This window comes from Spirosoma migulaei (genome assembly GCF_054776855.1).
In genome coordinates this window covers 1-47339 of record NZ_BAAHBG010000019.1, presented here as the reverse complement: position 1 = coordinate 47339, position 47339 = coordinate 1, and the positions used below count along the sequence as shown (strand labels likewise).

The 47339-nt window shown below is 39.8% G+C and carries 43 protein-coding genes and 2 pseudogenes; 25 read left to right on the top strand and 20 right to left on the bottom strand.

All coding sequences use genetic code 11. The features are described from left to right. Positions 1-247: 247 nt before the first annotated feature. Positions 248-763: a sigma-70 RNA polymerase sigma factor region 4 domain-containing protein gene (locus tag ACYVGO_RS20715; protein WP_460970901.1), complete on the bottom strand. Its 516-nt coding sequence runs from the start codon at positions 761-763 to the stop codon at positions 248-250. Between the two features lie 774 nt (positions 764-1537). Between ACYVGO_RS20715 and ACYVGO_RS20710 the strand changes: the two genes are divergently transcribed. Further along, on the top strand, positions 1538-2209 hold the full coding sequence (locus tag ACYVGO_RS20710; RefSeq protein WP_460970900.1) for an AAA family ATPase: 672 nt from the start codon (positions 1538-1540) through the stop codon (positions 2207-2209). Here the strand turns inward: ACYVGO_RS20710 and ACYVGO_RS20705 are convergent. Beyond that, positions 2193-2408 (bottom strand): hypothetical protein, encoded by a 216-nt coding sequence (locus tag ACYVGO_RS20705; RefSeq protein WP_460970899.1) that lies wholly within the window; start codon positions 2406-2408, stop codon positions 2193-2195. The two genes, ACYVGO_RS20710 and ACYVGO_RS20705, sit on opposite strands and share 17 nt — an antisense overlap. A 2-nt stretch (positions 2409-2410) precedes the next feature. Between ACYVGO_RS20705 and ACYVGO_RS20700 the strand changes: the two genes are divergently transcribed. From ACYVGO_RS20700 to ACYVGO_RS20660, 9 genes are all read left to right on the top strand, one after another. Then, complete coding sequence (locus tag ACYVGO_RS20700) at positions 2411-3403, top strand: replication protein RepA (RefSeq protein ID WP_460970898.1); 993 nt, start codon at positions 2411-2413, stop codon at positions 3401-3403. A 390-nt stretch (positions 3404-3793) separates the two neighbouring features. Beyond that, positions 3794-4348, top strand: a complete 555-nt coding sequence (locus ACYVGO_RS20695; RefSeq protein ID WP_460970897.1) for a hypothetical protein — start codon at positions 3794-3796, stop codon at positions 4346-4348. A 3-nt stretch (positions 4349-4351) separates the two neighbouring features. Beyond that, on the top strand, positions 4352-5335 hold the full coding sequence (locus ACYVGO_RS20690) for a toprim domain-containing protein (protein WP_460970896.1): 984 nt from the start codon (positions 4352-4354) through the stop codon (positions 5333-5335). Positions 5336-5782: 447 nt separating this feature from the next. Further along, the gene (locus ACYVGO_RS20685; RefSeq protein ID WP_460970895.1) at positions 5783-6112 is read left to right on the top strand and encodes a hypothetical protein; all 330 of its coding nucleotides are present in this window, start codon (positions 5783-5785) and stop codon (positions 6110-6112) included. 78 nt (positions 6113-6190) lie between these two features. Next, positions 6191-6607, top strand: a complete 417-nt coding sequence (locus ACYVGO_RS20680; RefSeq protein WP_460970894.1) for a hypothetical protein — start codon at positions 6191-6193, stop codon at positions 6605-6607. 130 nt (positions 6608-6737) lie between these two features. Further along, the gene (locus ACYVGO_RS20675) at positions 6738-7082 is read left to right on the top strand and encodes a cupin domain-containing protein (protein WP_460970893.1); all 345 of its coding nucleotides are present in this window, start codon (positions 6738-6740) and stop codon (positions 7080-7082) included. A gap of 243 nt (positions 7083-7325) precedes the next feature. Beyond that, positions 7326-7709, top strand: coding sequence for a BfmA/BtgA family mobilization protein (locus tag ACYVGO_RS20670; protein WP_460970892.1), 384 nt, complete (start codon positions 7326-7328; stop codon positions 7707-7709). Between the two features lie 4 nt (positions 7710-7713). After that, positions 7714-8544 (top strand): DUF5712 family protein, encoded by an 831-nt coding sequence (locus ACYVGO_RS20665; protein ID WP_460970891.1) that lies wholly within the window; start codon positions 7714-7716, stop codon positions 8542-8544. A gap of 4 nt (positions 8545-8548) precedes the next feature. After that, on the top strand, positions 8549-10327 hold the full coding sequence (locus ACYVGO_RS20660; protein WP_460970890.1) for a type IV secretory system conjugative DNA transfer family protein: 1779 nt from the start codon (positions 8549-8551) through the stop codon (positions 10325-10327). A 193-nt stretch (positions 10328-10520) separates the two neighbouring features. Here the strand turns inward: ACYVGO_RS20660 and ACYVGO_RS20655 are convergent, their stop codons facing one another. Beyond that, entirely contained in the window at positions 10521-11630 is a 1110-nt protein-coding gene (locus ACYVGO_RS20655; RefSeq protein WP_460970889.1) for a HigA family addiction module antitoxin, read from the bottom strand. Positions 11631-12228: 598 nt separating this feature from the next. Here ACYVGO_RS20655 and ACYVGO_RS20650 point away from each other — a divergent pair. The 4 genes from ACYVGO_RS20650 to ACYVGO_RS20635 all read left to right on the top strand — a co-directional run bounded on the left by ACYVGO_RS20650 (position 12229) and on the right by ACYVGO_RS20635 (position 16269). Continuing rightward, a complete protein-coding gene (locus tag ACYVGO_RS20650; RefSeq protein ID WP_460970888.1) occupies positions 12229-13023 on the top strand; it encodes a multiubiquitin domain-containing protein in 795 nt (264 codons plus the stop codon). An 11-nt stretch (positions 13024-13034) separates the two neighbouring features. Then, on the top strand, positions 13035-14444 hold the full coding sequence (locus ACYVGO_RS20645; RefSeq protein ID WP_460970887.1) for a HesA/MoeB/ThiF family protein: 1410 nt from the start codon (positions 13035-13037) through the stop codon (positions 14442-14444). 4 nt (positions 14445-14448) lie between these two features. Next, positions 14449-14793 (top strand): DUF6527 family protein, encoded by a 345-nt coding sequence (locus ACYVGO_RS20640; protein WP_460970886.1) that lies wholly within the window; start codon positions 14449-14451, stop codon positions 14791-14793. Between the two features lie 300 nt (positions 14794-15093). Then, positions 15094-16269, top strand: a complete 1176-nt coding sequence (locus ACYVGO_RS20635) for a DUF3800 domain-containing protein (RefSeq protein WP_460970885.1) — start codon at positions 15094-15096, stop codon at positions 16267-16269. A 191-nt stretch (positions 16270-16460) separates the two neighbouring features. Here ACYVGO_RS20635 and ACYVGO_RS20630 read toward each other — a convergent pair whose 3' ends face one another. The 6 genes from ACYVGO_RS20630 to ACYVGO_RS20605 form a co-directional block, all read right to left on the bottom strand. Beyond that, positions 16461-17561 carry a hypothetical protein gene (locus ACYVGO_RS20630; RefSeq protein WP_460970884.1) on the bottom strand — a complete coding sequence of 367 codons (1101 nt, stop codon included), beginning with the start codon at positions 17559-17561 and terminating at the stop codon, positions 16461-16463. A gap of 515 nt (positions 17562-18076) precedes the next feature. Next, positions 18077-19285: an RES domain-containing protein gene (locus tag ACYVGO_RS20625; protein WP_460970883.1), complete on the bottom strand. Its 1209-nt coding sequence runs from the start codon at positions 19283-19285 to the stop codon at positions 18077-18079. Between the two features lie 113 nt (positions 19286-19398). Next, complete coding sequence (locus ACYVGO_RS20620) at positions 19399-20130, bottom strand: hypothetical protein (RefSeq protein WP_460970882.1); 732 nt, start codon at positions 20128-20130, stop codon at positions 19399-19401. 39 nt (positions 20131-20169) lie between these two features. Further along, positions 20170-20583 (bottom strand): PIN domain-containing protein, encoded by a 414-nt coding sequence (locus ACYVGO_RS20615; protein ID WP_460970881.1) that lies wholly within the window; start codon positions 20581-20583, stop codon positions 20170-20172. Beyond that, positions 20580-20819, bottom strand: coding sequence for a hypothetical protein (locus ACYVGO_RS20610; RefSeq protein WP_460970880.1), 240 nt, complete (start codon positions 20817-20819; stop codon positions 20580-20582). The genes ACYVGO_RS20615 and ACYVGO_RS20610 overlap by 4 nt, the downstream gene beginning before the upstream one ends. An 85-nt stretch (positions 20820-20904) precedes the next feature. After that, positions 20905-21564, bottom strand: coding sequence for a recombinase family protein (locus ACYVGO_RS20605; RefSeq protein WP_460970879.1), 660 nt, complete (start codon positions 21562-21564; stop codon positions 20905-20907). Between the two features lie 161 nt (positions 21565-21725). On the opposite strand from ACYVGO_RS20605, the gene ACYVGO_RS20600 reads away from it, so the two are divergent. The 9 genes and pseudogenes from ACYVGO_RS20600 to ACYVGO_RS20560 all read left to right on the top strand — a co-directional run bounded on the left by ACYVGO_RS20600 (position 21726) and on the right by ACYVGO_RS20560 (position 30548). Beyond that, the gene (locus ACYVGO_RS20600; RefSeq protein ID WP_460970877.1) at positions 21726-22931 is read left to right on the top strand and encodes a hypothetical protein; all 1206 of its coding nucleotides are present in this window, start codon (positions 21726-21728) and stop codon (positions 22929-22931) included. 9 nt (positions 22932-22940) lie between these two features. Beyond that, positions 22941-24677, top strand: a complete 1737-nt coding sequence (locus ACYVGO_RS20595; RefSeq protein WP_460970876.1) for a hypothetical protein — start codon at positions 22941-22943, stop codon at positions 24675-24677. A gap of 506 nt (positions 24678-25183) precedes the next feature. Then, entirely contained in the window at positions 25184-25393 is a 210-nt protein-coding gene (locus ACYVGO_RS20590) for a DUF2958 domain-containing protein (protein WP_460970875.1), read from the top strand. A gap of 431 nt (positions 25394-25824) precedes the next feature. Then, positions 25825-26601, top strand: a complete 777-nt coding sequence (locus tag ACYVGO_RS20585; protein ID WP_460970874.1) for an FRG domain-containing protein — start codon at positions 25825-25827, stop codon at positions 26599-26601. Positions 26602-26699: 98 nt separating this feature from the next. Continuing rightward, positions 26700-27368, top strand: a complete 669-nt coding sequence (locus tag ACYVGO_RS20580; protein WP_460970873.1) for a hypothetical protein — start codon at positions 26700-26702, stop codon at positions 27366-27368. Positions 27369-27614: 246 nt separating this feature from the next. Further along, a pseudogene (locus ACYVGO_RS20575) lies at positions 27615-27797 on the top strand (DUF2958 domain-containing protein); the annotation flags it as partial. A 115-nt stretch (positions 27798-27912) separates the two neighbouring features. Then, a complete protein-coding gene (locus tag ACYVGO_RS20570; protein WP_460970872.1) occupies positions 27913-28404 on the top strand; it encodes a hypothetical protein in 492 nt (163 codons plus the stop codon). Positions 28405-28650: 246 nt separating this feature from the next. Then, complete coding sequence (locus ACYVGO_RS20565; protein ID WP_460970871.1) at positions 28651-29328, top strand: recombinase family protein; 678 nt, start codon at positions 28651-28653, stop codon at positions 29326-29328. Between the two features lie 188 nt (positions 29329-29516). Beyond that, positions 29517-30548, top strand: a complete 1032-nt coding sequence (locus ACYVGO_RS20560; protein WP_460970870.1) for a PDDEXK nuclease domain-containing protein — start codon at positions 29517-29519, stop codon at positions 30546-30548. 74 nt (positions 30549-30622) lie between these two features. Here the strand turns inward: ACYVGO_RS20560 and ACYVGO_RS20555 are convergent, their stop codons facing one another. Beyond that, the gene (locus ACYVGO_RS20555; RefSeq protein WP_460970869.1) at positions 30623-33952 is read right to left on the bottom strand and encodes a class I SAM-dependent DNA methyltransferase; all 3330 of its coding nucleotides are present in this window, start codon (positions 33950-33952) and stop codon (positions 30623-30625) included. 145 nt (positions 33953-34097) lie between these two features. On the opposite strand from ACYVGO_RS20555, the gene ACYVGO_RS20550 reads away from it, so the two are divergent. Next, positions 34098-34724 (top strand): hypothetical protein, encoded by a 627-nt coding sequence (locus ACYVGO_RS20550; RefSeq protein ID WP_460970868.1) that lies wholly within the window; start codon positions 34098-34100, stop codon positions 34722-34724. Positions 34725-34831: 107 nt separating this feature from the next. Here the strand turns inward: ACYVGO_RS20550 and ACYVGO_RS20545 are convergent, their stop codons facing one another. After that, positions 34832-36103, bottom strand: coding sequence for a hypothetical protein (locus tag ACYVGO_RS20545; protein WP_460970867.1), 1272 nt, complete (start codon positions 36101-36103; stop codon positions 34832-34834). A gap of 600 nt (positions 36104-36703) precedes the next feature. Between ACYVGO_RS20545 and ACYVGO_RS20540 the strand changes: the two genes are divergently transcribed. Further along, positions 36704-37246, top strand: coding sequence for an N-acetylmuramoyl-L-alanine amidase (locus tag ACYVGO_RS20540; protein WP_460970866.1), 543 nt, complete (start codon positions 36704-36706; stop codon positions 37244-37246). Positions 37247-37796: 550 nt separating this feature from the next. Here the strand turns inward: ACYVGO_RS20540 and ACYVGO_RS20535 are convergent. The 9 genes and pseudogenes from ACYVGO_RS20535 to ACYVGO_RS20495 all read right to left on the bottom strand — a co-directional run. Further along, positions 37797-38306 (bottom strand): hypothetical protein, encoded by a 510-nt coding sequence (locus tag ACYVGO_RS20535; protein WP_460970865.1) that lies wholly within the window; start codon positions 38304-38306, stop codon positions 37797-37799. Between the two features lie 15 nt (positions 38307-38321). After that, the gene (locus ACYVGO_RS20530) at positions 38322-39614 is read right to left on the bottom strand and encodes a caspase family protein (protein WP_460970864.1); all 1293 of its coding nucleotides are present in this window, start codon (positions 39612-39614) and stop codon (positions 38322-38324) included. A gap of 25 nt (positions 39615-39639) precedes the next feature. After that, positions 39640-40545, bottom strand: a complete 906-nt coding sequence (locus ACYVGO_RS20525) for a hypothetical protein (RefSeq protein ID WP_460970863.1) — start codon at positions 40543-40545, stop codon at positions 39640-39642. Between the two features lie 525 nt (positions 40546-41070). Beyond that, positions 41071-42710 (bottom strand): annotated as a pseudogene (locus ACYVGO_RS20520) (IS1182 family transposase). 441 nt (positions 42711-43151) lie between these two features. Further along, on the bottom strand, positions 43152-43604 hold the full coding sequence (locus ACYVGO_RS20515) for a hypothetical protein (protein ID WP_460970861.1): 453 nt from the start codon (positions 43602-43604) through the stop codon (positions 43152-43154). A gap of 71 nt (positions 43605-43675) precedes the next feature. Beyond that, the gene (locus ACYVGO_RS20510; protein ID WP_460970860.1) at positions 43676-44224 is read right to left on the bottom strand and encodes a hypothetical protein; all 549 of its coding nucleotides are present in this window, start codon (positions 44222-44224) and stop codon (positions 43676-43678) included. 591 nt (positions 44225-44815) lie between these two features. Further along, positions 44816-44950 (bottom strand): IS3 family transposase, encoded by a 135-nt coding sequence (locus ACYVGO_RS20505; RefSeq protein ID WP_460970859.1) that lies wholly within the window; start codon positions 44948-44950, stop codon positions 44816-44818. 941 nt (positions 44951-45891) lie between these two features. After that, positions 45892-46506: a hypothetical protein gene (locus ACYVGO_RS20500; protein WP_460970858.1), complete on the bottom strand. Its 615-nt coding sequence runs from the start codon at positions 46504-46506 to the stop codon at positions 45892-45894. A gap of 642 nt (positions 46507-47148) precedes the next feature. Continuing rightward, on the bottom strand, positions 47149-47339 hold a 191-nt coding region (locus ACYVGO_RS20495), incomplete at its 5' end, for a hypothetical protein (RefSeq protein ID WP_460970857.1).

Sequence of the window (47339 nt, the reverse complement as noted above, 5' to 3'; positions counted from 1 at the left end):
AAGTCAAGTATTTATCTGTCAAGACGAGATCAATTAGTTCGTCAAGGCTCATTTTACTGTTGATAACCATATTTAAATAGTTTTTGAAAGTTCAGCTGTGTTTTATATATAGCTTATTAATTTCTTTTTTCTTTCATAAGATTTATAAAAAGTTATTTTGTATATATAGAAACACTGGCACACTAATGGCCGAGGTATTCTTAATAAATGGCCTTAGTGTGTCAGTGTCGGCAAGAGAAAATATTAGTTATTTTTTTATATTAAATTTTTTTTTGATTGCATATAATAGTCTGCTTATAGAAGCAGGAGAAGTGCTCATTAGTGAAGCAATTTCATGGCCTTTGTATCCTTCATCTTTTAATTGAATTAAGGTTTTTTCACGTATACTCAGATCATTTGTTATAAATGATCTGTCTAGTTCATTTATAATAGCACTTTCACTTACTGATATGCTTAATAACTCTTTATTTGTTGAATTTTTTCTGTTTTTTGCTAAACGTTTGAACTTTACTCGATTTAGATATTTTGTTACAGTATCAATAAGAAAATCGTATTTGTCAATAACAGGGGGCGATAGTTTCTCTGCAAATAGCAGTTCAACGACGGCTTCCATAGTTATGTCATATGCCATTTCTTTACAATCATCATTTGACCAAGCATTCATTCTTCGAACTCGAGAAAGAACGAATAAATAGACGCGCTTTTCTTCAGGACACCTGAAGCAATCGTTGCTTCCATCGCTACCTTTTAAAGTGTTTCTCATCTTATGGGAAGTTTTAAATGTGAGTAAAAACCCTGACGACTTTAATAAACACTATTAATTTTGGTACTCTATCTTGTGAATTACCTCGAAAAGTAATGTTCGCTCCTATTTTTATATATAACAATAAACTATAGTTCAATCAAATTTTGTTTTTTGCTAATTAGCAAGCCTTTGTATTGTATACTATCTATAGAACAGATTTTTATTTCATCAAATTGGAAACTAACAAAATATTATTAGAATAATGCATTTCAGTGGGAATATTCTAACTTAACCCTAGTATCTTATACTCAAATCAATACCGTAACGCTTAGAAGGCACTAACTATAAGCCATTTTAGAAGTAAATTATATTAAAAATATTGTATATCTAAAAAATAGCTTAAAATTGGACCGATTTTGGTTTTCACAAATTGCCAACCCTTTGTATTGAATATTAAATAAAAAGTAGTGTATTATTTCAATAAATTGAAAATAGGCAAAATATTATTGAGATAACACAATATGTCGGCTATTTTGGTATATACTATATCTAATAAAGCAAATTATCTGTGAATGCGTAATAGAAATGATTTCGGTGTGGTTATCAATACTATGAAATTAGTTATACAAAGCGTTTAAATGAATATTATTATCTTATAGGTAACAAGCATATAAATAGTGCAGTAATTAGTACAAATTTCAGTGCTGAAATTTGTACTAATTACTGCACTATTTATATGCTTGTTTTTGTGCAAAAAGAAGTAGTACTTGCAGCACCCAAACCAATACTAAAATGATCTTCGTTCTAAGTGGTATCAAAGGTGGTTCAGGCCGCAGCACCATTAGCGAACACCTGACCGTCTGGTTGGCAAAACAGGGAGCCGACGTGCTTCTGGTTGATGCCGACGAGCAAGGTACAGCCAGCGACTTCACCGCCTGGCGCGAACACACGCTGGCAGGCAACGTTGGTTACACGCTTGTTCAGCTCATAGGTGCCAACCTACGCAAACAGGTCGAGACGATGAAATCCAAATACGACCACATCGTAATCGATACCGGTGGGAGGGATACTACCAGCCAGCGCGCAGCTCTGATTGTAGCTGACATAGCCTTGATCCCAATCCAGCCCCGTAGTCACGACGTATGGACGCTATCGAAGCTGACCGAAATGCTTGGCGAAATCCAGGCGACCCGGATGGAGCCACTAATCGTTCATTCGTTCCTCAACCGCGCTGACATTACCTCTGCCGATAACCGGGAAACATCCGAAGCCTTGGCCAGCATGGCTGAATTAGGCTTTGTTCCCCACGCCATTAAAAATCGGAAAGCATACCCCAACGCCGGGGCGAAGGGGCTTGCCGTGTCCGAGGTTGAAACCCCTGACAAAAAAGCCGTAGCCGAAATAGACGAACTCTTTAACCATGTAACTACATATGGCCGTCAGCCTGTCACCACCACCGCGTAAAACGCCCACTGAGGCCCAGATAGACGCCGTTGTTAACAAGGGCGGTAAACCGACTACCGAGAGTTTCGATACGGAACCAGACGACGCGCCCAAGCACATCAACACCCGTCTTACAAAAGGCATCCTTCGCCAGATCGACGCGCTCCGAGCGTCGCGCCCACGCAAGCCCGGTAGCCCCAAATTGGGCATATCGACGCATGATTGGATTGTCGAGGCTGTGTTGGAGAAACTGGATCGGGATTCAGCACTAAAATCAGCACGGAAATGAGCACCAAGAAAGACCTAACCCCGGTTGCCAAACGCCGTACTAAGCTGATTTACGAAGCATATCAGGAAGAGCCGGACGACCGTGAGATCCTGTTTCAGTCGTCGGTGATGGCGCATTGCTATTTGCCGCGCCGGGAGCCGGATCTAGCGCCGAACGAGATATGGCAGGCCGAGAGTGGCAAGTTCAGCCTCTACGTGATGCCCATGCCCATCAGAAACCCCGTCACACACGAATTACAGTATCTTGGCTTGCCGTATGGGGTGAAGGCCCGGATTATTCTCTCCACGCTCAATACAATCGCTCTCAAGTCGCAAAATCGCATCATCGAGATGCCAGCCAACAGCGTGACCGACTTTAACAGCTATATGGGCTTTAGTGAGGGTGGGAGCCAGGTCAATGCTGTGCGCGATCAAGTGAGCCGTTTAGCGTCCTGCGTTGTGCGTATGACCTACGACGGGGCCGAGGGACAGCAGAACATCAACATGCCCCTTGTTAGTGGGTTTACGCTATTCCCAGAAAAGAACCCGGAGCAACTGTTGCTGTGGCCTAGCCAAATCGAGCTGTCAGAGGCTTACTTTCACAATTTGATGGAACATGCCGTACCGCTGGCCAAGAGCCACCTGACAGCCCTGTCAAACAACGCCACAGCCATTGACTGGTACACGTTTCTTGCGCACCGATTGCACCGGGTACAACCCAATAAACCGCAGTTTCTCGGCTGGCAAACAATCAAGGATCAATTTGGGGGCGACTACAACCGCATGGTTGATTTCCGATCCAACTTTAAGAAGGTGCACCGGTTGGTTAAGAGCTTGTACACGGACGCACGTGTTGAGGAAAAAGGGACGCGCGGATTGATGCTGCATTTCAGTCAAACACCAATACCTAAACGTCTGTTTAATAATGAGTTACCGCCTAAAGTGTGACAAACTCACAGTTATGGCGTTTTTTAGCAAAATATGGCTTGTAATTATCTGATAATCAGTACGATATGTTAGTAATTGTGATAAAATCGCAGTATACTCGTAATTTTATCCACAATGACATACGTAACTGGCTGATTTTTAGCATTTATCCACTGTTATTTTGTCACCATCATCCACTGCTAATTTATCTCAAACGCTACTGCTAAATTGTCACACAAACCTTTATCTAAAAACCCTTTAATTAAAAGAACACCTTTATTACTGCTAAAAAGCAGTGGAAAAACTAATGAAAAGAGAATGGCGGCTAAAATACATGATCATATGTTACTAAATTCATATAAAAACGTTTCGCCTATTAGCAATATAGAAAATAATTGCTAAAATTCGAGCATGAATAAGCAAATTGAGTTACTAAGGTATCTGAGAAAGGAGGGAGCGGACATAGAGGAGAAAAATATAAATAGTATACTTAATAAATTAGGTCTTAGAGACGAGACCTTGATTTATAAATTTCTAAATGATTTAGAAAAAGCAAAATATATAGAATGGCGTGATGCTAGACCCCAAGTGCCACACTCTAGCCCCAGTATCTTAATGTTTCTCCATGATGAAAATTCACCTTATAATTACCAAGCCGAGATTACGCTTCCCGGACTTCAATATTTACGTGAAGATGAGTTAAAGATTTACAGCAAATGGCTGACGATTTTCTCAGTAATTGTCGCCATAATAACCGCATTGATTGGCTGGTATTATAGTAACGCTGCAAAAGATAAAGACGAAGAAATCGGTAAATTGAAGACAGAAAAAACTTCAATGCTTGCTATTCAAAAAACGAAGATCGATAGTATTAATGCACTAAAATTTAATCTATCAAAGATTAAATCCTTTTCAGAACATTTAAAAAAAGATAGTCTTTCAGCCTTTAAGCCTATTCGGCGCTAGTAAATGGACATCAAAACCGCCAAATCGATCCCCATTGACGAGCTGCTCCTAAAGCTAGGGTATCAGCCCGTCCGGGAACGCGTTGGGCGGAAGTGGTATAAATCGCCTTTCAGGAATGAGAATACGGCCAGTTTCGTACTGTCTAAAGATGGTGCAGCCTGGTATGACCACGGCGAAGGGGTAGGGGGCAACATCATTGATCTGGCCATGCGCCTAGGCGATTGCACCGACGTGTCCGGGGCGTTATCGTATCTGGATACAGCGACCGGCCATATGGCTTACTCGCTTCCCACCATCCGGCATAGGTTGCCCGTGACACCCGATTTACCCGCTTACGCTCTGATTGCCGCCAATGATTTTCATGTCCATGCCGCCCGTGGTGGATATACACAAGGAGCCTCTTACCTGATCAGTCGGGGCATAGATCCGCATGCTGTAACGCCCTATGTCCGGGATATTGTATTTGCCCCGACGACAGCGCCCACGAGGAAGATGTACGGAATTGGCCTGCCTAATAATTCAGGTGGGTACGAGGTTCGCGCCCGGATCAATGACAGCTATATCAAGACTTCGGTAGGCCATAAGGATTACAGCTTTTTCCCAGCGACCAAGGAAAACCGGCAACGGGACAAATTGCACATTTTCGAGGGAGCGCCGGACTTCTGGACATTCCTAACGGCCAATAAAAACATCGATCCGACCGGCGAAAACTTCCTGATCCTAAACGGCACCGGCATGGTCAACAAAGCGATGGATTTTCTCAATGGCCATTATTTTGACCTGATAATGTTGTGGAACCAGAACGATCCAGCAGGCAATAAAACGGTTGAACGGTTCCTGGAATTGCCGCAGACGGTAGGCACGATGAACCATATGTATGAAGGGTTCAAAGATTATAATGCCTGGCATATGGACAACGTTAAGCCAGTAATTGCCGCCGTTCAGAGCCAACCTATGTTAAAGACGACGCCAAAAATAAAGCTGTAAACCTATTTCTAAGGCAACTTGGTAGTTTGCGTTTGACTTATAGCCAGAAAGTGCATTTAGCGTCTACGGTTGCGGCCTAAAGAGGCCTGAATCGTAGCCCAGGCTTTCTTCTTTAGTTGTACATGTAGCTCCTTATCCCTAGGTACAAAGGTGGTGCTGCGTAACTGATTATCTCTAACTTGGGCTTCCCAATAGGTAGAGTCAGAAGTATCAGGAATTTCAGTATACTCAGGTTGATTCATACGTATCAGTTCGCCTCGTGAAGCAGTTGTTGGTTGATAGGATAAGGGTAGGAGGTAAGGGAAAGGTTCCCCGCCGATTGAAAGCGGCCTGCCCATAAACGTTAGTCTAGTCTACAAACTCATTACAGCCCTCTCAGGCCACGAACGAGTTAATAGAGTATTGTTTATTCTATCTCTGATTCGTGTGATGTCTATGGGTTTAACTATGGAACCCCAACGTAATTCCCCTACTGAAACCTTAATCGCCGAGATGGAACAGGCGATCAATCGGCTCAAACACATTTCAGCTCAGTACCATCCGATTCCGATCAGTCTGGAAAATAGTGCCCTTCGTAAACGGTTATATGATCAGTTTGAGCAGGAAAGAGTCCAGCTCTTTATGGCCTACGGGCAAGACAAATCCTTTCAATTAGAAGCTTTGAACCCAAGCTTATTTCTCGAATTCAATCAATACTTAATCGACCACGTATGTGGCATTAATGACATCCATCAATCACCCACCTTTATGGAGTACTTGTTCAGCGAGAAGCCATGAGTTTTAGCCCATGAAGCGGACCCCTAACTAACTTCTATTCGATAGAGTTCCCGAAAAAAAACGGGTTCGTACACACTTTTGTCCCGTTGGTCCACACTTACGTCGGGTTGGTCCACACTTCCTTATTTTCTTGAGCAACGACTGCGTTATCTATTCTTAACCATAAACAGCTTTACTTATATGCGTTTTTTTAACTGGTTTGGTCAGGGTTCCAGGAAGAGCCAGGCCGACGAACTAAGCCGAGCAATTGCTGGAGAACTAATTACTATTGAGTGGCACGAGGAGGACAAGAAATACACCGCCGCCTGGATTGCGGAGCGAAAGGCTTTAGCCGCCCAGAAGCGAGCGGAGCTAAGCGCAGGAGCGCGGTACTGGTTCGATCAGAGCGAGCATGAAGAAATCAATCGGTTGGAGCATTCCATCCAATGGAATGAGCAGATCATTGCACACGCCAAGAACATCATTCTTTACCGTCAGCAGCGGTTAGGCAGGTAAACTAATTCTAGCAATAAGCCTAAACTGTGATGATACAGCTCAGGCTTATTCACCTATTTCCGCTGGGAGCTAGAATGGAAAGTAGTAACTTTATATGTAGTACTTGCTATCTAAATTCTTACCATCCTTTATGAATCTTGCCTCTTTGACACGACTGGATTTTGGTCAATTAACCCAGACTGTGACGGCTCCCTATGCGAACTTTACCCTAGCTACGGTCAATGATCATGTCGTTAAGTTGAGTGTGATGACCGAGAATTACTATTGGCATTATCACCCCAACTCAGACGAAACGTTCATTGTAACGGAAGGCATTTTATTGATTGATCTGGAAACGGAAACGATTGAATTACTCCCTGGTCATCTTTTCAGTATTCCGAAAAATGTGGTCCATCGAACCCGACCCAAGGGTGAACGTTCGGTGAATCTAACAGTCGAGCATGGTCAGATCGAAATAGTACGAATTGAGCGGTAAGGTCGAAGCGCGGTGAGTTGCCCTCCTATGGCGGGCGTCGTGACACGTGGCATATTGCCCCCCTACGGTGTGCAGCGTGGTACGGTCTTGGTAAAGAGCAAGCCGGAATGCCGCTACGCAGCATTCTTAGGCTTGCCTCGCAGGGCAATGTATTGACAGTCAATGATATATGTTATATATTAGCAATGAAAATTCAATGAAAAATCTATAACCTATTGACTATCAATATATTTTACAATTGTTATGGCAATATTAGAGCACACTACGCTAAGCATTGACAAGCCACTCGCCGATGAAATGGCTCGGCTCGCCAAGAGTTATGGACTGACCAAGAAAGGGCTACTCGTGGCCATGCTCCAGTATTTTAAAGCCACCAAAGCCGACCCCCGCGACCCGAAAACGGACAACCCAACGGACGCGATCAAGGCACTTGACCGGCGGCTGATCAGCTTTATCAAGCAGCAGGAGAAGGAGCAATTACGACCCATCAAGGACGAACTGATCTTAATCAGCCGGAAGCTTTATGAGATGGATGACCCGGCCAGTGGGGTGGGTAAGGTGGAGCACTTGCGTAAGATGAACGAACGACTTCGACTCATTGCCGAGAAAGTAGGCGTCAGCAGCTAGTCATATGGTCACTAATTTTTCCAGCCCCATCAAGGGGGCCAACTCGGGGAGTTGTCAGCGCCTAGCGGACTACTTGGAGAAAGAGAATAATCAGTTAGCCCCCCATCAGCGAGAGGACTTCTTTTCGGCGCAAAGCGACAAAGTATCCGGGTTAGATGTGGTGGCCAGCATCGACCATAACGGAGCCGCCCAGGGACTGAAATCGGGCCAAGACCGGTTCTATACCTTTACCATTGACCCGAGTCAAAAGGAACTCGCTCATATTGGCAACGATCCGGAAAAATTACGGGAGTTTACCAGGGGCGTAATGGAGAACTACGCTCACAATTTTGGAAAGGGGATTGAAAGCACTGACCTGGTTTGGTTTGCCAAGATCGAGCACAGCCGCAGCTATAGCCACGAGGACAAAGCCGTGCAGGAAGGTACTGCTCAAAAGGGCCAGCCCAAGGAAGGCGATCAAACCCATGTGCATGTCATCGTGAGTCGTTTCAAGGAACGCGAAATGGAGCAGCAGCGCAGTATGTCCCTTTCCCCTTTGACCAATCACCGTCAGGCCGGGGGAGCCATTGGCAATGGCTTTGACCGGGTGAATTTTATCCAGGCCAACGAGCGCAGCTTTGACCAGCAGTTTGGCTATAAACGGGAGTTAACTGAAACGTTTGCCCACGCTAAGGCTAGTCACTCCGAACACCAGCCCGACCGCTTAGCCGCCCGCGAGCAGCAGATCAAAGATCAAATTCAGCGGAATGCCGCCCAACAAGACAGACCCCACACCCACGAACGAACTATTCAACACGAACAGAACAACAATTCATCCAACTCGCTAAGTCGTTAAAATCATGAATGAAGAGGAATCTTTAGGCCGACGCATTTTCGTCTGGCTGTTTACCGCTGGATTTACCTATCTCGTCTGCTGGGGGGTACTCTGGCTAGCGTTTACCTTTCTGGGTGTTTATAAAAGTCAACTGTTGGGTGGTCCCGCTCATTCGCTTACTCCCTGGTTAGCCGCAGGAATGGCCCTTTTAGGGGCTTACGAAAACATAAAGAAAAACAAGAGGAAAATAGGTATCGGCAAGACCAGCCCCACCAGTGCCACTGGTCGGCGCATTCGAAATAGTGTGTATACCATCCTGACTCAAACCGCTCTTATTACCCGGATCTACATCACTAACCCGTTTCGGGGTGTGCTCATCATTGGGGGAGCCGGAGCGGGGAAGAGCAAGAGCCTGATTGAACCCATTATTCAGCAAACTATTCAACAAGGCTACGCCGGACTGCTGTATGATTTCAAGTTCCCCAGTCTGGCCAGAGTGGCCACCGAAGCGAATCAGACCGGTCGTGGGCAATCAATCTATTATGTCAACTTTGAGCAGTTGACGCTTTCCCACCGGGTCAACCCCTTACACCCGGATACAATGCCCACCCAAAGTCACGCCGATGAGTACGCCCGGTCGATCATGTACAATCTGAAGCCCGAAGCCATCAAGAAGTCTGATTTCTGGGTGGATTCAGCGCAAACGTATTTAACCGCCCTAATTTGGTTTTTACGCGAAGAATACCCGCAGTACTGCACCTTACCGCACGTAATGGCTTTAGCCTTTCAGCCCACGGCGGACGTAGTGGCCCTGTTATCGACAAATCCCGAAACGCGGGGCACTATCGCCAGTTTACGCGAATCGGTACAGCGGAAAGCCGAAGGCCAAACAGCGGGCGTAGTCTCAACGCTGCAAACGGCGCTGCGACGCATCAACAGCAAAGAGATTGTCTGGGTCTTGTCAGGGAATGATTTCAGCTTGAACCTAAACGATCCAAACAACCCGGCTTTCCTGGTCTTAGGTAATTCGCCCACGTTGTCGAGTACCTTCTCGCCGGTCTTGGCGCTATTAGCCACCGTCGCCATTAAGCAGATGAACCAGCAGCGAAAAGCGCTATCGGCCGTAATTCTAGACGAAGCCCCAACGCTATATATCCCTGGCTTCGAGCAGTTGCCGGCCACGGGTCGAGAAAACAAAATTGCTACAGTTTATGCCGCGCAGGATCTAAGCCAGATCGAGGACATGTACGGGCGCAGCAAGAAAGATGCCTTGTTAGCCAACTTAAACAACCAGTTTTATGGACGAGTCGGCCACCGGGAAACAGCGCAGTACATTAGTGACTTATGGGGTATGGAAGACGTAGAGCACCGCACCCAGGGCCAGGGTGAAAGCAGCCGGGATTCAGTTCAAACGCAGAGTCAAATGATCAACCGCAGTTACGCCCAGCGTAGCCGAGTGCGGATTCAGGATGTGTTAGAACTGAATACAGGTGAGTTTTACGGCCAATTAGTTGAGTCGGATTTTAGCAGTTTCAAAGCCCAAATCAAGATTCAGGAAAGTAGGCCTTTACCCGAGATAGTCCCCGTTACACAGGTCACAACGTATGACTTAAAACAAAACTTTCTACGTATCCAAGATGAAGTAGAAAGCCTATTCAAACGTCAAGGGCCTAACCAGAGCGGAGTTCTGGAACCTATCAGACCTAAACCGATTGCTCCCCAACCAATTATGCCTGCTCAAAGTAACGGACGAGCGAATAACAATGGTCAGGCCATGCAACCAGGGGAAAGTTTAGATTTTTAGTCTAATTGCCTTCGGCGACCCCTTAGCGGGGGCAGGCCGTACAACGACACAAGGCAAATTTTACAGTTTAAAACTGTAAAATTTGCCTTGTGTCGTTGTACGGCGTTTATAAAAAGTCTATTTAATTTAATCTTTTCCTAGGAATTATTTCTACCGTAGTTCCTATTGTTATCATTAATTGAGCGTTGAACAATTAAGGTATTCGATTGTGTTTCTGATACATTGAAGGGGTAGAATATTTTATTCGTCCATCAAAGCATAAGCGCCCCCATACTATTTGTGGTGGAATATTCATCTTATTAGCAAACGATTGGATAGTTTCATCTGAAAATTTTGTTTTGCCAAAGATGAAATCTTTCCAATAATTTTCTGGAATTAAGGCATTTCGAGCAAACTCATTCGCTTCGTCTTCTTGAATATTAGTGTTAATCTTAGCATCTTCTAAACTGTCTACAAAAGACGTTTCTTTATTCTGCTTTAAATGTAAGAAAATATGCCCTAGCTCGTGGTAAACGGTAAAAATTAAGTTGTCAAAACGCTGATGCCTAAGTGTTAATCCTATTACAGGATTATTACCATACCAAAAAGCTGCACCATCTAAAGGAGCATGGTCAGGTTTACCTTTAATTATTAACTTTATTCCGTACTCTTGAAATTTAGCTAACAAATTTTCCTTGACATTATTCCCTAAAAATATTGATTTTAGATTTTTCAGTAAGTCATATTGACAATCAAAATTGAAATTCGCTGCTTGTTCTTTTATTGATAAGTATTTTACATATCTAATCCAACTATTAACATAAGGAGCATGTTCTAATAGCTTGCCTGACTTCTTAAATAAAATCCCAGCAGGCCGCTCTTTATTTAAAGCGTTTTCCATTTCAGAAATAGAAGAAAAGCTAAGAATTGATAAAAGATGATTTATATCCTTAACTATATTACCTGATAACTCACGCTCTTTTCTGAAATAAGAAATAGGTAATGTTTTCTTTATTTCCTTCCAATTGTTTATCGCTTCTACCTGCTTAACTGTGGTTTCTTCGACCCGCGCTAAATCTAGGTTATAGTCGGCTTGTAACTTATTCCACCATTCTGCTGGCCTTTCTAAAGCGGCTCCAAATAGTATAGCTAAGTCGGGTGTTATAGAGCGCTTACCTTTTAATACTTCATTTAGCTGTGAGGGTTGAATACCAGTTTCAGCAGCTAATTCATTCTGTTTTATTCCATATGTGGCTAATTCTTCTTTAAGATGTAAGCCTGGATGGATCGCTTTGTGAGGAATTGGGCTTGTGTTGGGGCTCATGACACGGAGGTGATTAGTTCGTATTGATACAATACATACGCTGAATGATGATAGATGTGATTAACCCTTCTGTTTCTTGGCACGTGAACTCAAGATAGTATTCAGGATTGACCTTTACGACGATTAGTGTACTATCTGGGTCAAGAAGGCGACTTTCTAAGGATGGTTTTTTCATCAAATCAGAAAGCCTATCGAATGCTTTAAGAGCGCTTAGGACAAACATAAACCGTTCTCTTGTAGCATTAGAACAACGAAAGCGCTTAGCTGGCGGCCAGCCAGAACAATAAAGATTTTCTAACAACGGATCAGCGAACGATAACAGTATCAAGTTCTTAAGGTCAAAGGTATGAATAATTCACAAATTTGTGAATTTATTTTAAGGTAAAAAATTTGACATTGAAAGAATTTTTTAACTAAGTTTGTGAGCCAAGCAAAAGGAGGTGAACCATGTGAAAAGACGAACTAATAGTGCCCGAAACAAAAAGAGTCTGATAGCTACATTCACGCCAATGAATGAACCAACAGACTCCAATTCAAAAACCATTATTCACAATAGCTCTCAAACTTCAGGAAAGGAGCTAGTTATCCGAACAAAATTATGGACAATGTCCTAAAAATCCAAGTACCCAGTGGCCATGGTCATTCAGATCATGAAGATAGCCTAACTATTAAGGTTATCATTGATGTAGAAGATTTATGTCTTAGCAATAAACCGCATCCTGAGCACGATCCAGGTGTAGTTGTATACTACCGTGTTAAGATAGATAAGCAATACCGCGAATTCAGGGAGCATCATTTAACCGGTACACAGTTACTGGCTTCAATAGGCCTTACTCCGCAGACACATAAGTTGTTTGAAATAGGCCAGCATGGGCAACGTGCAATCGGGCCTGATGAACTGGCCGATTTTCGTAAGCCAGGTATTGAACGATTCAAATCTGTTGCTAAAGAAGCGCAGGACGGCAATGTAACGGCAACTGATGTTTCAGTTGCCGTTGCTTTACGTAAGCAATTTGAATTGCCTTCTGAGGATTGCTTATTTCTTAACCAACAAGGCCTCCCATGGGAGGCCTTGTTGGTTGGGGGGGCTGGATGGGTTTTAATTCATGATTTCCCCCTTCCATCGGGTTATAACGCGAGTACAACTACTATGGCGTTATTAATACCTGCTTCATATCCGTCCGTTGAGATCGATATGATGTATTTTTATCCTGATGTCGTTCGATTTGACAATAGGGCTATTAATGCATTAAGCCAGCAGGCTCTGGATGGAAAAACCTATCAGCGATGGTCACGACACCGTCCCGTAGGTATGTGGCGTCCAGGTATTGATAACCTGGAGACTCATTTCCTGGCAGTATTAGAATGGCTTAATAACGAACTCACTCGATAACTTCCACTCTGATGTACAGGCTAAGAATGAATGGGGGGCAATATGCCGCTCTACAAGATCACTTGTTTCCTGGTGATGACAACGAAGCAATTGCTTTTGCCCTTTGTGGTATACATACTGAAGGTGATTCTGAAACATACTCAATATTCAAACTTGAGCTGTTTCCTTATAATCAGTGTATAGAACGGCGTCCTGATTTAGTGGTATGGCCTCCAACCGGTATTGTGCATCTGCTAGAAGAGTGTCGGTTAAACGGCTGGCGACTTCTTAAAATACACTGCCATCCAGGTGGAGGATCGAAATTTTCTGATTTGGACGATCAATCTGATCTGGAGTTGAGCGATACTGTAACAGGTTGGATTAATAGAGATGATTCAATCGTAACAGCTATTATGTTACCAGGAAGGGAAATATTCGGCAGAGTTGTAAAGGTCGACGGTCAATTCATTCCCTTGAAATCTGTAATAATAGCTGGCGATGATATTCAAGTCTTTATACCGGAAAATATTCCTGGTATGGAAACAAATGAGCAAGTAATTGCTGATGAAGTGCAATTGCGCACCTACCAAACTTTTGGAGAAGGGACTGTTAATCAGCTACGAAAACTTCGTGTAGGTGTTGTTGGCTGTTCTGGTACTGGTAGTATAGTTGTAGAACTGTTAGGGAGGCTTGGTGTCGGAGAACTAGTAATAGTAGATAACGATGTTATAGAGCCAAAAAACCTAAATCGTATTTTAAATACACGTCACTCTGATGCTGTTAATAGGCGACCCAAAGTAGAAGTTCTCAAAGAAGCATTGGAAAATAGTGGCACTGGTGTAAAGATTCGAGCTATTGCTCGTGGATTACACCACTATTTGGCTTACCAAGCAATCGCGGGGTGTGATATCGTTTTTGGTTGTATGGATTCGGTCGATGGTAGGCATTTACTGAATCGTATCGCTACTTTCTTCTCAATACCTTACTTCGACATTGGTGTCAGGCTGGACGCAGATGCTAAAGGAGGAGTTGATGAAGTAATGGGACGCGTAGATTATATACAACCTGGCGGGTCTTCATTGTTTTCAAGAGAACGTTATACGATGAAGCAGTTGCAAGCAGCTGATTTGGCACGAACTAATCCGGAGGAATATGGGCGACAAATCAGAGAAAAATATATTCGATCAGCAAACGTCGAAAGTCCTGCTGTGATTAGTGTTAATATGATGTTTGCGTCGCAAGCTGTGACTGAATTCTTAGCGCGTATACATCCGTTTCGTACAGAAAGAAATAGTCGATTTGCGGAAGTTACGTTCAGTATTGCAGGTTTTTTATTAGAACGTCAAACAGATGGAGAACCTGACTTAGAATTGCAAAGGCATGTAGGTAAAGGAACGACAAGCCCTCTACTTCACGCTCCTACCCTAATAATAAAAGGTTAGAAGTATGAATATGCTGCACCGTTTATGGAAACGTTTTCTTGATTTTATAAGAAAACGACCTGTTCCCTACACGTACGAGCATGTGCGAGACTTTCCAGATATCTGGAAAGCTCGCACTGTTTATTTGCTCGGTAAGCCAGATCAGGAATGGCTAGCAGGTATGATTTGTCCTTGTGGCTGTGGTCAACCTATAGAATTATTGTTGTTAGAAACAGAATGGCCACGCTGGAAATTGACACGTCACGAAGACAATAGTTTAACTCTAAAGCCTTCGATTTGGAGGACGGCTGGGTGCAAAAGCCATTTCTTTTTAAGGAAAGGTAATATCGAATGGTGTTCATCTGAATAATAATGGGTTGCGTTGCCGAATCACACATAATATCATCATTACTTCCTGATAACGTAATCTTAATTCATAACCGCTTGGCCAGGGTGAACGATTTTGATCTTCGTCTTCCTAGCTGAATTACTTATTATCCCCTCCTTGTTACTATGTAAACGTTGGTTTATAATGCGACAGCACTGTTTTGTTAACATACAAACGACGGTACAGTCATTAACAAAGGCTGAGCGAACGGATATGGTTGGAAAGGGGATAAAAGGTGTCAGCGACAATCAGTAACTTGCTGGCTAGCTTACTAATTGCCCGATGAATGACCATATTGCCTTTTTGGATGAGTGGGGAAACAATGGCCTTGACTTTACCAAGCCCGGTGTTTCCACCCATTTTATCGTCACCGCCATCACCTTACGCAAAGAACAGCTTAGTGAGGCTGAAACTCAATTAGAGGAGGTGCGTAAACGCTTTTTTCAAACCGGCCCTATCAAATCAGCCAAAGTAGGCAGTGATGATAAGCGCCGGATTTTGATCTTAAAACAACTACTAACCATCCCCTTTCAAATCTTTGCCCTTGTCGTCGATAAACGAGAGCTGCGCGGGGAGGGATTTTATTACAAAGGGTCCTTCTACAAGTTTCTGCATGGGCTAGCCGACCGAGAACTGTACCGCAGCTTTCCTAATTTGGAATTAGTTGCGGATCGACACGGTGACGAGAGTTTTATGCAGGGATTCACTCAGTACATCTATAACCGGCACGTACCCACCCTGTTTAACCAGGCTAGTTTTCGCTTTGTCAACAGCCAAGCCAGTCTTCTCGTCCAAGCCGCTGATTTTGTAGCGGGCACCCTAGCCCGGTGTTATGATGAAACGGTTCTATCAACCGAACGAGCCAGCTTCGTACAATTATTGAAACCTAAGTTACTTACCCTAAAATACTGGCCAGACGTATTTGCCCCCGTGGTGGCCCAGAGCTTGCCCGATCAAGCTAATTACAATGCTGGTTTAGCTGAACTGTGTATGGGCCTAGGCCAAGACTTTTTGCATCGTAAATTGGCCAGCCGTTCCCCTCAAGAAGTTGACCAAGTTACCTGCTTAAATTATTTGTTGTTTCACTTCCGCCATGTTGACCCCACACGTTACATTTCAAGCCGGGAATTAATGGCGCACATTGAGGAACGACGCGGCAGTCTGCCCAGCCTGCACTACTTTCAAACGCGGGTGATTGCTCCTCTCCGGGATGCGGGTGTCATCATTGCCAGCAGCACCAAAGGCTACAAAATCCCATCCTGTGAGGGAGACCTCTACGATTTTGTCAATCATAGTAATACCATAATTCAACCGCTATTATCTCGAATCAGCAAATGCCGGGACCGAATCCGATTAGCCACCGGTGGCTCAGTTGACCTTTTAGAGCGAGAGGAATATGCCAACCTGAAACAGTTGCTAACTGATCCAACGCTAAACGAATTTGGTCATAAGGGGTAGGGGTTTCAAACCAGGAACGACCATTACAGTATTGTTACTTCTACATACTTAATGATTTATCACTTTTAAAAATATCAGCTTTTACCTTAGATTTAAGGTATATATTATAAATAGAGAATTTTTACATAGTCGCATGCTATTTAAAAATTTTACCTTATGTTTATATGACATGCAAAATGCAATTTTCAGAATTAAGGAAATAACATCAACTTGAGATTGTTTACATCATCTTCTAATAATTCGTGGATAAAGGTTAAGATTTTATCTGAAGTGCCTAATTTTGCTTTAGGTATATTAAATTTTATGTCGCCACCCAAACCCCCGTAAACTGGAATTGAAATACTTATTTTTTTTAAGTATTTACTAGGATCTAGGCCAATTTCTTTTGCCCAATCAATCGATGCCTTTTCAAGAGATAAGCATACTCTTTCTATTTCAACCTGATCATTATTGTCAATAGCAATACAAACCTCATTTATACCTTCACGAAAATATTTAGCTTCTTTTGATTCTCTAACTTTATTTATTACGTGGGCTAACCCAAAGCCTGGTTTAGTTTGCCCAAGAATATATTTAGTTAGTATAGGAAATTTAAAAAAGAGATTTTTTTCATTTATCCATTTAAACGTTATATCTTCTCTTTTTTTACGAACTTCTTGATCAAAAATACTCAAAAATCTAGATTGGAGACTTGTATTCGTTGATACGAACAAACCTTTGAATGGATGTAAAACCAGATTACAATTAAATGTTTTTTGTAATTCATTATAATAAAATGCTCTAATTATCTGCACCAGCATTAAGATTGGTAGTTTTTCTCTCTCATTACAAAGTAAATGATAAGTTTTAAAGCCAATAGCATCTTGTATTGCACGTTCATCTGAATCAAAATACTGAAAGCTAGTTAAATAATGATGAAATTTATCGTAGTTTTCTCCTCCGTAAAAATCCTCGTATATTTTATTGAAAAAATCATCCTCAATAGCTTTACTTTCAATAAGCTTAGTCGCTATATTTAAATGAATGTCGTTGCGTTGCTTAGCTGTGATTGGTAAAGCGGCAAAAAAATCAAAACTATCTGAAAAAGGGTCTGTTAATGAAAACCTATCATAATATGAATGAGCATCAACATAAATATTATCATATAGAACAAGAGCTTCTAAAGCACAGTCGACTCCTCCATAAATGCGAAAAGCATCGAATTTATCACTGATAAAATCTTGGTGCTTAAATTCATAAGCAAACCTTCCCAGACACACAAGTGCAGAAGTATCTATTATAATACTACTCATATTAGATTAATGTAAAAGTAAGTATGCCTATTTTTTATGTGTGAGTACAAATTCAGTTTCGCGAAACGTCCATTTTTTGAAACATGGGCTGACGTTTGAAATATTCATCCTAAACTTAAAGGAACTGTCTCAAATCGTCATTTCAAAATTCAATGCTTAATTTCCACGAAATCACCTGAGTTTGTGAGATAAATCGAAGAACTTACAATTCTATATCACGTGTACTACTGGCACGAGCAGAGTAGATTTGTTTAACTAATTCATCGCCCGTTTCTTCCCCTTCCCAACTCCCAAATAAGCCGTAGAAAAGCCTTTCTCTCTCTTCTTCGGGCGTAAATATTCATAGTTGATACATGCTCCTTTGTAGCCAATTTTACGGCTAATCCGAGCTTTTACACCAATTAAGCGGCCAGTTGGAACTTGGGTTGATCGTCCCCATTATAAGCGATCTCTGCATCAGAGGGAATAACCTGTACGCCTACCCGATAGCTTTCCAATTGGTAATTTCATATTTATTAATTATTCTCTTCCATTAATATAAATTTATATTCAATCTCAGTAACAAGTGCTTCTACGTTATATTTATTGTCTTCAATTTCTAAATAAACTTCACCCTCATTTACATTTATTTGAATAGGTTTTTTGTAAATTTTTTCAAAATCCATTTCCTCTTCAAATTTTGCTAATTCATTTAGAACTTCTTTTTTCTTTTTGTTTAATATTTTCCAAGTTAATATGGGCAATGGATAATAATCATTATCTGTTTTTGAATAGAACAAATAATCTTCATTTATATTGTCTATTGGTGGATCTATACTGAAACTTACTGAATAGCTTTCAGCCTTTATATCTTTGAGGCTAAATCCACTTTTATACCATTTTATAGTTCCATCTGTTTGTGGCTTACCTTGTTCTAAAAAAATTAAATTTGATCTACCTTCTTGGAATGATTCAAATTCCACTTTTTGAATTCCTTTTAATTTAATATGATCTTTTACGAAATCTGGATGAATAGCAAAATTTATGTTTGTTAACCCTGCTTGAACACTTGGATATAATAACGCTTCAATTCTTATCGGAAAATTTTCACGATCTTCATATAACAGATGATGAGATAAAAAAGAAGATGCTGCATATGATTTGTCTCCAATGAAAAGATTACTTAAACCTTCTAATAATAGTTTAAATGCATTTCTTTTTCCTGCTGTATAAGGTGAAGAGATATGTGCAATCTTTTCATGGTTTGATTTATTAAGACCTGAAAGCATTTCCCCTAACTTAACTTCATCATTGTATATAAATTGTGAATAAGCCAGTTTAATATCTTTATCTACCTCCCATGAACTTATATAGACTATGTCACCCTTTTGTAGTGGTTGATTAGTTGAATTTCTGAGTTCTCTTAAAGCTGTATCTCCTGAGAGAGCGGCATAAAAAACAGGAAATCCATCAATATTTGCTCGACCTTTTTTACAGTTATTAAATGGCGGGTGAGAAAAAGATGATATTTGATTTTTGTCAAACCCTGGAAATAGCCCATTTGTTACTCTGTAAATTGGCGCAGTTATACTAGCGTTTGGCACCACAAGTTTGGGAACCATACCAAGAGCATCGTTAAAAAGCTTTTTTATTTCCTCATAGGATAACTTATCTAAAAGGCTGGATTCAATAATTTTTAAACCATTACTAATTGCATCTTCAGAGGGTAAATCTGCCTCTTTCATAGATGGTAAATTCAAATCCATGATCGTATCTTGAAATTAAATAAAATGGAGTGTGGGGCTTCAATAATTAAAAATGCCAATTATTTTCCCATATCAATTTTAAGTCGGCCTCTTTATTTAAATTCGTGAAATTTAAAATTTTCGGGGATATTTTCAAAACCTACTAGCCTATCCATTCTCTTTAAGGTAGCTACATAAGAAATGCCTACAACGTATTTTTTATATTCAGAATCATAAAATTCTTCAAAAGTGCTCACAGGTAAATTGTAATTGTCATGTAACTCTGCTATTTCATACAAAAAGTGTCTCCAATAGCCATAATGAAAATAGCGACACTTCTTAATAATTTCTTCGCAACCTTTGTATTCACTTAATACAGTATAAAACTCTATTAAATCGCGCACAACTCGCATTTCTTGCATTAAAAAATTATATTTATATTCTTCCTCAATTTTTGCAGAAGCATCAATAATCTTTTCCCTATATCCTTCTTCGTAGTAATACTTATTTCTTTTAATCCATGCTTCACTTCTTATTTTTGCAAAGCGTTCATCCCTAAATTTTTCAAACAAACTGATTGCCGCTTGGCTAACCTGCCGCTTATCACTATCTTGCCAAATTTTAACGCTAATTAACAAAGATAGAAACCCAGTTATGGAAACAGCAATTTGAATTGCTTTCTCCCATCTACTAAATTCAGCAGCATCTTTATTATTTTCCAACTGGAAATCCAAAAAGAAAATATGGAATATATTTGCGATCCCTATCGCTAATGCTAAACTAAATACAAGATAGAATAGAAGGACCGTACTATTGTGACTAATAAATTTTTTTATTCTCTTCATAGTGTTTTAGAGTAACAAAAAAATGGTTTTTCTTTATAATTATTTGTCTATCCAGTTTTCAAGCTTGATATTTTCCATATTAACAAAATCTTTGGTATTCCTGGTAACTAAGGTCAAGCCTTTAACAATAGCTGTTGAACCAATAAAAATATCTAAATCGTCACCCCTGCGGCCAATTTTTATTAATTGAGCTTTGTGTTTAGCGTATTCTTCTAAGCATTCAGTAATTGGTATTATCCTACCTGAAAAGGAAGCTTTAAGTGTCTGAACTCGCTGAAGGTTTCGTAATTTTCTATCAGGGGCGCTATTTTCTACACCAAACAAAAGTTCAGCAATAGTAATTTCTGATAGATAGCAAGAATTTAAACCGGCTTTTAGAATTTTATTTTCTAAATCGTATTGGCCTTTAATCAAGTAGATGCAAATATTGGTGTCTAGTAAGAACTCACTCATAACTCTATATCACGTGTGCTGCTAGAACGTGCGGAGTAAATTTGTTTAACTAGCTCATCTGCCGTTTCATCCCCTTCCCAGCTTCCATACAAAGTTTTAAATAGCTTTTCCTGCTCGTCTTCGGGTTGAACGTCTTCAATCACAATTTTGACATCTTTTTTGCCAAACATTGATTTTACCGCTTCTAGAAACTTAGAATTAAGGTTCTCAGTGTTTATGTGATATGTAGTTTGCATGGTTCTATCTATGTCCGTATTTGTGTTTATTGATGCCAATATAACGCTTTTCCATTTTACCCGGTTCTAGCCGCTTTGTAAAGCCTCACAAGCCTACCCGCTGAAGGAGCCTACAAACAGCTTTTCCTTCAAACTGCTTGTTGCGCCTGGTTTGATAATGGGTCTGATTAAGCTTTTCCGCAATTTCAGTATAGGTCATGCCTTTACTCCGGTAAAGTGTGGCCAGCTCTGTAGCTTGGACGTTAGCTTTATTGGTGGCCGCGTTATCGACTCGGATAGCTTCGCCTTTTTGAATAGCCGCCAATGTCAGGTTTTCAGGCTTACCTAACTTAAAACCTTGTGCCTTCATTTGTGCCAAGGCTGCGCGGGTACGTTCGGAAGTCCGTTCCGCTTCGTATTGAGCGAATGTCACCATCATACCCACAGTAAGCGTATTGGCATCCGGCAGATCACAAGCTACAAAGTCAACGCCCGAATCCCGTAGTGTCATCACAAAGGCCACGTTCCGGCTTAACCGGTCGAGCTTTGCAATCAGTAACTTTGCCCCTAGTTGCTGACAGGCTCTAATAGCTTCCTGAAGTTTTGGCCGATCTTCTTTCTTACCGGACTCGACTTCCATAAATTCCTGAAGGAGCTTATCATCATCTCGAAGATACCGATTCACAATTAAGCGTTGATCCCCCAGGCCAAGCCCGGAACGGCCTTGTGCTTTCGTTGATACACGGTAGTAACAGATGTAGTTCATACTATAACTTTTATCACGTAGAAAACAGGTGTTCCACGGTGTGATTTCTCAAATATACCCTTTTGTGGCATTTTACAAACGACCGTTTATAAAATGCTATAGCTTAAAATTATAACCACACTAATGATATTTTTTAATCATAAACTTGTTCTCAGTTTACTATGCAAGATGTTATTATGAGTAATACTGCCCTTTTTAATGCAATCGCTAGCACAGAGGCACGGCCTACTAGCCTTCCTGAAATCCAAGAAAATTTAGATTGGTTGCATAATTATGTAGTTGAACTTGATAAATTCCTTTCTTTAAAGCTGAATAATTCATCTCATAAAGAGTATAAATCTTTCTTTTTAAATAAAGATAATTTATTATACGATAGAACCTTTATAGGCCAAACAATTTTTAGAGCTGATGAATTTAGACGATTAGATGACCATGAAGTATACTGCACAAGCCAGCCACTAACATTTTTTATTGATTCTAAACCAGCTTATGAAGAATTTTTAGCAAATTTTAAAAAAGATTTTGATGAACTAGATTATTCGATAATTCTACATGTAGAGCTAATATTTTTAAGTCAATTAAATTATCAAATAACATCCCTAATACAAACTATTTGGGATTTGATTTTAGAAGCAGAGCCTATATATATCAAAGGATTAACTTCAGATAAAGCTATCAAGCGAATTAAGGAGAAGCTATTAGAGATTGAGGAAAGCAAAATTAAGTCACCTAAAACTGTATACCTGCGCGAGTCATATAGAGACAAAGAACAGAAAATTTATGAATTACTTAAAAACTATTTTGAGACTAGTAGTACTATAAATGAGGAGAATACACTTGTAAATGTTATCTTAAAAGCATTAAAAAGAGTCCAAGGATTAAGCGCAGATATTCCTCAAAATGAAAAAGCAAGAACTAAGTTTACAGCAGAATTTATCCATAATTTTATAGCTAAAGATGAATCTGGTTATGGATTTTCAGAAACCTTAAAAACGATGGGTGAAATTGATATACTAATTGAAACCAATGCTGGAAATGCCGTAGCAGTTTGTGAGGGGTTTAATCTAAAAAATAACTTATCAAAAAACGTAGTTATCAGCCACATTAATAAATTATTTAATTACGACACTAATGGTCTAAAAGCAAATTTTATTATTGTATATGCTGAAACATTGGATCTGACATCTTTTTGGAATAAATATTCTTCTTTTGTTCAAACTATAGCAACTCCTTATAAATTACTGGAAGTAAAGCACTTATCTGATAGCTGGCCTGGCTTGCCTGCTGACATAAAACTTTGTAAGTTTACCTACTCGAGAAATGATTTTGAAATTGTTGTATATCATTTTTTTGTTAAAATGAGATAAATATAATCTATGGAAAGGAAAGAAAATGGTGACCTAGATTTTGGGCCAATAAATTTTGATTGGGAAAAATACCAAAAGTGGCGTCGCATATATGTGTTCCAATATTTTGATCATGAAAGAGGTTTTTACATACCATATTTCGGCCTCAATAAGTCTAGGGATTTAGATGAAAAGCAGCAACAACTGTTAAATAATCCCGATTATAAAAAGGTAGCTCTATATAATCTGCCTTTTAATCCACCTGATGATTTCTATTTTGAATATCAGCATAATCAACTGCGAATGTTCATTGATTATTTTAAGGAGGTATTTGAAGAGAAGGCTTATATAGATGGCTTTGTGCCTACTCATAAATACTTTAGCGTCATTCTACCTAAAAAAATATACCATGAAATTATTAATTGTATAAATTCATATAATTTATTGCATATTTCAAGCTTATTGTTTGAGATAATTTCTGTTGCCCAAAAGAAATATATTGACGAAATTGAATTTTGGGAGAGGCCAGAAAATCAAAAACTTCTAACCACAGCAGAAGCAGAGACAAAAAATGCTTATAAAGTTGTAAAGAATATTGATACTAGTGAATGGGAAAAAGGTAAAGGTAAAAGACCACCCGAATTATTGCGAATCAATTTTGTATTTCAAAATGAAACAATTAAGGTTAGCCATCCCTGGTTAGCAAAAGAGTTTATAGAACATTTTAAAGAATACTATGATAAATTGCCATATAAAGATTGGAGACTAGATTTAAAAAGATATCCAGAACGATTTGAGGATAATAGAAAGAAAGAGCAATTTAAATATAAGCTAGCTTTGTCACTTTATAATTTGTTAACGAAAGAAAAAATCTTCCTTTTAGGTGAACATAAATACCCTAATGATTTAATGTTATGTATAGCAAAAATTATAGAGTTTTGTTCGATACCCGTAGGTAACGAAGAAAATGATAATATAAAGATTAAATTAGTTCGTAACTGGCTGAAAAGAAACAAGTTACAAGAAGGATTTACATATATTCAATTGCCGGTAAATAGAGATAAATTGATTAAATACTTTCCTGACTATTTTGTTGATAGTTCTTCAGAAGAAAAAAGGGCTGATGTATTAGGAGTTGCTTATTATTTATCAAAGAGATTTAAAGCTGAGAATTTATTTTCAGATCTTGCACATATAGCCCAAGCGTTAAAACATTCATGGTATACCTTGGATTTTCCACGTTTAGTACCTGATAATGACAATAAAGAAAATGAAAAACCCTTATTTAATGACTTCGATGCAATGGTCAAATTATTAAAGAGCTTAAAAGAAAAAAAGAAAATCAAAAGTTTAAAATTTAGAGTAGAAGATGATGAATCAGAATATGAAATTTCAGAAAGGCTGCCATTATATTTAATAGAAGAATCCTTAAAGCATTATATAGAAAATTCAAAAGAGGAGTTTAATAAAAATGTGACCAAGAAGCGAATTAAATTTTCCGATGAGAATAATAACTATATAGTAGAGCAAGAGTTGCGTTTTAATTTGCCTGAAGAACGATTTATAGTCCTCTTTGTTAAAGGTTTTTATAATTACTTGCTAACAGAATTACCACCAGAAGATAGTGAATATATGCCATCTCAAAAATATTACACAATTATTGCTTTAATGCTTCGAGAGACATTGTTCTTCAGTAATAAAATGGATGATGAACGAGAAATAGCAGAAAAAGTAAAAGAGTGGCACTTGATAGACAGCAATACTTAGTTAGTATCTGCTAGGTAAAGGCTTGATAATCAGTAGGAACAAACGGTTTAAAACATGACCTACCTCTGTTCCTTCTACTGATTTTTACATCCAGTTTCTTTGCAATGTATTTAACGTTCTAAGAAAATGTGTAAAAAGATCAGGCTGCATTTGTTGAATTGGATCTCGGAAAAGAGACAAACTGTTATTTTTTGTTCACGTTCTACTATCATTAGAGGTATAAAAAAATATACCCGCTTATTAATTGAGAATATACTTATTACCTTGCTGTCAGCGGAAGTTATAAATGCTTTGAAAGACTTAGCTTAATTTCAGCTCCCTTTAGCCGGTCTCGGTTTGCCCAGTGGTCTTACCGTCCTCAGCTCGTCTTCTCCAATAAAAATTTTCGCCTTGTCCCGCCAGGGCTTAAAGGCAATTCCCCGCCCCACCAAAATTTATTCCTGGTTCGTTCGCTTTCAGGCCGGTTGTTCAGTCCCTGTAAACTGCAACCTGAAAGGAGAATCTAAATGAAACTGTTTACCAAAGAACATATTGCCAAACTAACTCATAACGGTAGTCATGGTCAAAGAGGTACGGATCATATACCGGTAGTAAAGCTGTTCACACCAGATGCCAATTGTACTTGGTTACTCACTGTAATAGATGCATTAAATGAAGATTTTGTATTCGGCTTATGTGATCTGGGGTTAGGGTTTCCAGAACTTGTGGGTACCTAACACATTTGAAGTATATACGCCACGTGAAGCCTATAACTGACTAATAGTTAGATAGTTATACAGATTTAACCACCTGTACTAGAGAGCAATTTCATCCTTTGGGCTATACGGCTTAGAAAACGACTTAAATTCACTTCCAAAATCAGCATTTCGCAATGGTTTTTCCCTTAAAGGTGTTTTATGCTTTTACACGTCCTAAATAGCAAAATTATTAACTGCTATAATCGAACGTTAAAGCATAAAATTTTCTATAAGTGACTGTTATAGAGGATATTAAGCCCCTTGCGTGGCGAAAAAGGCGGTTCTGTGTTAACTACCCCACTCTACTAATCGCTATTTATAATCAAGTAATTACAAACTTAGTGCCGCTCAAATGACGTATTTTATACGAAATAGCAAAGTGGCCCAATTTTAGGCTAACTTATATCCAAATGAAAAATCTTAAAGAATTAGTAAAAGAGATTGAATCTAACTATCCAAATGACAAATATTTGTATAGGGGTGAGCACAAACTTTATTCCGAAATCAAGCCAACAAGTGCTAGAGATTTAAAATTTAAAAAGCTGACAGAAGAACATCAAAAAGAGGTCTACGCCATTCTAACCGGTCACATGTATGGTACTGATTATCAGTACGACTATTCGACTCAAATAGCAGGATTATATTATTTTTTAAGAGAAGCTATTTTCGGTATAGGTATTTTAGATGCACCTAGTGCTAGTACTTTAGAAATAGATGCTGAAATATTTGGAATATTTCAGCATTACGGTTTTTCAACTGCTTTTATTGATTTAACAGATGATATTAATGTAGCTGCTCATTTTTCATCTGCTGGTGGAGTTGTTGGTAGTGAAGGTCGAATAATGATAATTCCAAAAGACCGTCTAAATAAAGAATTGTTTAATGGTACATCGTCATTAGCTCAAAGGCCATTTCGTCAACGTGCTTATTTCCTTTTAATACCCGAGGGTTACGATCTACTATCTGATGATTTTATAAGAGATTACGATGTGAAATTCCTAAAATTCCATTTATCTGAAAATGATAAAACGGAATTTAATAATTCTGATTTGCTTAGTACAAATGCTGACCAAGTAGCTGATGATATAAGAGACTGGTACGCCACACATATCAAAGACAATGGCAAAATAAGTCAACCTGTGAAAGACTATATAGATCAAATTTTAAAAGGATGGCCTCTCAAATAGGTTCATTAGAGGAAGAAGGCCAATTGTTGCCCCCAGGTGGTGGTTATAACCCAAATGTATTAGCCACCTCCTAACAAGCGAAACTAAAAAATTAAGATATGCCGGTTCCCGACGAAACATATTTTGGTGAAAGACTGGAAGGAGGGTCTATTTCATATGGACAAGTAAGACAGCTTGAAGATGAAACGATGAAGTTGAAAATTCTTAAAGCCAGACTAGATACGCTACTTATCAAACAGTTTGATGCGCTTTCTGAGAAAGACGAAAAAGGTGAATACAAAGTTTATGGTCCATTTGCACTAAATGTTTTGACATTTCTGGCTATAGAAACTTTAGGGCATATTATCAATGATATTCCAAAAATAAAAAAAGATAATGAATACGAACAATCGAAAGCTATCGTGACACCAATTTATAAGTTAATAGACCTGAGCCTTTCTAATAAACCTTCTAAAAAATTCTATAAAGCTTTTGAAGTACTTCATGGAAGTTTAAAAAAAGAGTCTCTAAGTAAGTACTCAGATGTAATTCATATTTTCCAGAGAAATACATTTAATCATGGATACCAAGCAAGAGGTGTATTTGTTGATTACGATCCTTTCGCGTTCCAAATAGATGAGGACAAAGGATATATTGTTATTAATCCATATTTGTTTTGGGAGAAGTTCAAAGTAGCTTATGAAAAAGTTTTTGACCAAATTCTGAAAGGAAAAAACGCCAATTATCGTAAGAATGCGTTATCATATTTCGATCGTTTATTGAATTAATAGCTTTAATGTTGACTACATCGGTTAGTTCTGCCAAAAGGTACATAATTCGTCGACGTCAAGAACATCCAAACCCGAAATACAGCAGTTAGCCACCCAAACTCACACTTATTCCGGGTACTATACTCAACTTGCCAAGATAATCCCCATACTGGGCAATAAATCCACATAACTAATTGATTAACATATTTATATAGGCTTTACGTGGCGGATATACCCCAAATGTGTTAGCTACCCCAACTTGGCTATGTATCCATAAGAGAGCTAACCCCTGTATGTGGCCATCTAGAATTACCGGTCGAGCGTGATCGACACTTTGAAGGCAAACACCCTATTAGCGTTTATGCCCAGGCCGCACATTATAAAGAGCATATTACGTATGATGAGCAACTTTTGCAGCAAATATCAGTGCTCTTGAAAAAGGTGTAATTACTCGCTTTTATAGCCCTGTTCCGGCAGGGCTTTTTTAATAAAATTATCAATTCTGATAGGCCATACTTATTCAGTAAATTTGCAGCAAGTTTTACAAATTAACCCCGTGATAATGAAGTCAATTGATATTCGGTTCTTTTCACTCGCTGAAAATAGCCTACCAAAAGCGAAGAAAGAAAAAGCCGTTAAAGCCAAGAAAGTAATCCTGACAGGTTATATTTCTAATGCCGGTAAATTGGTATTCCCTGCTAAAACCACTACTGGTTTAGGCGTAGATTTTGAAAATACTACTTTCAAAGTCGGCATGCAGGAAGGAAAGCGTAAAGCCAAATCTCTTTACCTAGTTCCAGTCAGTGATAGCCAGGAAGATACTTTCCAAGTAGAAAAAGCCGCCAAAAGCTACACTCTATCATTGCCCTTTATTCTGAAAAAAAGCGGTGTAGATTTCGGGAAATCGAAATACGCCTTTACCATTCGTCTTTTTGACTATGAAGGTTCAACCGCTTTTGAATTACAATTGAGCCAGGAGGATGCAGCTCCTAAAGTCCCCTACACCGGCAAACCCCGTGGCCGTAAACCCAAGACTAATTCGGTTGAAGTCTAAAAGGTGTTAGAGCCAAGCAGTGCTAATAGCCCACCAGATTTAAAAAGCGTCGGTTATGCCACCAACAACTCAATGTTGGTGGCATGACTTTTTAGACGTATACCCTCTGTATTACTCCACTTAAACTATCATCTTATCTATATAAAAATCTTAGCGAGACTTGCTTGTTACAGATGTTAAATGGTCGTTTATCATTTGTAACAAACTGCACTTTTCCCTTATATTGGCGGTCTAATTCACTTCTTGATGGAAAGTCAGCCAATACTCAACGTTGCTTATTACCGAGTTTCGACTAAACTGCAAGGACAAAGCGGGCTTGGTCTGGAGGCTCAGCGCACTCAGGTGATGGGTTTCATTGGTAGCCAGGCGCAGCTGGTGCGAGAATTTGTTGAGGTGGAAAGCGGCAAGCGTAATAGCCGTCCGCAACTCTTGGAGGCCTTAGCTTATGCGAAACAAAATAAAGCCCGTTTGGTAATTGCCAAATTGGATCGACTCAGCCGTAATGCTGGATTTATCTTTGCCCTTAAAGACAGTGGGGTGGATTTTGTCTGTGCCGATATGCCCGATGCCAACACGCTGACTATTGGCATCTTTGCCACCCTCGCTCAGCATGAACGAGAGTTGATTGGCGAACGAACTAAGAAGGCGTTGGCTATTAAGAAGCAACAAGGGTTTGTCTTAGGCTCTCCTCAGAATTTAACGCCACAGGCTCAGCAAAAAGGTGTGAAAGCTATCAAGCTCAAAGCAGCTACGAACGAAAACAACCGACGAGCTTTATTGACCATTAAAGGCTATCTCCATCAGGATAAGACCCTGCAACAGGTTGCTGACGAATTAAATGCGTCAGGTTTCCGCACGGCGAAAGGTCAACTTTTTCAGCGGGTGCAGGTGCTACGATTAATGACTAAGCTTGCTAACGGTTGAACAGTCACACTACAGTAAGTTTGGTTCTCGCTGAATGCTATTAAGCTTCCTTCTACTATCCTGCATTGGCAATTCATAATTTCTGTGGAATAAATCAAATAGTTCAGTGTCTATATATGTAGCCTGTACCTTTATGCCAAACTCCAAACACTGGCAGACTATAGTAAACCTTACTGCCAAGTTGTGCTATGAATCCTAACCATTCCAACGCCCTACCTCTGTTTGGCAAAATAGCGGACCTGATCGGACTTGCCCGTCAGCAGGTCGTAACGACCGTCAATCTGACGATGGTACGTACCTATTTCGAGATAGGCCGAACGATTGTCGAGGATGAGCAGCAGGGCAATACACGCGCCCAGTATGGTAAGGCCATTATAACCGATCTGGCTAAACGACTCACCGACGCGTTCGGGAAGGGTTTTTCGGTACGAAACCTGGAACAGATGCGCCAGTTCTACCTGACGTATTCAATTCCGCAGACAGTGCCTGCGAAATTGCAACAACCTCGCTTTCAACTCTCTTGGTCACACTACCTGATTCTGATGCGAATCGATAACTCCGATCAGCGCCGTTTTTATGAACTGGAATGCGCGGCCAACAACTGGAGTTTACGGGAGCTGCAACGCCAGTATAGTTCGAGTCTGTACGAACGGCTAGCTTTAAGTCGTGACAAAGCTGAGGTACAGAAACTGGCTCAAGAAGGCCAACAGATCATTAATCCGCAAGACGTTCTTAAAAATCCGTATGTACTGGAGTTTCTAGGACTGAATGCCGAAACCGCTTATTCAGAGTCGCACCTGGAAACCCGGATTATTGACGAGATGCAGCACTTTCTGCTTGAACTGGGCAAAGGCTTTTTGTTTGAAGCCCGACAGAAGCGGTTCACCTTTAATGAAGATCATTTCTTCGTCGATTTGGTGTTTTATAACCGCCTGTTGCAATGCTACGTATTAATTGATCTGAAGACCGACAAACTCGTGCATCAGGATCTTGGGCAAATGCAGATGTACGTGAACTACTACGACCGCTATGTTAAGCTCGATCATGAAAAGCCAACCCTTGGCATTTTGCTCTGTAAGCAAAAGAATGACGCCCTTGTCGAGCTAACGCTCCCCAAAGACGCCAATATCTACGCCTCGGAATACAAACTTTATCTGCCCGATAAGCAACTGCTTCAGCAGAAGTTACTAGAGTGGACGGAGGATTTCGATACTAACTAGAGTGGATACGTTTTTGTTCCTTGGGGATTATCAGACTATTGAGTTGATTAGCGGGTTTTATCAACAAGGTCAGGTTAGGAAGCATATGTATTCTCCGGTGTGAAACGTAGCAGTGCCAATGCCGTAAGGGTATCTAATAAAGGTTGCACTTTGTCCACCTTGGTGCGTTTGAACTGACTAGCTATCTGTGCGGCATTAAGGGGTTGACTAGCTTGCTGAACAAGCGTACGAATCGCCTGCATCTGTCCAGCCAGTTCCTTAGGCCAGTCCTGTGGTCCAGTAGCCGCAACCGTAACGGCTTTGGTAACGGTCGTTTTGCCCAGATCGATTCCTAACTGTTGTTGACCAGGCGCTTGATACTCGGGACGTAAATACCGGATGAGTCCGGCTTGTTCTTCAACTGCACGTTCCTGATTGAGACGAACTAATCGGGTCAGAATTTCTGATTGAGGTAGATCCACTGGCCAGCCGTACGCATCCGCGACGGCCGCGTCGATTTGCTGATGCAGGCTGAGTACGACCGAGGCTAATCCCTGTTGATTGATGATCTGATCTTTGGCATTAAGCACTTCACCGGCTTTCAGTTTTTCGACGACGTTATATAGATCGGTAAGCGTTAGCGTTTCGTATTGCGCCTGCTGGCGTTTGCGGTGCGTATCTAATTGTTCAGCAAGTTCGCGAATACGTGCCAGTTGATTGGGTGTTGCGTCTGGAAAGGGAAATGTTTGAAAACAACGAGAACTTGGATATACAGGTCTATCTTCCAAAGTACTGCCTGTTGCCAATGCCCAAATTACGTGGGTATGGCTTGACAAAACACCCAGAGAGTAAGCATCCACCAGTGCAATTACTACAATTTTGTGGTCAGGTGTTATGTTAGAATCAACGAATTGGAAGATCCTATACTTAGCCGTTTCAACAGTAGCAATGTAACGAGATTGCCCCCCAAGCGCACTTCGTAAACCTTTACGCGTTTCACCAAACTCCCACCAGATTTCTTTCAATTTTTTGCGATTGTTCAGATCGCGTTCAGGTTTGACATGCGTAAAAACATGTTGGTACAATTCAGGGAATTGCGTGATGATCTGCGATTCACTCAAACCAAATAAGTCAATCAAAAACACGTTACGAGGCCGGGCGGTCAGGTCTTTGCCATTGCGATAGGGCCGAATACGAGCGTCAAGTTCTGGTTTACTTCCTAAACCAAGTTCTTTTGCCTGTTCTTCTGTCACAATAAAGCCCGAACCGGCCAGCATCATTCCGTTGCTGGTTATGCCAGTGTTTGCCTTTAGTGTAACGGATCCCGCTACGTCAGCTCCTACCGTGAAATCTGCGTTAATCGTCCCGTCAATTTCAGCCAGTTCAACCGCATGTGCATCGTCTTCATCGGTGGTTACTTCACGGGTTACAGTCGTTAGTTTTCCTGTCAACGTACCCGTTCGCCCTACGCTCATGGCAATTCGCACAGCCGCGCCCTGTGCACTATCAACCCACGGATGATCAGAAATAGCAAACGTCAGAGACAAAGGCGGATCGGCATCGAGATGACGCTGAATCAGTCGGCGGTTGAAGGTTTGTGTTATAGAATTAGTCGTGATGAATCCAAAGGTTTCTGCTTGGTTTTGGCGCACAATTTCGGCGGCTTTCTCCCACCAGTACATTACTAAATCGGCAGATTCTGGTACGATGCCTTTGTAGGCTTTCCGTAACGCTTCGACGTACTCATCACCCAACGCACCTCGCATCGCTTTGTCACCCACAAATGGCGGGTTACCAATAATGAAATCAGCTTTGGGCCATTCTGTCTGCTTGACGTTTGTAAAACCATCTTGATACGTTAATACTGCGTCCTGGTGGTGTATATTCTCGTATTCATCTAGCAATGGTTCGCGTAGTTCGCTTTCGCCCTGGGTGCGAAGGTGCCATTGCAGATAGCCAATTTTCAACACTACGTCAGCAATGGCGGCCGCGCGGGGGTTCAATTCCAGCCCCAGCAGTTGCCGGGGTGATACGGTTGTTCCTCCGCTGAGGTTAAGGAGTACCGTTTGTCCATAGGAGTTGATAGCGGCTAGTACTTCACCCTCCAAGCGTTTCAAATGTTCTAACGTTACGTAGAGAAAGTTACCTGAGCCACAGGCGGGGTCGAGAATCTTGATTGACGTTAACCGATTTAGAAAACGTACTAATTCCGCGCGGGCGTCTTTTGATTTGCCTTCCTCTAACTGCCAGGCGGCTGCGGCTTGTGCTGTCGTCCACTCCTGACGTAGTGGTTCTATTACCGTCGGCAAGACTAACCGCTCGACGTATCGGCGCGGGGTATAATGGGCACCCAGGCTGTGACGTTCGCGTGGGTCGAGGGCGCGTTCCAGCAGTGTTCCGAAAATAGCGGGTTCAACGTCTTTCCAATCGGCTTCGGCTGCTTTAAGCAGTAACTGCATCTGATCAGCCGTAAGCGGTAACGCTCTGGCATCATGAAATAGCTTGCCGTTGAACTTGCGGAGCCGGGCTTTCAGATCGGGAGAAAACCCGCCTATATCCATCGTATGCCAAAGACTCTCTAATGCGTCCGGTAAATACTGGAGCAGATCGGGCAATGCATACTGCCGCAGCATTCCGGTAAAGGATTCTTTGGGAATTAGGCCTACATCTTCCGAAAACATGGTAAACAGGCAGCGCATGAGAAACTGCGCTACTAGTTCCGGAGCGTGGCCAGACCGCTCTAGTTGTGAGGAAACCCCTGCCAAATAACCGGCCAGTTCGCGCGTTACACGGGCCGACCGGCGGCTAGGATCTAGCTCACGCGGATTAGTGAATATCTGTCGTAATATAGTCCGGGTTTCCTCCTCGGCCAGTTTTGCCAGTGGTATCCGGTAATGCGTCTGATCAGGAAACGGTACAAACGAATCACCAACACCGGCAAAATTGCTGTATACGTCGATGCAATAACCCACATCAGCCACCAGTACAAATAACGGGCGTGGTTCATCGGCAGGAAGTACCCGGACATAGTTTAATGCCTGTTGACGAGCGGCCTGCATCATTTGTCCCCATTTAGCCGTTCCCCGCACAGCGTGACCTTTACGGCGTTTTTCGGGTGGGAGACCTAGTTCAGCGCGGTCCGCTTTTTTCTGTTGGTCAGGGTTATCGGTTCCCTGCTTGGTTTCGAGTACGAAGCAGCCTCGTTTATAGAGGTCAATTCGGCCGGTACTTTTCTTGCTATGAATGCCATCCGCAAACTCAACGGCTCGTTCAAGTACGTAGGCGTCTTGAGTTGGATTGTCGGTAGTTGGATCAGGGCGGGGAACGCCGATCAGATCGCAAAGGTCTTGCAGAAATAAGCCATAATTAGCCCGTTCGGCTCCACCAGATTGTTTCCAGCGGGTCTCAAATTCAGAATAGGTCACAGAAAAAGGGTAGATAGTTTTTAGTCAAATATATTGATGATAAGTGACTAACTAATCAAAACTACCAACCTGACCTGTTCACTTTTTCCCTTGAAGTATAGTCCGTATTTCTTTGGTGTACAATCCCAAAAGAAATAGTCTACCTATGCGACGTAAAAACGTTGATATTGAGAAAGAGCCGATTCGAGCCCGAGATATCATAACGAATCTTTCATTTGCCCGCACCGCTTTAGCCAAACTAAAAAACAAAGGCAAAGAGTACGATCCACTGATTGATACAATTACAGCCATTGGCGAAGATGATCCAATTCCGGCAAGCAAAGACCTTCAGGTGCGCTTCTCGATTAGCCCAGCTAAACTCAGAAAATGGATTGATACATTGTATGAGGACTTTCTAGGCGCTATTCGTACTGACTCCACAGTAATTCAATTCACAAGGTTGGAGCATAGAATCTGTATTTACGGATCTAGAGGATTTATTTCATTTCTCTGCCAACTGCCAGTAATACCTAGAATTGGCGAAGAAATTGATGTCCCTTTCATCGCTGCCTATACTACTGGATCTGGAGGCTCCTATTACGTATATGATATTAGGTATGAGTTTGGCGATTCTGAAATGACTGTCAATATTTGGGCGAGACAGGGTTTCTATAACAAGCATTTCGAGTATTTAAAGGATAGAGCAGATTTCGAAGGGCAGTTAAGTAAAGTAGAAAGTTTTGACATGACCGAATATGATATCGAAAAAGAATTGAAAGCCTGGTACAGATAAATTGTTGATAATTAACTATATAACTTATTTTTTGAGGATACTTAATTCTCATTTCTTAGCATGTATAGCCGCCTAATAGAATGAGAGTTTCTATTGAACCCTACAGATTATATACCTGCTTCTTCAGCATACTCTTCATACTCTTCCAAAACTGAATCCTTCATGTATTCTAACCGTTTCTCTTGCGAAAGTTCATAAATGGATTCATAGGATAGAAATGTACAGGACTCGGCCAGCGGACCCCGGTCAAGGAAGGCAAATACGGGTCTTGAGATTTCTTGTAGCACTTTCTCTTTACGCTCAGTGGGGGCAACAATGTGGGCACTAATACTCAAATTTGGCTGCAAGGCCATTAGATCAGCCATGCGCAGGATACCAGAGTAAATAGACGTAGTGTGCTCAACCTCAAACGCCCGTACGATTGAGCGGCCACGAATCCATAAGACATCAATGTTTTCGATCGTCTTCAGGGTCGCATCGTCGTAGTTAAGGGGTAATACATCCAATAAGGTCTTCTCTTTGGGTTGCCAAACATCCAGCACGCGCTGCCGATCGCTACGAGGGAGCCAGATCTTTAGATTCATCCGTTCGCCAATCTCGGCTAATAGCGCCTGGATCTTGATAGAGTCTCGTTGCGAGGATTGCTGCTGACTGTTTGTAACACTTACACTTTCTTCATTGTCGGGAATAGATACGGCTACCTGCTTGCTGTCCTGCGTTTTGACCGTGAGTGCTTTCAGCTTCCGTCTATCTAAATCACTTAAAGGGTAGTTCTTAGGAGAGACCAACTGCTCAAGCAGAATCTTCTCCAAATAACTTCCATCGGTATCGTCAATCTTGCGCAGGCTACCTCGAACCATGCCGGTCCAGGCTAAACTCTTTTTAGGGAGTTGTTTGGTAAAAGACAGCGATTTCCAGCAGATATCAGCCTCAATAGGAATGCTTTGCTCCAATGGCAGATAGGCAAGTGAATTAACCTGGAAGCGGACCACAAAGGGATCATTGGCTGGTACGAATATAGGCGTATCACTGATGAAGTATTTGCTGGACACCTCCAACACACCTACCCAGCGGGATAGCTTAGTTACGTAGCAGATAAGTTTATCGCCAGAGCGCAGTTTAGCCGCTACACTCTCTTGCCGCAGCCGGAATCCCGAAACATTACGTTCAGAGTTCATGAAGGCCTCATACGTATCTGGAGAAAACAAATCAATATAATAAGCCATGGGTGTGTGAAGCGAAGTCTGCTGTGAAGTTAGCGAAAGGAACGAAAAGGGATTCCAGCCTTTTACGAACGGACGTTTGTAAAACGCCATAAATGCCTCAAACCAAAAAAATAAAACAGCAATGCCCAAAATAAGCATTAGTGAGGGTTGCATCTAAAAAAACGGATCAAATTCGTCACGGTTCGACTGCAAGAACTTGACGCCCGATTGGTGAGCTGTATCCGATTTTCGGTCAATCTAAATAGCTGGTACACTGAAAATGGGTACGATTTTAGAAGACAAAGCGTTAGCGGTTCCTAGTGACTCTGCAACCGCATTTGACTTGTATCCGAAAACGGACGTTATAAATCCTCTTGAAGCAGGGCATCCACTGGCAATACCGGATTAATGATTGTTTGAGCAAGTCATGACGAATTCGATCCGTTTTTTTAATTATACGATAACTTTAGTCAAAATTCAGCAAAAAGATTACACATTTATTGAACAGCTTCAATAATTATCATATTAACCAAGCTACTATCTAGCTTATTCAAGCAATAAAGAGAAAATACGGGAAAATTCCCGTTGTATGCTAGCACAGCATTTACCAATTTTATAACGCTTTCAACTGAACGTATTAGCAACTAATATAGCTACATATGCATTTTGAATGCCTAATCAGTCTATTTCTAACTACGTTCAAGTTGTAAATTCCCAAACTAGGCAAATATTTTTAACAATTAGGTTTAAATAAAATCAATTGTTTTTCGATCGATGGCAACCAAAACTATCCAATTTAAATTTATCCCTGCGAAGGCATTTACACGAGGCCGTACAATGCCCATTCAAAGCATAGTTATTCATTCAACAGATGGCAGAAAAACGGGTGATATAGAAACGTTAACAGGGAATAAAGTATCTGTGCATTGGTATGTCACTCGTAAAGGGGAAATTTTTCATTTTGTCAATAATGCCGATACAGCTTTTCACGTGGGGACATTTAGGGATGCAAAGTTTAGTAACTCCGCCAGTCTCGGAATTGAACAAGAACATTTTGATCCTGATCCGGAAAACGGTCGCCCAAAGAATGAAGATTGGCCGGTTATACAGATTCAAACGGTTGCAAATCTTTGCGCTTTACTTTTTCAAATGCATAGTCTTTCAAAGAGTGTAATTAAAAGTCATGCAGAAGCTGCTGCTCCTAAAGGCAGGAAACAAGATCCATTTGGTTATCCTCTTGAAAAGTTGTTTCAGCTTATTGATTCTGCAATGAATGACCAATGGGTTGCTGTCAATATTAATGATGATGAAGATTAAGTGTGAAATATAAATAAAACAATGTACTTTACTACAAAGGTTTTCGGCATTACATTATGTATCTTGTTCTTCGCTTCATGCGCTTCATTTTCTAATAAATCAAAATGCAGGTTTGTTAATTTTGAACAATGGATCGAACAACGTAAAAAATGTGTTGTACAGGATGTTCAAAATATAGATTTAAAAGAGTTATACAGACAACAGAAAAGGAAACATATGGAAGACTGTAAAGCTAATCCGAAACTTTTTCAAGGCATAGGAGGTTTTCCTCCTTGTTAAAAACCAGTTTTAAATATTATATTTATTCCAGATTGAGAGATAGAAATTGTCTATCACTCTATTTTTGAAGTTATTCTCACAAAAGTCGACTTATTCACTTTACGACCGTAAGTCAAGCATTAAATAGAATTATATTTGTAGTGACGAATAAACATCATGAAAAACTATTACTGTAACAATGTTAAATAATTTAAGCTAATCATCACTAATTGTAAATAAATCAAACTTAACAATTCGCATATCAAATGTTTCTGATGATATGCGAATTATGTTAATTGATAATTTTTTTAATATTATCAATTAACATAATTCGCATATCATCAGAAACATTTGATATAATATATGGCTCTCCACTATTAGATTTTATAAGACCTAATTGATAACAATCTCTAGAAAATATTAGATATTCGTCTCTAAAAAATAATTTAAACCTTATTACAATACTAGGCTCAAATGAGCAACTTTTTAATATCTTATTTCTACCATATAAGTTTTTATTACTAAATGTTTCATATAATTTTCTTAAGTCATTGATGCTAAGTTTCTGCTTAAAATATACATCATAGCTAAACCATTTTTCTTTATTTACTCTTTTTGAAAGAATATTATTTAATCCTGTTGTATCAAGTATTAAAAGCTCAGCAAAGCTATTCTTCTTTTTGAACGAAAGCTCTTTGATTCTTTTGATTATTATTTCATCTTTCGGTAAATTCTGAGCATTTAAATGAATACATATAATCGAAGTGTAAAAAGCTATGAGTAATCTGATAAAAAAATACATTTTTGCCTTTTAAAGTTATATTTCAAGTTCGTAAGTAGGTGTTTGGCTAGTCGGCATATCTCTAGGAAACTGTACTCTTTCAAGATTTGCTTTGTTTTTTGTTTCTTCAACAGCGCGAAGAATAATGTTAGACCAATTGACATCCCCTGTATTGGTTACGCTAACCTCAATTTTTAATGAACTTAAAAATTGTTCACAAAAGAAGCCACCTGTATCTGGGTAATAATAAGAAAATTCGCCCGGGCTGCTTGAGGCAATAACACCTTTTCCACTATAGGAGAACAGAGCTTTGAGCGAATTAGAATCACCATTTATATCACCAAAGGCTAATCTTGGTTTTGCTTTTAATAAACGCCTTGCCGAATCATCTGTGATGTTACAGCAGTCCCCAATAACTAATAATAATCTTGATTTTTTATCAACTAATGGTTTATATATATCTGCAACTAAATCCATATTACTCTGATTCTGGCTTCCGAAAAACGACTTTTTTAGTTTAAGAGTAGGCCATTTATTATTGCCATTATTAGGTTGCCTTAAACCGTGTCCTGAGTAATAAAAAATAATAATATCGTTATCAGAAACATTTAGCTGTTGGATAGCATCTACAACTTTATTCTTTCTAAAGTCGGCATCTTTTAATTCGTGTTCAACAACAGTTATACCAGATGCATCTCTACTATCTCTTATAAAATTTAAAATATTATTATGATTTGCCAGACAACCAGCGCCAATTTGACTATCTTGTGTATCTGAAACTAAGAAAATATGAAGCTTACTCTGGCTTAAATTTATTTCTTCAGGCAGTGTTTTTGGATTCCAATTAAATTTTACCAAGTAATCATTACTTAGTAATTTAGGTTCTAGTACATTAAATGTTATAAGCCTACCACCATTGTTTTTAGTATCGTATACTGAATCAAGTCCAAACTGCATATTTCCTACTTCCTTGGACACTTTAAATATATCTGGATTATATGTATAAGAATTGCCTTCTATAAATTTAGGATTATAACCAGCAATCACCCATTCCATCTTACCGTTAATTAATGTCTTCGTATCACGCACATTCTGTTCAATTACAACCCAGTTGCTATTTTTTGTGAGAAAGCGAGTTCTTACAACATTACTAGGGTTGTTATTACCATAATAAAACATTACTGCCTCTACAGAGTCCTTTGTAGAATTTACATTAATGGTATCTTTTTTATAATACTTATACTTTATTTCATAAATTCCTTGGCAAAGGCCTTTTTGATAAAGTAATAAACCTATCAAAAAAGCAAATAATTGTAGTTTATTTTTCATCTCACAAAATTATTATTAATAAACTTTAATTTGATAATCTTATAGCTCTTCCACTCAAGCTAGCACCCACTAATAATTGGGGTCCTGTTAGCCCTTGTACATTAGGGCCAAAAAGTACTGGTAAGGCGAAGAATAACCTTAAATCATTTATCCATAAATTACCATTTAATTCAATACCGTGAAAAGATGTTTTTTTAGTTCCCAACGAAGCCTGTCTAAATGCTTCGTTTTGTCTTATATCACCAATGAGCCATCTTGAAGAGTAACCGAGATCAAAAGAAACTAATAAGGTATTATCATTAAACGTTTTTAGGTCGGGGAAAGGATAAAAACTTACCTGTATTTTTGGTGCAAGAGTAGCTGCATCTACTGTTTCACCACTATAAGTCCATTTCGCATTAGTTGATCCTGTTAGAGACACAAACCACCCAAAACTTTTAAATTTTGCGGCATTTAAATTATTGTATTTTCTGTAATCAAAGGTTAACGATGAGTTACCTTGACCAGGAACTAATATAGCTTTCCCGAATGAGCCTTGATTGCTATATTCAATAGTTCCAGAAGTATTTATTGATATCGATCCAGTAAACTGTCCCATATTATTTCCTATTGTTAATCCTGCTGCTCCCAATGCCTGATTATTCTGACTTTCTGGTTGATTTAAAGCAGCAGTATACGCACCAACACCAAAAATATCAACATTATTTTTATCAGCTGGGTTTACATCGGCTGCAACCAGAGGTGCATGTCTATCTATTGTGCCACTTGCGATTTTATTTTTTACAGTTTCAATTCTGTAATTTGGCGATAGTTGGGCATATAGCTCCTGACATAAGAGCATTTGTAAAGCAATAATGAAAAAATATTTATGGTGCCCTACTTTATTTCCTTGTAGAATAATAGCAAGGTTTTTAGGAATAAAGTTTTTCATATAAAAAAGTTTACAGTTTGAAAACTATTAATTTCTTGTAAATGAACAAAGTTATTCTTTTGAATGACCCAGAACGTCTTGAGTAATTATCAGAGATAAGGCTTTATAATTTCCACGAATAACGCAAACGTTTTAGGCTAAAAAAACGGGAAAATTCCCGTTTTTTTAGCCTAAAACGTTTGCGTTATTCGTGATTTGCGTTCTTTGTAGAAATTATATTTGGCTAAGCGATCAAAAACGCTATTGCATGATCTGAATGTTATCTGTATTTAGCCAACTGACCGAGTAAGATAGCGTTCATTCATAATATACAATACGTCGGAAGAAATTTGTTCATACAATGAGCCGTTCGACGCCTCATCACCAGGCTACTAGTACAAAGCCTTAGGCTTATTCCTGACACGAAGCTTTCTCGAAACCGATGCTATACTTCGTCAACACTTGAGCATAGATCCCATTAGGGATCTCGTTGCCGAATCGTACATGGGGTTCTTTGTGTAAAAGGATACTGTTGGCGAATTCAGCTTAGGTCGTTATTTGAGGCATCAATCGCACAAAAGCCGCTTGACGTGTCTTGGCCAATGGCACCTCGTTCAGCCAATCAACAATTCGCCAAAGGTTCATCGCCGTGGCAATGAAAATATGCTGTAAATGCGTTTTAGCTTGACCAATGTAGCGCGAACGGCGTATGCCAAAGCCACGAACTCCTTGAGAAAGCGTGCCTTCAATGCCCGCTCGCTGATTATAAAGATGGAGCCAGTTCGCTTCCTATCTGGCTGTCGAGCAGCCTGCAAGGCTTGGTAATGGCCGTCGGCTAACAGCTTAATGCCCCGGCGTTTCATGCGCGTACACTTGTGGTGAACCGGGCAGGGTACGCAATGCTTACGCGAGAACTTGATAAACACGCAAGGCTGGCCATTTCCTGCAGTTTTGAACCAGGATTGAGACGTATGCCCTTAGCCTGTTGATTGATCCAGTCGATTTGAAAATCCGCAGCCGCATACCCCTCACCCGCTAAGGCTTGCCATTTCTGGTCTTCCCGAGCTGGCCCTACTAAATCCACTTGATAGGTCTCCTGGCTCTGTACCAACATATACGCGCTCATATAACCGGTATCGACCAGATGCTGAGACGGTAGCAAGGACTTATCAGCCAATCCCTGATGAATCTGAGGTAAGGTATCCGAATCCCCATCGGTACTGATTGTAGTGGCTACTTGGGTAATCAGATGCGGTTGATCCTCTTCGCAAGTTTCACTTAAATGAACTTTATAACCTACCCAGGTAGTAGCGCGTTTACGACTAAATCGAGCCTCTAAATCGTAGGGGGAGCTGATGCTCTGAGCCGAAGGAGGTAATTCGCCTTGATTTTCAACTCGCCAGATAAGTTGACCGTCTACCACTCTGAACTGTTGAATCCACACCCGACGCAGAATATCAACCGCCGGTAGCTGCCAAAAGTGAGCAGCCTGTTGATCCATCTCGATTCGTTCCATGAGCCAAAACCCATCTTGACCAATTTGCTGGGCATATGCTAACCGTTTGGCTTTTGTATCCGGTAGGCGGTAATCATTGGCTCGGGGGCCGTATCGGTTGGCCCAGTCGGGTTGCAGTTGCCCAGCCAACCAGTCGGGTACGAGTTTAGCCAGGCTGTTGAGGGTGAAGCGCATGGTTTCAATGACACACTCTAATCGATTGGTCGCCCGAATGCGAGCCAAAATGTGGGTTGAGTCGGTCCGCTGTTTGTTGGCCGCTTTCAGCCACTTATGTTCTTGGCAACATACCAGCAGGTGATTCAGCAGGCGCTCTTCTGCATGACCACCTAACAAGCGCTAGCGGAATTCAGACAAGATGCTAAAGTCAAACCCAGCATCAGTTAACTCTAAGCCCAACATGTACTTCCAGTCAATTCGAGCTCGTACTGCATCGGCGGCTTGTCGATCGGAGAGGTTCTCAGCGAATTGCTCAACTCACCAGCGCTAACTGCCAGGGGGCTTGCGCCGGTTGTCCACGTTGCGGAAACAGATCGGCGAAGAGTGCATCGTCGTACGGTGTGCCGATAGTGTCCCGCAGTTGCATGTATCGATTACCTTGAGGGAATGCCGCCCGCGCTATCTGGCGCGTTTGTAGCGGAATAGGAGAGATGGTTTGGGGTTGTAGGCTCATCACAAGTAGGGGTCAAGACACCTCTGAAAATAGCATTTTTATTCAAAATGGAATTCGCCAACAGTATCCCGTTGGAAGAAGAACCCCTATTCACCTGTGACACAGTTTAGCGAACAGTCTCACTAACTTTTCGTTTAGCTATGCAATTGCTTATAAATTACTCTCCTTAAGTTTAGTAACTATACAATGATAAAGCCCTGATCATAATAGCATCAGCTAGATCAGGGCTTTATGAAAGATAAAATCTTTATTAGCTATGACTCTTACTTATTCGTTCGGGTAGCACCATTTACACGTTCTCGATCTGTATTGCGCGGGCGTTTGACAACATCTCTCTTCGCAGTGATACGGCCCGTATCAGAATTACGATATACTGTTCGCTTTGCCATGATTCGCGTTATTTAAGTGAAATTCTTTACGTATAATAAATGTATTATATTATTAAAATATTCTGTAACTTCTATTTTCTTCGAAAGAAAATTTTGTTCTATTTGTACTTAGCTCAATGATTCTTTTTTTTACACTAAGTACATAATCTCTAATAAGAGAATTTTGATTCTCATATGTACTTTTATCGAAAGCAAATTTACACAATCTTTCAACTTCATTACTTACGGAGTTAGCTTTCTCTAAATCGCGATTTAACTCTTTTTCTATTTCATCGTAATTTTCTTTAATAGGGTTTATATATACTGTTCCTTTACTTTTGGCCAATGCTTCGTTCATTTCGAAAATTAGCCCTTCTACTATTCCTTCGTAGAATTCACGTTTACTTGGGTCTGGTATCTTTTCCACTTTTTCGCCCAGAACCATTTCCAGTTGCTTGACCTCTTTAGAGTTGTAAGTCAAGTATTTATCTGTCAAGACGAGATCAATTAGTTCGTCAAGGCTCATTTTACTGTTAAAGATCATATCTAAATAGGATTACTGTAGGTTTATGTTAGTCTTGTTACTAATTCAGGCATTTATTGATTGTTATAGCGCCTATAAAGCTTCGTTCTAACTGCACCTAGTATTCTACCAATATCGGAACTAGAAATGTCCATTTTATTGGCAATTTCATCACTATCAAATCCAGAGTTTTTAAGCAAAACAAATGTTTGCTCTTCATTATTAAATAAGTTCATCATTGATAATTCATCGGGGTTTGTTGAATCTATACTTTCACTATTCGTAAAGATTTTACAAAAATCATCAACAGAACTTGGTGACTCACCACTAGTTGGAAATCTCCTGGTTTTTATGTAAAAAACAAAAGCTTGTTGTTTTAAAAGAGAACGAACACCATTTATAACATATTCATACCTGTTATGAACTTCTAATCCTGACTTTTCTTCAATAAATAGTTCCATGATCGTATCCATAGTTATATCATATGCTATTGCTTTGCACTCCACAACTGACCAAATATTCATCTTACGAACGCAAGCGAGTACATATAAAAATACATATCTAACTGACAGTGTTGGATGAGCTTCGTTGCCATCAAAACTGCTTTCTGATAACCTTCCCATGTCTTTATGAAGTTAAGAATTACTAAAACTTTAATTAAATGTCAATCACTTCTGATAATTATCATTACAATTAGCTGTATACTATGCTGTGGGTATAATGTAAATTTATTTGATGTAGTTTTAAAGTTTTTCAAATCAAAACTACTTTATACTTATATAGGTGGTAAAAACAGATCAATAATTTCATGACATGAAAAAATATTAAGTTTTTTTTTAATATTGTTAATATAATGCAATTACATGTTGTTATAGTTATATAATTGTATTAAGATAACGCAGATGTGTTTGCCTAATTGTTGACTTGTGAGCAGGCTTGTAATAGGGATACTTCTTTCAACGGGGCGGATTTATATGATAAGAAACGGGTTTTATCGTTGAAACTGCTTAATTATTGTTATTTAATACCTTATAAAATAAGGTGTTTAAAAAGAGTATTCAAATAGGGTATGGACTTGCAACAAAACACTGGACAAATCTCTAAGCGACATTTTGAAATTGCCTATTATAATAGTCGTAAGGGAAAGATAGCCTGACGCCGAGTGCCTTCGTTGGCGATTGTACCACTCGGGCACCCCCGAAAATCTCTTTGTATTAAAAAACTACCTGTTTGGCCGTATTTTGAGTTTGAAACTCCTGCTGATACACTAATTCCGATTTGAAGCTCTTGAAGAAGCTATCAGCTAGAGTGTTATCCCAGCAGTTGCCTTTCCCACTTATGCTTTGCACAACCAGAGGGTATTTTTTTAGCAATCTAGTAAAAGCATGACAAGCATACTGCACCCCTCGATTAAGGCCCGCTCAATTGGTAGGTATGCCAAGCGGGAATGGTCGTCTCAGCAGCCTTCATAGACTTACCAAAGCCCAACCAATCAATACAATTCATAATTATATTTAGATGGAGCCAGCCTTCACCCGTACGGATATAACGGGGCCGCCCGTGCGGTCAAATCCGAAACCCATGCCTGACCCGGTTTTACAGGATTGAACTGACGGTTCAAACGTTTTCTGCAACTAGGTAAGTGTGCTTGGAACCCGTAGTCGTGACTACATACTTCTTCTGAATGATACTTCTCAGATTAGCTTGTTTCATCAGTCTTGTCACGCGGGGCCAGGATATTTTTACGCCTTGAACGTTCAATCCCAAGTGATTTTGGGACTACCGTACCGACTTTTACTAACGGTGAATAAGCTACTGATTAACTGTGTGATAGCTTGATTTTCACTGGCTCTTTTGATGGCTCGTTGGGCTAACCAATAATAATCCACTGGTGATTTGGGTGAAACAATTTACTAAACTGTCTATTCCCTTTCACACCTTATTTGTCCACTTTCATTTGACGATTTACAGTAAGAACTGGAAAATCGAATCTATTCTGCATGCAAGACTTAGTCCTAGCGGTTTTAGAGTAAATTAATATATTGTATAAGAATCGAGAATATGTTCTATTATTCCTTCATAAGAAGATAGTCACCTCATTTGCGAATTAATACATAGCTCAATAAATAAATTTTCATAAGCTTTTTTAATACATAATTCCCCAATCGTACAACGAGTCGGGGTCTTATGTATTCATTGTGTATAGCCTAAATATTATGTTCTTTTTCCATGTAAAGAATGATATATAATTGATACATTTGCCTAATTACATAGACTTTAAATAATAGAATTATTTAGTTTTATTTTTTAACTGATATACCTTAGCAGGCTTATGACCATTATTCGGTCCTCGTTCTTTGGTTGCTCTAGTTTTTTGCCTTATACTTTGTCTATAGTGCAAATTAGTAGATGAGACTTTAAGATTTTTTTTATTACTTTTGGCGAAATTGTTTCCCCCTGTTTTATTTCCTTTATTTTTTGAGTAAGCGAGCAATTCCACTAGAGCTTCTGCGCCCACAACAATCCACACTGCCATCCAAAGTTTCACATATCCAATAGGAAAGCTAAAATCATGAATTAGGACATCGGCTACAATTGCGGACATTGACAAAACAGATAATGATATTTTTGTCTGTCCTTCTTTCCATTTTATTTTTTTTGATAAAACATTAGCAGCCGTTACAATAAAGTAATAATAACCACCATATAAAAGGCTTCCTAAAATGATTAGAGGAACCTGAATAGTAAGTTCCATAAATACCACCTCAATTTTCAGAACAAATGCTGTTGCCAAAAGCATAATTAGCAGCAATGTAATTACATCACGTTCTAGCTTATTTTCTAATCGATATACCAATTGTTTCAGGTAGTTAAGCATCCGCGTTAGCCTTGATTGTTTGCTCATATTTATTATTGATTAAAAAACGGTTGTGAAACAAAATTTATATTTCCATAAAACCAACAAAATATGAATTTAATTAAATTTTTAAAAATCTCTAATAGATATTTTAGCTATCATTAGAGCTATTATATTCTAAAAAATTTGCGAAATTGTAGTGATTAATTAGTGGGATAATCTATATCTACACAGTTACGATTAAAATAATTTATAGCTATTATTTGTAAATTATTGTATTATGTTTTTTATTATCTTTCTCGCCAAGTAGATAGTAGAATAGATATGGATCTAATAATTGTGATTATTGGGAAGCAAAGCCCTGATCGTAATAGCATCAGCTAGATCAGGGCTTTATGAAAGATAAAATCTTTATTAGCTATGACTCTTACTTATTCGTTCGGGTAGCACCATTTACACGTTCTCGATCTGTATTGCGCGGGCGTTTGACAACATCTCTCTTCGCAGTGATACGGCCCGTATCAGAATTACGATATACTGTTCGCTTTGCCATGATTCGCGTTATTTAAGTGAAATTCTTAATTCTTTACAAATAAAAATAAATTGTATATTGGTAATTCTATTTCACTATTTTTGAAATTTATGATTAAACTATTATAGATTTGTTTGTTTTATTTAGAATACGGGCTATTATACTTCATCTAAAGCTATCAAACTGTAACTATGTATTGAAGAGTTGTCATTCGAGATGTCTTTGCAAAACCTTTCTGCTTCCTGGCTTAAAAATTGTGACTCATCTGTGTTACAATTTAACTCTTCATCTATTTCATCGTAATTTTCTTTAATAGGGTTTATATATACTGTTCCTTTACTTTTGGCCA

Coding starts and splice junctions, on each gene's coding strand:
- ACYVGO_RS20600 (WP_460970877.1), top strand. CDS start 21,726: ATGCAAGATGTTATTATGAGTAATACTGCCCTTTTTAATGCAATCGCT.
- ACYVGO_RS20705 (WP_460970899.1), bottom strand. CDS start 2,408: ATGCGTCGATATGCCCAATTTGGGGCTACCGGGCTTGCGTGGGCGCGA.
- ACYVGO_RS20645 (WP_460970887.1), top strand. CDS start 13,035: ATGTACAGGCTAAGAATGAATGGGGGGCAATATGCCGCTCTACAAGAT.
- ACYVGO_RS20690 (WP_460970896.1), top strand. CDS start 4,352: ATGGACATCAAAACCGCCAAATCGATCCCCATTGACGAGCTGCTCCTA.
- ACYVGO_RS20695 (WP_460970897.1), top strand. CDS start 3,794: ATGAATAAGCAAATTGAGTTACTAAGGTATCTGAGAAAGGAGGGAGCG.
- ACYVGO_RS20540 (WP_460970866.1), top strand. CDS start 36,704: ATGGCAACCAAAACTATCCAATTTAAATTTATCCCTGCGAAGGCATTT.
- ACYVGO_RS20635 (WP_460970885.1), top strand. CDS start 15,094: ATGAATGACCATATTGCCTTTTTGGATGAGTGGGGAAACAATGGCCTT.
- ACYVGO_RS20650 (WP_460970888.1), top strand. CDS start 12,229: ATGGACAATGTCCTAAAAATCCAAGTACCCAGTGGCCATGGTCATTCA.
- ACYVGO_RS20565 (WP_460970871.1), top strand. CDS start 28,651: ATGGAAAGTCAGCCAATACTCAACGTTGCTTATTACCGAGTTTCGACT.
- ACYVGO_RS20625 (WP_460970883.1), bottom strand. CDS start 19,285: ATGAAAGAGGCAGATTTACCCTCTGAAGATGCAATTAGTAATGGTTTA.
- ACYVGO_RS20550 (WP_460970868.1), top strand. CDS start 34,098: ATGCGACGTAAAAACGTTGATATTGAGAAAGAGCCGATTCGAGCCCGA.
- ACYVGO_RS20585 (WP_460970874.1), top strand. CDS start 25,825: ATGAAAAATCTTAAAGAATTAGTAAAAGAGATTGAATCTAACTATCCA.
- ACYVGO_RS20595 (WP_460970876.1), top strand. CDS start 22,941: ATGGAAAGGAAAGAAAATGGTGACCTAGATTTTGGGCCAATAAATTTT.
- ACYVGO_RS20500 (WP_460970858.1), bottom strand. CDS start 46,506: ATGAGCAAACAATCAAGGCTAACGCGGATGCTTAACTACCTGAAACAA.
- ACYVGO_RS20510 (WP_460970860.1), bottom strand. CDS start 44,224: ATGGGAAGGTTATCAGAAAGCAGTTTTGATGGCAACGAAGCTCATCCA.
- ACYVGO_RS20515 (WP_460970861.1), bottom strand. CDS start 43,604: ATGAGCCTTGACGAACTAATTGATCTCGTCTTGACAGATAAATACTTG.
- ACYVGO_RS20615 (WP_460970881.1), bottom strand. CDS start 20,583: ATGAGTGAGTTCTTACTAGACACCAATATTTGCATCTACTTGATTAAA.
- ACYVGO_RS20605 (WP_460970879.1), bottom strand. CDS start 21,564: ATGAACTACATCTGTTACTACCGTGTATCAACGAAAGCACAAGGCCGT.
- ACYVGO_RS20560 (WP_460970870.1), top strand. CDS start 29,517: ATGAATCCTAACCATTCCAACGCCCTACCTCTGTTTGGCAAAATAGCG.
- ACYVGO_RS20670 (WP_460970892.1), top strand. CDS start 7,326: ATGGCAATATTAGAGCACACTACGCTAAGCATTGACAAGCCACTCGCC.
- ACYVGO_RS20665 (WP_460970891.1), top strand. CDS start 7,714: ATGGTCACTAATTTTTCCAGCCCCATCAAGGGGGCCAACTCGGGGAGT.
- ACYVGO_RS20530 (WP_460970864.1), bottom strand. CDS start 39,614: ATGAAAAATAAACTACAATTATTTGCTTTTTTGATAGGTTTATTACTT.
- ACYVGO_RS20685 (WP_460970895.1), top strand. CDS start 5,783: ATGGAACCCCAACGTAATTCCCCTACTGAAACCTTAATCGCCGAGATG.
- ACYVGO_RS20610 (WP_460970880.1), bottom strand. CDS start 20,819: ATGCAAACTACATATCACATAAACACTGAGAACCTTAATTCTAAGTTT.
- ACYVGO_RS20535 (WP_460970865.1), bottom strand. CDS start 38,306: ATGTATTTTTTTATCAGATTACTCATAGCTTTTTACACTTCGATTATA.
- ACYVGO_RS20570 (WP_460970872.1), top strand. CDS start 27,913: ATGAAGTCAATTGATATTCGGTTCTTTTCACTCGCTGAAAATAGCCTA.
- ACYVGO_RS20620 (WP_460970882.1), bottom strand. CDS start 20,130: ATGAAGAGAATAAAAAAATTTATTAGTCACAATAGTACGGTCCTTCTA.
- ACYVGO_RS20675 (WP_460970893.1), top strand. CDS start 6,738: ATGAATCTTGCCTCTTTGACACGACTGGATTTTGGTCAATTAACCCAG.
- ACYVGO_RS20715 (WP_460970901.1), bottom strand. CDS start 763: ATGAGAAACACTTTAAAAGGTAGCGATGGAAGCAACGATTGCTTCAGG.
- ACYVGO_RS20525 (WP_460970863.1), bottom strand. CDS start 40,545: ATGAAAAACTTTATTCCTAAAAACCTTGCTATTATTCTACAAGGAAAT.
- ACYVGO_RS20590 (WP_460970875.1), top strand. CDS start 25,184: ATGAAACTGTTTACCAAAGAACATATTGCCAAACTAACTCATAACGGT.
- ACYVGO_RS20660 (WP_460970890.1), top strand. CDS start 8,549: ATGAATGAAGAGGAATCTTTAGGCCGACGCATTTTCGTCTGGCTGTTT.
- ACYVGO_RS20630 (WP_460970884.1), bottom strand. CDS start 17,561: ATGAGTAGTATTATAATAGATACTTCTGCACTTGTGTGTCTGGGAAGG.
- ACYVGO_RS20545 (WP_460970867.1), bottom strand. CDS start 36,103: ATGCAACCCTCACTAATGCTTATTTTGGGCATTGCTGTTTTATTTTTT.
- ACYVGO_RS20710 (WP_460970900.1), top strand. CDS start 1,538: ATGATCTTCGTTCTAAGTGGTATCAAAGGTGGTTCAGGCCGCAGCACC.
- ACYVGO_RS20640 (WP_460970886.1), top strand. CDS start 14,449: ATGAATATGCTGCACCGTTTATGGAAACGTTTTCTTGATTTTATAAGA.
- ACYVGO_RS20655 (WP_460970889.1), bottom strand. CDS start 11,630: ATGAGCCCCAACACAAGCCCAATTCCTCACAAAGCGATCCATCCAGGC.
- ACYVGO_RS20580 (WP_460970873.1), top strand. CDS start 26,700: ATGCCGGTTCCCGACGAAACATATTTTGGTGAAAGACTGGAAGGAGGG.